We start from the raw sequence: 56,649 nt of genomic DNA on the forward strand, positions 1-56,649 counted from the left end.
GGCGCTGCTGATCCTCTATATCGGCGGAGCATTGGCGCTGTTCGCGTTCCGGGTCGGGACGGTGCGGCAGGGGGCGTTGTTCGAGCCGGTTAGCCGCGAGGGCGGGCTGGTGCTCAACAACCTGCTGCTGTCGGTCATCCTCGGCATCGTGCTGATCGGGACGCTGTACCCGTTGGTCGCGGAGGCGTTCGGGGTGCAGCTCTCGGTCGGGCCGCCCTTCTTCAACCGCGCCGCCGGGCCGATCGCGTTGCTGCTGGTTGCGGGCATGGCGGTCGGGCCGTTGCTGCGGTGGCGCCGGGATCGGGGCGCGGCGGTGCTGCGCCGGGTCGCGGTGCCGGCCGGGGTGACGCTGGTCGTGCTGATCGCGGCGGTCGCGTTCGTCGACAGCGGGTGGTTGCCGAAGTTCGGGTTGGCGCTGGCCGCCGGGCTGGCGGCCGCCAGCGTCCTGCCGCTGGTCGGGCGGAGCCCGTGGCGGACGCCGCTGCCGATCTGGGGCATGGTCGTCGCGCATCTGGGCATCGCGGTCAGCCTAGCGGGCATGGCGAGCGACAGCGCGTTTACGCAGGAACGGCTGGTCGCCGCTGCGCCGGGCGAACACCACAAGGTCGGACCGTTTGACGTGCGCTTCGATGGGATCAAGCCGGTGGTCGGCGATAACTGGTCGGCGGTGCAGGGGCGGCTGACCGTCACGCGCGGAGCGGGCGGGGCGTTCGTGATGCGGCCCGAACAGCGCTTCTTCGCCAATCCGCCGACCGAAACGAGCGAGGCGGCGCTGGCGACCTATTGGGACGGGCAGCTCTATGCCGTGCTCGGCCGCGACGATGCCGGCGGGCGGCGGCAATTGCGGCTGTGGTGGAAGCCGTTCGTGACGCTGATCTGGGCCGGTGGCGGATTGATTGCTTTGGGCGGGGCGATCGCGCTGGTCGGGCGCGTGCGGCGGCGGCAGGCGCGATGAACCGTCGCCTGCTCTGGCTTCCGCTGCTCGCCTTCGTCGCGATTGCCGGGCTGTTCGCGTGGATGCTGCCGCAGCACAGCGACCGGCAGGTGCGTTCCCGACTGGTCGGCAAGCCGCTGCCCCAGTTCAGCCTGGCCCCGGCCGCTCCGGGCAAGCCGGGATTGACGACCGCGATGTTTCAGGCCGGCAAGCCGCGGCTGTTGAATGTCTTCGGCAGCTGGTGCGTGCCCTGCGCCGCCGAAGCACCGCAGCTGGCGAAGCTGGCACAGGCGGGCGCGACGATCGACGCCATCGCGATCCGCGATACGCCGGCCGATGTTGCGCGGTTCCTGTCGACCAATGGCGATCCCTTTGCGGCGATCGGCGACGATCGCAACAGTTCGGTGCAGTTGGCATTGGGATCGTCCGGCGTTCCGGAAACCTTCGTCATCGACGGACAGGGACGGATCGCGCACCAGCATATCGGGGCGATCCGCGACGAGGATGTGCCGGTCCTGCTCGACAAATTGAAGTCCGCCCGATGAGGGCGCTGTTCGTCCTGGCGCTGCTGATCGCGCCCCCGGCGCTGGCCCAGTCGCGTGTGCCGCCTCCGGCACTGGCCGATACGCAACTGGCCGATCCGGCCCAGGAGCGAGCGGCCAAGGCATTGATGGAAACGCTGCGGTGTCTCGTCTGCCAGGGGCAGTCGATCGCCGACAGCGACGCCGACATGGCCGCCGACATGCGCGCACTGGTCCGGCAGCGGATCGCAGCGGGGGAGCGGCCGGTCGCGGTGCGCGACTGGCTGATCGAACGCTATGGCAACTATGTCAGCTATGACCCGCCGCTGTCGGGTGCGACGGGGCCGCTATGGCTGGCGCCGATCGTGCTGCTGGCGATCGGTGGTCTGCTCGCCCGGCGCAGCTTGAAGGGGCGTCGGCGATGAACGGTTGGCTGATCCTCGCGCTGTTGCTGATTGCCATCTTCGGGCTGCTGGTCATGGCGCGTGTCGCAAAGCCGTTATGGGGCTTTGTTGGCGCCACGCTGATGCTGGGCGCGGCAGGCTATGCGTGGCAGGGGAGCCCGACCCTGGCCGGCGTGCCGCGCGCGGCGGAGCGTAAGTTCGAGGCACCCGATATCGCGGCAGACGATTTGCGCGACGCGATCTGGGGGCGCTTTACCTATGATTACGCCTATGCGGTCGCGGCCGATGGTCTTGCCCGCGCGGGAGCGGCCCAGGCGGCGGTAAATGCGGTGCTGGGCGGGTTGCAGGGTGCCCCGAACAGCGGGCGGTTGTGGACCCGGTTGGGCACGGCGATCCTTGCCCATGACGGCGGGCAGGTACTCTCGCCCGCTGCCCGCACCGCCTTTGCCCGTGGGATCGCAACGGCGCCGGATCACCCCGGCCCCTATTTCTATTACGGCATGGCGTTGATCCAGACGGGCGACCTGCCCGGCGCGAAGCGAGCATGGCTCGCGGCGCTGGCGCGCACGCCGCGCAACGCATCCTATCGCGAGGACCTTGCGATGCGGCTGGTCCTGCTCGACCGGTTGATGGCAATGCGCCCGACCGCCCCGGCCCGATAGAGTCTGATCCACTCACGCGAAAATGTCATTCCCCCGGCCTTCGCCGAGATGACGCCCGTTTCGGAGGAGCTGGATCAGACTCCAGTCCGCCTGCCGTCCGCTCAGGCGCCGCGCCCGGTCTTTGCCTGCAACGCGTCGATCGCCTTGGACGCATCCGCCTTGGTCAGCGAATCGTCGAACGGCTCGCCCGCTTCTTCGCTTAGCGTCTTCAGATAGGACGCCTGGGCGCCGGTCATCGGTTCGTCGCCGGTCGTCCAGTCGTCCGGGTCCTTTTCGGCATTCGAAAAGGGTTCGCTCTTGGGGTTCGGGTGGTCGGTCATCGCAGAATTCCTTTCACCGCCACCAACCCGCGCGTTCCCAGTTCGTTCCGTCAGGTTACGGCGTTGCGGGCATGGTATCTGGGATCGTCCCAGCTGCGATCGTCGAGAATTCGCCGCAGGATATCGACCGCCCGCCACACATCGGCAAAGCCGATATAGAGCGGCGCGAACCCCAGCCGCAGCGCGTCGGGCGCGCGGAAATCGCCGATCACGCCGCGATCGATCAACGCCTGGCAGATTGCATAGGCATGGGGATGGCGGAACGATACATGGCTGCCGCGCCGGGCGGCATCGCGCGGGCTGATGAGCGTCAGCTCCGGGCATCGCGCCTCGACCAGCGCGATGCAGGAGTCGCCGAGCGCGCGGGACTTGGCGATCAGCGCATCCCGGTCGACGCCGTCGAATTGCGCAATTCCCTCTTCTAGCGCGGCAAGCGCGAGGATCGGTGGTGTCCCGCATTGGAAGCGCGAAATGTCGGCGGCCGGGGCGTAATCGTCGCTGAAATCGAACGGTGCGGCATGGCCCAGCCAGCCCGACAAGGGCGATCGCAATGTCGCATGGTGACGCTTTGCGACGTAGAGAAAGGCGGGCGCACCGGGGCCGCCGTTCAGATATTTATAGCCGCAGCCGACCGCCAGGTCGGCGTTGCAGCCCGTGAGGTCGAGCGGCACCGCGCCGACGCTGTGGCTGAGGTCCCACAGCACCAGCGCGCCCCGTGCCTGCGCGGCGGCGGTGATGCCGGCCATGTCGAGCATCGCGCCGCTCTTGTAATGGACATGGGTGAGCATCACGACGGCGACATCGTCGTCGATCGCGTCGACGATGGTGTCGACCGGCACGGTCCTGATCCGCGCATCGCCGACGCTCCACGCGGCGCCATCGGCGATGTAGAGATCGGTCGGGAAGTTGCCGGGTTCGGACAGGATCGTGGCGCGCCCCGGCCGTGCCTTCAACGCCGCCACCAGCAGCTTGTACAGGTTGGCGGAGGTCGAATCGGCGACCACCACCTCGTCCGGTTGTGCGCCGATAAACGGCGCGATCTTCGCCCCGATCCGCCGCGCTGCGCCGATCCAGTCATGCGCGTTCCAGCTGCGGATCAGCCCGTCGCCCCATTGCTGCGTCGCGACCTGCTGCAACCGCGCCGGGGTGGTGCGCGGGAGAGCGCCGAGCGAATTGCCGTCGAGATAGATCACGCCCTCGGGCAGAGCGAAGCGGTCGCGGACGCTGTGCAGCGGATCGGCGGCGTCGCTGGCCCCCGCTTCGATCAGCGTCATCATGCCCACGCCGCCACCCGGCGGACGGTCGATTGCCACGAGAACATGCCGCTCAGCACCTTTGCCAGATCAGGATGCCCGACGCGGGCCTTGCTGCGCGGTCGGTTCATATCGATACTGGTCGCTCAGTGCGCGGAGGGCGGCGGGCCGCCCATGTCGCGGAAGCTGTCGGGCACGTCGGTGCGCGGCTGTCCCGACGGGGTCGGCAGCGGTTCGATCTCCGGCGATTCGGGCGGATCGAACCCGCCCTCCCATTTGGCGATGACGCTGGCGGCGATGGCATTGCCGACGACATTGGTCGCGGTGCGGCCCATGTCGAGGAAATGGTCGATGGCAAGGATCAGCAACAACCCGGCTTCGGGGATGTTGAACATGCCGAGCGTCGCGGCGATGACCACCAGGCTGGCGCGCGGGACACCGGCAATCCCCTTCGACGTGACCATCAGCACCAGCAGCATCAGGAACATCTGTCCCCAGCTGAGGTCGATGCCGTACGCCTGCGCGATGAAGATCGACGCGAAGGTCATGTACATCATCGACCCGTCGAGGTTGAACGAATAGCCGAGCGGCAGCACGAAGCTGGCGATGCGCGGCGGTACGCCGAACCGGTCGAGCGCTTCCAGCGTGCGCGGATAGGCGGCCTCCGACGAGGCGGTCGAAAAGCCGAGCAGGATCGGATCGCGCAGATAGCGCAGCAGCATCTTCACGCGCGGGCCGATGATGGCGAAGGCGATGCCGATCAGCACCGTCCATAGCGTGGCGAGGCCGAGGTAGAAGCTGCCCATGAAATAGGCGAGGTCGCCGATGATCCCCGGTCCCCGTTCGGCCAGCGTCGCCGTCACCGCCGCAAACACCGCGAACGGGGCAAAGCGCATGACGTAATCGGTGACCTGCAACATCACCGCGACCAGCCCTTCGAGCGCGCGGACCAGCGGCTTGCCCTTGTCGCCGACCGCCGTCAGCGCGACGCCGATGAACAGCGAGAAGATGACGATCTGCAAGATCTCGTTCGTCGCCATCGCCTCGATGCCCGAGGCGGGGAAGATATGGCCGACGAACTTCACGAAATCGAATGCCGGCTTGTCGACGCCGGTCGCGGCGGTGACCGGCGGGACGGGCAGGCCCAGACCCACGCCCGGCTGCAACAGATTGACCAGCAACAGCCCGAGCATCAGCGAGATGAAGCTGGCCATCACGAACCAGCCGAACGACCGCAGCCCGACCCGGCCCAGCGACGAACTGTCGCCCATATGCGCGATGCCGACGACCAGCGTCGAGAAGACGAGCGGCGCGATGATCATCTTGATCAGCCGCAGGAACACGGTGGTCACGGCGGACAGATAATAGGCGATATTCTTCAGCGTCGCGGTGCCGGCGCCGCCGCCATCGTCCAGCCCGGCATTCAGCGCCCAGCCGAGCACGAGCCCCGCCACCAGCGCGATGAGAATGAAAGTCGTAAGCCGCTTGGCCATGCGTAGTCCCTGATCGTTTGCACGGGAAAGGACGGGAATGTTTCGTCCGGGTCAACCCCTGTGCGTGTCCTCGCTTGGCAAGTCGCGCGCGCCTGCGTATCGAGCGGACATGACCTCGACCAATGATGTCCGCCGCTCGTTCCTCGACTTTTTCGAGAAGGCGGGCCACGCCCGCGTGCCCTCCGCGCCGCTTGTTCCGCAGAACGATCCGACGCTGATGTTCGTCAATGCGGGCATGGTGCCGTTCAAGAACGTGTTCACCGGCCTCGAGACGCGGCCTTACGTGACGGCGACGTCGTCGCAGAAATGCGTGCGCGCGGGCGGCAAGCATAACGATCTCGACAATGTCGGCTATACCGCGCGGCATCATACCTTCTTCGAAATGCTCGGCAATTTCTCCTTCGGCGATTATTTCAAGGAACAGGCGATCCTGAACGCCTGGACCCTGCTGACCCGCGACTGGGGACTGCCAGCGGAGAAGCTGACCGCGACTGTCTATCATACCGACGACGAAGCGTTCGACCTGTGGAAGAAGATCGCCGGGCTGCCCGATCACAAGATCATCCGCATCCCGACCAAGGACAATTTCTGGGCGATGGGCGACAGCGGCCCGTGCGGTCCGTGCTCGGAAATCTTCTACGATCACGGCGACCACATCCCCGGCGGTCCCCCCGGTTCGCCGGACGAGGATGGCGACCGGTTCGTCGAGATCTGGAACCTGGTGTTCATGCAGTTCGAGCAGGACGCCAACGAGATCGTCGGCGAACTGCCCAAGAAGTCGATCGACACCGGCATGGGCCTCGAACGCATTGCAGCGGTTATGCAGGGCGTGTCGGACAATTACGACACCGATACCTTCAAGGCGCTGATCGCCGCATCCTGCGAACTGACCGGCACCCGCGCCGAAGGGGCGACGCAGGCCAGCCACCGCGTCATCGCCGATCACCTGCGCGCGTCGGGTTTCCTGGTGGCCGATGGCGTGCTGCCGGCGAACGAAGGCCGCGGTTATGTGCTCCGCCGGATCATGCGCCGCGCGATGCGGCACGCGCATCTGCTGGGTGCCAAGGACCCGTTGATGCACCGGCTTGTCGGCTCGCTCGTATCTGAAATGGGCGCGGCCTATCCGGAGCTGGTCCGCGCGCAGCCGCTGATCGAAGCGACGTTGCAGCAGGAAGAAACCCAGTTCCGCCGCACCCTCGACAAGGGGCTGAAGCTGCTCGACGAGGCGACTGCCGATTTCGCCGAAGGCGCGACGCTGGCCGGCGAGACCGCGTTCAAGCTCTACGACACCTATGGCTTCCCCTATGACCTGACCGAGGACGCCCTGCGTGCGCAAGGGTACGGCGTCGACCGTGCCGGATTCGACGCGGCGATGGCCGAACAGAAGCGCGCCGCGCGTGCTGCGTGGAAGGGCTCGGGTGCCAAGGCGTCGGACGATGTCTGGTTCGACGTCCTCGAAACCGCCGGACCGACCGAATTCATCGGCTATTCGGTCGAGGCGGGCGAGGGGCAGGTCGTCGCGATCGTCAAGGACGGCGCGCGGGTCGATTCGGCTGAGGCGGGTGACGAGGTGTTGGTGCTCACCAACCAGACGCCCTTCTATGCCGAAAGCGGCGGGCAGGTCGGCGATGCCGGCACCATGACCACCGATGCCGGGTTCATGGCGACCGTCACCGATACCGCCAAGCAACTCGGCAAGCTCCATGCCCATGTCGCGACGATCGACGCCGGCAGCCTGAAGGTCGGCGACAGCGTCGCGCTGACGATCGACACCGCGCGCCGTGCGCAGATTCGCGCCAACCACTCCGCGACGCACCTGTTGCATGAGGCGTTGCGGGAGCGGCTCGGCACCCATGTCGCGCAGAAGGGATCGATGGTCGCGCCTGAGCGGCTGCGCTTCGACTTCTCGCAACCCTCCCCGATCGCGGCGGACGCGCTGGCGCTGGTCGAGGCCGACGTCAACGCGCAGGTGCGCGGCAACGGTGCGGTCACCACCCGGCTGATGACCCCCGACGATGCGATCGCGATGGGCGCGATGGCGCTGTTCGGCGAGAAATATGGCGACGAGGTCCGCGTCGTGTCGATGGGACAGGATGCGGAAGGCACCTATTCGATCGAGTTATGCGGCGGGACGCACGTCAATGCGCTTGGCGAAATCGGCCTGTTCAAGATCGTGTCCGAAGGCGCGGTGTCCTCGGGCGTCCGCCGCGTCGAGGCGCTGACCGGCGAGGCAGCGCGCCAATGGCTCGGCAATCGCGACGCGAAGCTGCGGGAAGCCGCTGCCGCGCTGAAGGCGACCCCCGACGAAGTGCCCGCCCGCGTGGCGCAGCTCGTCGAGGATCGGCGTCGTCTGGAACGCGAACTGGCCGAGGCGAAGAAGGCGCTGGCCATGGGCGGCGGTGCGGGTGCGGCGCCGGCCGGTCCGGAACAGGTCGGCGACATCGCCTTTCTGGGTCAGGTGATCGACGGGCTCGATGCCAAGGCATTGCGCGGGACGATCGATGAAGCCCGTGCGCGCGTTCCCTCGGGCGTCGTTGCGCTGGTCGCGGTCAATGACGGCCGCGCCTCGGTCGGGGTCGGGGTGTCGAGCGACCTGACCGGCCGGATCAGCGCGGTCGATCTGGTCAAGGCGGCGGTCGCGGCGCTGGGCGGGCAGGGGGGCGGCGGTCGCCCTGACATGGCTCAGGGCGGTGGCCCGGACGGAGCCAAGGGCGACGAAGCGCTGGCGGCGATTCGCGCGCTGCTGACGAACTAATTTCCTCGTCACCCCGGCCTTGAGCCGGGGGCCCGCTTCTCTCGACGTCGGAAGTAGAAGCGGGACCCCGGATCAAGTCCGGGGTGACGTCTGGTTCTGTAATGGCCGTCGTGCCCCGAACGCACGTACGCACGCCAACCTCCTGCCACCGCCGCAGCATCACCCAAAACTCCCGTTCATCCCCGATGCAGCCGCAGGCGTGCAGTGCGGACGATTGCACAGCAATATTGCGTGTGCTAACGGCCCGGCCTTGAACCACTGGGACGCGGTCGACATGACCAAACTCGTTGCCACTTCGGCGCGGTTCCCGCGCCCGTGATATTCTCCCGAGAGGCTTCGTCGGAAGCCGCCGACCTGCCCGACACGGGCGCGACCCATCATGGGCCGCGCCAGTCGCTCGCCAAGCTGTCGCTCGGCGCGCTCGGCATCGTCTATGGCGATATCGGCACTTCGCCGCTCTATGCGATGAAGGAGACCTTCGTCGGCCATCACCGGTTGCCGGTCGACCAGCTCAACATCTTCGGCGTGGTCAGCCTCGTCTTCTGGTCGCTGATGCTGATCGTGACGCTGAAATACGTCTTCATCATCATGCGCGCCGATAACAATGGCGAAGGCGGCAGCCTGGCGCTGCTGGCGCTGATCCAGCGCAAGAGCGGTGGCGGTCGCTGGACCGCCAGCCTCGTCATCCTCGGCGTGCTCGCGACGGCGCTGTTTTTCGGCGACTGCATGATCACGCCCGCCGTGTCGGTGCTGTCGGCGGTCGAGGGGCTGGCGACGGTCAATGCCGGTTTCGACCCGTTCGTGATCCCGATCGCGGTGGTCATCATGATCGGGCTGTTCTGGCTGCAGGCGGTCGGCACGGCCAGCGTCGGGCGGCTGTTCGGGCCGATCATGATCGCCTATTTCGCGACGCTGACGTTCCTCGGCGTCCTTAACATTCTCGAACGACCCGACATTTTCCAGGCGCTGAACCCGATCTGGGCCGTGCGATTCTTCGCGCAGGACGGCATCATGGCGTTCCTTGCGCTCGGGTCGGTGGTGCTGGCCGTGACCGGTGCCGAGGCGCTGTACGCCGATATGGGCCATTTCGGGCGCCGGCCGATCTCGGTTGCGTGGCTGTACGTCGTGTTCCCGGCGTTGATGCTGAACTATCTGGGGCAGGGGGCGCTGCTGCTCCAGAACCCGGATGCGGCGTCCAACCCGTTCTTCTTCATGGCGTCGGAGGATTTCCGCCTTCCGCTCGTCATCCTCGCGACGCTCGCGACGATCATCGCCAGCCAGGCGGTGATCACCGGGGCCTTCTCGGTCGTGCAGCAGGCGGTGCAGTTGGGGCTGATGCCGCGCCTGCGCATCGAACATACCAGCGCCGATGCCGCGGGGCAGATCTACATCCCGGCGGTGAACTGGGCGCTGCTGGTCATGGTCCTGCTGCTGATCTTCGGGTTCCAGGAATCGTCGAACCTGGCCGCAGCCTATGGCATTGCCGTGACGGGCACGATGTTCATCAGCACTTGCATGATCGCGGTGCTGATCAAGCGGGTGTGGAACTGGCCCGTCGCTGCGGTCGCCGCGTTCATGTTCATGTTCCTGTGCATCGACGGCGCCTATTTCGCGTCGAACCTGACCAAGGTGCCCGATGGCGGCTGGTTCCCACTGCTGGTCGGCATCGTCGTCTTCGTCCTGCTGACCACCTGGGCCAAGGGGCGCAAGCTGATGATCGAGCGGATGCGCGAGGCCGCGATGCCGATCAAGGTGTTCATCCAGTCGGCGGCCAGCAGCGCCACCCGCGTGCCCGGCACCGCCGTCTTCATGACGTCGACCCCCGAAGGCGTGCCCCACGCGCTGCTCCACAATCTGAAGCATAACAAGGTGCTGCACGAGCGGGTGATCCTGCTCACCGTGAAGATCGCCGACACGCCCTATGTCGACCCCGAGCTTCGCACGAAGAACGAGGATCTGGGGCAGGGCTTCCACCGCATGATCCTGAAGTTCGGCTTCATGCAGGACCCCGACGTTCCCGGCGCGCTGAAGGCGGTCGGCTGTTGCGGCGGCGACTTCCGGATGATGGACACCAGCTTCTTCCTCGCGCGCCAGACGCTCTTGCCGTCATCGCGGCCGGGCATGATGATCTGGCGCGAAAAGCTGTTCGCGTGGATGCTGCAGAATTCGGAAAGCGCGATGGAGTTCTTCCGCCTGCCGACCAACCGCGTCGTCGAGCTCGGCAGTCAGGTCGAGATTTGACCCCGCCCGACCCCGCCCCGATCATCGTGACCGCCTTGTTCGGGCATGAGGATCAGGCGTGGTTCGACCGGCAGCGGCGCGCCTATTTTCCGCCCGAGCGCAACGTCCTTGCGGCGCATTGCACGATGTTCCACCATCTGGCCCCGGAGCTGGGACCGGAACTGAAGCAACGCCTGAACGCGCTGACGCGCGGCGTGCCGGCGCCGTTTGCCCGGGTCGGCGGCTTGATGAACCTCGGCCGGGGCGTGGCCTATCGCATCGAATCGCCCGATCTCGAATCGGTCCGCGCCGAACTGGCCGATGCGTTCGCATCGATGCTGACGCCGCAGGACCGCGCCGGATGGCGTCCACATGTCACGATTCAGAACAAGGTCGAACCCGCTGCCGCAAAGGCGTTGCTGGCCGAATTGTCCGCCGGATTTACCCCGCACCCGCTGAAAATCGCGGGTTTGGCCAGCTGGTGGTATCGTGGCGGGCCGTGGGAATTATTTTCCCGACACATGTTCGCTTGACCGCAACGATTCGCGTTCGTATAGGGCCGCCCTCCCCGATGGGGATGCGGCGGGGCGAAGTAGCTCAGTTGGTTAGAGCACGGGAATCATAATCCTGGGGTCGGGGGTTCAAATCCCTCCTTCGCTACCACCCGCCAAGGCGTCAGCGCAGCGTCCGCGACGCCGATCTCTCGTATTCTTCATGTTCCGTTCAGCTAGATCGAACTTGCGGCGCGCTCGTTCGTTGTTGGTGGTGATACGAGCAAGAGAGGATAGCCGCCATGCCGATCGTTGCCCCCGCCCGCCCGACGCCCGTTCGCGGTGTTCAGGATCGTCCGCCGCATCTTTCCGGGCTTCTCTCCGGCATGCTGTTGGCCATACCGCTCTGGGCCGTCATCCTGGCGTTCGTCCTGTAAGGCGACTTGCGCGCCACCTGACGTTCCCCATGTTGCGTTCGACCCCGCGACCGGCCTAGACGGGCCGCTCGCATCGAACGGAATATGATCTCATGGCTGTCACGCACCACACTCGCATGCTCGTCCTAGGTTCGGGACCGGCGGGTCTCTCTGCTGCAATTTACGGCGCGCGCGCCGGCATGGAGCCGATCGTGGTGCAGGGCATCCAGCCCGGCGGTCAGTTGATGACCACGACGGACGTCGAGAACTATCCCGGCTTTCGCGACGTCGTGCAGGGGCCGTGGCTGATGGGTGAAATGCAGGCGCAGGCCGAGCATGTCGGTACCCGGATGATGTGGGATACGATCGTCGATGTCGACCTGACCCGACGGCCGTTTCGCCTGACCGGCGATAGCGGCGACGTTTATGAAGGCGAGGTGCTGGTGATCGCCACCGGTGCGCAGGCGCGCTGGCTCGGCCTCGACAGCGAAGAACTGCTCAAGGGCAAGGGCGTGTCGGCCTGCGCGACCTGTGACGGGTTCTTCTACCGAGGCAAGAAGGTGGCGGTGATCGGTGGCGGGAATACTGCGGTCGAGGAAGCGCTGTACCTGACCAACCATAGCGACGATGTGACGATCATCCATCGCCGCGACAGCTTCCGCGCCGAACGCATCCTGCAACAGCGGCTGTTCGCCAGCGACAAGATCAGCGTCCTGTGGAACAAGCAGGTCGAGCGTTTCGTCGGTGGCGGCGATCCGCATGGGCTGGTCGGGATCGAATTGAAGGACACCGTGACCGGCGAACTGTCGATGCTGGACGTCGATGGCGGCTTCGTCGCGATCGGCCACCATCCGGCGACCGAGCTGTTCCGGGGGCATCTCGCGCTCGATGATGATGGCTATATCGCTGTCGAAACCGGTTCGACCCGGACCAGCGTGCCTGGCGTCTTCGCGTGCGGCGACGTGATGGACAAGGTCTATCGCCAGGCGGTGACGGCTGCGGGCACCGGCTGCATGGCGGCGCTGGACGCCGAACGTTTCCTGCAGGCGGCGGAATTTGCGGAGGTGGCCGAAGCCGCCGAATAAGCGAGGCCGGGCGCGTTGCCCGGCCCCGGACTTTACACGCCCGCGTCGGTCAGGTGGGCGAGTTGGTCGGCCGTCAGGTCGATCTGCCACGCACCGACCAGTTCCTCGAGCTGATCGACGCTGGTGGCGCTGGCGATCGGCGCGGTCACGCCTTCCTGTGCTGCCAGCCACGCGAGCGCGATCTGTGCCAGGGTCGCGCCGGTTTCTGCCGCGACGGCATCCATCGCGGCAAGAACGGCGGCGCCTTTCCCGGCCAGCAGCTTGGCCATGCCACCGCCGCGCACACTTTTCGACAGGTCTTCCGTGGAGCGGTACTTGCCGGTGAGGAACCCCGAGGCGAGGCCGTAATAGGGCGCCACGCCGATATTATGCTCGACGCAGAGGTTCTGGAGTTCGCCCTCATATTTGCGGCGGCTCACCAGATTATATTCGGGCTGGAGCGCATGGAAGCGCGGCAGTCCTTCTGACGTCGCAAGGTCGAGTGCCGACTTCAGTCGCATGGCGCGGAAATTGGACGCGCCGAGCACGCGAACCTTTCCGGCATCGACCAGCCGGCCGAACGCCGCCAGATAATCCTCCTGCGGCGTGTCGTCGTCGTCCTGATGTGCGTAATAGAGGTCGATATGATCGGTGCCGAGCCGGTCGAGCGATGCCTCGGCGGCCGCCGCGATCCGGCTGGGCGCCAGTTTTTCGCCCCCTTCTCCGGGAAGCATGCCGACCTTCGTCGCGATCAGGACGAGGTCACGCTTGCCCGACCGGCGCAGCCATTCGCCGATGATGGTCTCGGACTCGCCGCCACGGTGCCCGTCGACCCACGCGGAATAGACGTCGGCGGTATCGATCATCGTGCCGCCCAGGTCGACGAAGGCGTCCAGGATGCGGAAGCTGGAATCGCGGTCGATCGTCCAGCCGAAGACGTTACCACCCAGGATCAGGGGCGGGGTTTGCAGATCGGTGGCGCCCAGCGTTCGGAGCGGAATAGCGGTCATGGTCAGTCCTTCGGATCGGGGGCGATGGCGTTGGCGTCGAGCGCGCCATTGTCTAGCATGGCGGCGGCGTCGTTCAGCGCGGCTGCCTCGTCCTGTGTGACGCCGCCGGGGGCCGAGCGGTCGTCGGACCCGCTGCATCCGGCCGGGAGCAGGGTGGCCAAGGCCAGGGCGAGGATAGGGGCAGGGCGCATCGATAATCTCCAAACAAAAAAGGCCGCGCCCCGTTGCGTCGGGACACGGCCTTGTCTGCTAACCGAAGAGGATCAGCGCTGCATTTCGCGGCCGGCCTGTTCCAGTTCCTGGCCGGCTTCGCGCTGCGCGTTGTCGGCAGCGGCGTCGGCCTTGGCCGCACCGCGTTCAAGCGCGGCACCAGCGCGATCGGTCGCGTTGTCGATCTTCTGGCCAGCGCGGTCGGCGGCGTTCTCGGCGGCGCCGAAGGCACGGTCGCCAGCGGCCTGCACGTCGTCGACGGCTTCGCCCATCGTCGCGTTGACATCGGCGGCAACGGCGTCGGCCGCCTCGCCGGTTTCGTTCTGCGCCTTCTGGCTGCAAGCGCCGATCGAGAATGCGGCGGCGGCGAGCGGCAGCAGAATGAGCTTCTTCATGGCGGTTTCCCTTCCGTTATGACCGGGCGCCAAACGCATCAGCGGCACGGCGGTTGCATCGTCGATTATCCGGGCGGCGCATGGTTTCGCCGATTGACCTGATATAAAGATTTCTTTATATCAATAGTCATGGCACCGGCCCTCGACATATTACGCGCCGCCAGCGACGCGACCCGCTTGCGGGTCATCGGGTTGTTGCGGTCGATGGAATTGTCTGTCGGCGAATTGGCGCAGGTGCTGGAACAGAGCCAGCCGCGGGTCAGCCGCCATATCAAGATCCTGTGCGATGCCGGGCTCACGGTCCGCCGCAAGGAAGGCAGCTGGGTATTCGTCGCGCTGGGGGAGCCGGCGCTTGTCGCGCCGCTGCTGGAGGCGCTCGATGCCTGGGTAGCGGACGATGACGCGTGGCGCGAGATCGATGGCGCCCGACTGGCGGAGGTGCGGGCCGATCGCGCCGCCGCCGCCGCCGCCTGGTTCGAGGCGCATGCCGGCGAATGGGATGCGATCCGTTCGCTGCATGTCGCGGAGGAGCAGGTCGAACGGGCGATGCTGGCGACGCTGGGCTCCGATCCGATCGGCCTGCTGGTCGATATTGGCACCGGTACCGGGCGGATGCTGGAATTGTTCGCTCCGCAGGCGGAGCAGGCGATCGGCATCGACCGGTCGTCGGAGATGCTGCGACTGGCGCGAGCCAAGCTGACCGAGCGCGGACTGGACCATGCCGAATTGCGACAGGCGGACATTCAGGCGCTCCCGCTTGAGGCGGGGGCGGCCGATGCCGCGGTGCTGCATCATGTCCTGCATTTCGTGCAGCATCCCGGTGCGGCGATTGCAGAGGCGGCGCGGGTATTGCGGCCCGGCGGTCGGCTGTTGATCTGCGACTTCGCGCCGCATCAGCGCGAGGAACTGCGGGTTCGCGATGCCCATGCGCGACTGGGCTTCTCCGACGAACAGATGCTGGGCTGGTTCGCGGAAACGGGATTGTCACCGGTGTCGATCCAGACGCTGGGTGGCGGCGAACTGACGGTCAAGCTGTGGATGGCGCGGCGGGCGTACGACGTACAAGAGGTGAAGGCGGCATGACTCCTACCATTTCCGATCTCGAAGAAGCGCGCCGCGCGCTCGATGCGCCGCTGTTCGCCGATCTGGCCGGCGATTGCGCGGTCAGCTTCGAATTCTTCCCGCCCAAGACCGAGAAGATGGAAGCAGCGTTGTGGGAAACGGTGCGCGCGCTGGAGCCGCTCGCCCCCAAGTTCGTCAGCGTCACCTATGGCGCGGGTGGATCGACCCGGGAGCGGACCCATGCTACCGTCGCCCGGATCGCGCGCGAGACGTCGATGCCCGCCGCCGCGCATCTGACTTGTGTCGAGGCGAGCCGCGCCGAGATCGATCAGGTCGCGCAGGAATATTGGGCGGCGGGCGTCCGCCATATCGTCGCGCTGCGCGGCGATCCGCCGACCATGGGGCAGAAGTTCGTCGCCCATCCTGATGGGTATGAGAATGCGGCGGCGCTGGTTGCAGGGCTGCAGAAGCTGCACCCGTTCGAGATTTCGGTCGCGGCCTATCCCGAATGCCACCCGGATTCGGAGCATCAGGCGGCCGATCTGGATAACCTTCGCGCCAAGATCGATGCCGGCGCGACCCGCGCGATCACACAGTTCTTCTTCACGCCCGAGGCGTTCTTCCGCTTCCGTGACGCGGCGGCGGCGGCGGGTATCAACGCCGATCTGGTACCGGGTATCCTGCCGGTGTCGAATGTGGCGCAGGTCCGCAAGTTCGCCGGTCTGTGCGGGGCGTCGATTCCGGCGTGGATGGACCGGCTGTTCGAAGGGCTGGACGATCATCCCGGCGCACGGCAGCTGGTCGCCGCGACGGTGGCCGCCGAAATGTGCCGCAAGCTCTATGCCGGCGGCGTCCGCGACTTCCATTTCTACACGCTCAACCGCGCAGAACTGTCCTACGCCATTTGCCACCTGATGGGGTTGCGGCCGAAGGCGACGCCGGTCGCCGCCGCGGCCTGAACTCACGGTTTGAGGAACACGACATGACCACCGCCCGCGAACGGCTGAACGCCGAAGCCGCCCAGCGCGTCCTCATCACCGATGGCGCGTTCGGTACCGAAATCCAGAACTGGAAGCTGTCCGAGGCGGATTATGCCGGCTCGCTGACGCTCGGCCACGACCAGAAGGGCAACAACGATATCCTGGCGATCACCAAGCCGGAGGTGCCGGAAACGATCACCCGCGCCTATCTGGACGCCGGGTCGGATATCGTGTCGACCAACACCTTCAGCGCGAACCTGATCAGCCAAGCGGATTATGGTGCGGAGGCGCTGGTCGCCGATATCAACATCGAAAGCGCGCGGATCGCTCGCCGGCTGGCCGACGACTATGCCGCGCGAGACGGACGCCCGCGTTTCGTGGCGGGGGCGATCGGGCCGACCAACAAGACGCTCTCGCTATCACCGGACGTCAACGATCCGGGCTATCGCGAGATCGACTTCGACCATTTGAAGGGCGTGTATCGCGACCAGATCGATGCGCTGGTCACCGGCGGCATTGACTTCGTGCTGATCGAGACGGTGTTCGACACGCTGAATGCCAAGGCCGGGGTTCTGGCGGCGATCGAGGCCGGCCAAGCGTTGGGGCGCGACTTGCCGATCATGCTGTCGATGACGCTGACCGACCTGTCGGGCCGCAACCTGTCGGGCCATACGGTCGAGGCGTTCTGGCACGCGATCCGTCATGCGAAGCCGGTGACGATCGGGCTGAACTGTTCGTTCGGCGCGGAACAGCTGCGCCCGCATGTGAAGACGCTCAGCGACATCTGCGACACGCTGATCATGGTCTATCCCAATGCCGGCCTGCCCAACGAACTGGGCGCCTATGACGAAGCGCCGGAGACGACGGCGGCGCTGGTCGGCGACTGGGCGGATCATGGGCAGGTGAACGTATTGGGCGGCTGCTGCGGATCGACGCCGGCGCATATCAAGGCGATGGCCGATCGCGTTCGTGGCGTCGCGCCGCGCAAGGTGCCGGGCGTGCCGGTACAGACGCGGCTTGCCGGGCTGGAACCGTTCACGATGGCGGCGTAGCTGCTAAAAGCCCTCTCCCATTCAGGGGAGAGGGTTGGGAGAGGGGACGTTCACCGCCCTCTCCGCACATTCCCCTCTCCCCGACCCTCTCCCCTGAAGGGGAGAGGGAGAGAAAGCTGACATGACCAACGCCTCGACCAACTTCGTCAATATCGGCGAACGCACCAATGTGACCGGATCGGCCCGCTTCAAGAAGCTGGTGATGGCGGGCGACTATGCCGCCGCGGTCGAGGTCGCGCTGCAGCAGGTCGAGAGCGGGGCGCAGGTCCTCGACGTCAACATGGACGAAGGGTTGCTCGACGCGCACCATGCGATGACGACCTTCCTGAAGCTGATCCAGGCCGAACCGGATATCGCCCGCATCCCGGTGATGGTCGACAGTTCCAAATGGGATGTGATCGAGGCGGGGCTGAAGTGTGTGTCCGGCAAGCCGATCGTCAATTCGATCAGCATGAAGGAGGGCGAGGAGCAGTTCCTGCACCATGCCCGCATCTGCATGAACTATGGCGCGGCGGTCGTGGTGATGGCGTTCGACGAGGTCGGGCAGGCGGATACCAAGGACCGCAAGGTCGAGATTTGCGAGCGTGCCTACAAGCTGCTGACCGGTATCGGCTTTCCGCCCGAGGACATCATCTTCGATCCCAATATCTTCGCGGTGGCGACGGGGATCGAGGAGCATAACAACTACGGCGTCGACTTCATCGAGGCGTGCCGCGAGATCAAGGCGCGCTGCCCGCATTGTCATATCTCGGGCGGGCTATCGAACCTGTCGTTCAGCTTTCGCGGGAACGAGCCGGTGCGGCGGGCGATGCATTCGATCTTCCTGTACCACGCCATCCCGGCGGGGATGGACATGGGGATCGTCAACGCCGGGCAGCTCGACGTGTACGACACGATCGATGCCGAGCTGCGGACGGCGTGCGAGGATGTGATCCTCAACCGCGATCCCGACGCGACCGAGCGGCTGATCGCGCTGGCGGAGAAGTATAAGGGCACCGATGCGGTCGCCGAGAAGGCGGCGGCGGAATGGCGCTCGCTGCCCGTCGTCAAGCGGCTCGAATATGCGCTGGTCAAGGGCATCGACGCGCATGTCGTCGACGATACCGAGGAATGCCGCCAGCAATTCGCCCGGCCGATCGAGGTGATCGAAGGGCCGCTAATGGACGGGATGAACGTCGTTGGGGACCTGTTCGGGTCGGGCAAGATGTTCCTGCCGCAGGTCGTCAAGTCCGCGCGGGTGATGAAGAAGGCGGTCGCGCATCTGCTGCCCTTCATCGAGGCGGCGAAGGAGCCCGGCGCCAAGGGCAAGGGCAAGATCATCATGGCGACCGTCAAGGGCGACGTGCATGATATCGGCAAGAACATCGTCGGCGTCGTCCTGCAGTGCAACGGGTTCGACGTGGTCGACCTTGGCGTCATGGTGCCGTGGACCAAGATTTTAGAGGCCGCGAACGAGAATGACGCCGACATGATCGGCCTGTCGGGCCTGATCACGCCGTCGCTGGACGAGATGGTCACCGTCGCCGAGGAGATGAAGCGCGCGGGCATGACCATGCCGCTGCTGATCGGTGGTGCGACCACGTCCAAGGTCCATACGGCACTGCGCATCTCACCGGCCTATGATGGTCCGATCGTCCATGTTCTCGACGCCAGCCGGGCGGTAGGCGTGGCGACGACCTTGGTGAGCGACACCGCGCGCGATGCCTATGTCGAGCAGATCGCGGCCGACTATGAGGCGGTGCGGATCGCGCGGGCGGGGAAGGGGCAAAGCGACCTCGCTCCGATTGCGGAGGCGCGGGCCAATGGATTTGTGGCGGACTTCGGCCAGAAGCCGGCCGCGCCGAACAAGCCGGGGCGGCATGTGTTCGACGACTGGGACCTGGCGGACCTGCGCGACTATATCGATTGGACGCCGTTTTTCCGCGCGTGGGAGTTGGCGGGCAATTTTCCGGCGATCCTGACCGACGAGGTCGTGGGGGAAAGCGCGACGTCGCTCTATGCCGATGCGCAGGCGATGCTGGACCGGATCATCGCCGAGAAATGGCTTACGGCAAAGGGGGTTGCGGCGCTGTGGCATTGCCGGCGGGACGGCGACGACGTGATCGTCGACGTGCCGGCCGAGCAGCTGGAGCCGGCGATGGAGGCCGGGCGGGTGTCGCCGCTGTCGGGGGTGCCGCACGACTTTGCGACGCCGATGCAGACGACCCACGCCACCCATGCGATCCGCATGCCGTTCCTGCGCCAGCAGGTGAAGAAGCGGGAGGGGCGGGCCAATATGTGCCTGGCGGATTTCGTCGATCCGGCGGGCGACTGGATGGGTGGGTTCGCGGTCGGGATCCACGGGATCGACCCGCATATCGCGCGGTTCAAGGCGGATAACGACGATTATCAGGACATCCTGTTGAAGGCGCTGGCGGACCGACTGGCCGAGGCGTTTGCCGAGCGGCTGCACCATCATGTGCGGACCGAGCTGTGGGGCTATGCGCCGGACGAGCAGCTGACCAACGAGGCGATCATCCGCGAGCAGTATCGCGGGATTCGCCCGGCGCCGGGCTATCCGGCGTGCCCCGACCATAGCCAGAAGCCGATCCTGTTCGACATGCTGGGGGCTGCCCAAGCCACTGGAATCACGCTGACCGACAGCTTTGCCATGCTGCCGACGGCGGCGGTGTCGGGCTTTTATTTCGGGCATCCCGACAGCGCCTATTTCGGGGTGGCGCGGATCGGGCGGGACCAGCTGGAGGACTATGCGACGCGGCGCGGCGTCAGCCTGGAGCAGGCGGAGCGGTGGCTGCGGCCTAATCTCGACTGAGGGCGTCGAGCAGGCGGTCGCGGAGCCAGTCGGCGTCGCCGGGGCGGGCGAAGCTGTGGCTGTCGCTGTCGCGGTGGTGCAGGGCGGTAAGGTGGCGAAGGTGCCACGCATCGAGGAATGCCACGGCGGTGTGGTCGCGGGTGGCGAGCAGGATGTCGGCCGGGCTTCCAGAGGCGAGGGACCGGGCGAAGGTTCGGGCGAGGTCGTTTTGGGTGCGGCGGGACCGGGCAATGGTTGCCAAACCTTGCGCCAGGCGGCGGAAGTTGACGCCGCCGGTCAGCAGCCGGCGCCATTCGGCGGGCGAGGACAGGCGCTGGGCATAGGTCGCGCGGATCGCGGCGGGGGGCGGCAGGTCGCCCGAAGGCTCGACAATCCAGGGGTTTGCGAGGACGAGGCGGTCGATCCCGGCGTCCGCGTGGAACAGCGCCAGCGCGGTCGCGGCGTCGCAATTGCCGAATGCCACCATCCGCGTGACGCCGGTCTGTTCGCGCAAAAAGGCGGCGGCGGCGGCGATGTCGGGGGCGCTGGTGCGGAAGCCTTCATTGCGGCCGGTCGAATCGCCGAGGCCGCGCCGGTCGAAGCGCAGGACCGGATAGCCGGCAGCGGCGATGGCGGCCGCGAGCAGCGCCATGCCGCGATGGGCGCCGATGCGCAGTTCGTTGCCGCCCGAGACGATCAGCAGGCCGGTGGTGCCGGGCGCGGCGTCGAGCGTGCCGGCAAGGGTTTCGCCCAGGCAGGGAAAGGTCACCAGCCGACGCATGCGCGGCTCCATGCGGCGAGGTCGTCGGCAAGCTGTTCGGCCAGCGCGAGGTCGTCGCCCGGCTCGGCGCGGCGCCACAAGGGCGCGGCGTCGATACGCAGGTCGGCGTCCTTCGGATCGGTGCCGAGGCGGACGACGCGACGGGGATGGGTGTCGCAGGGGAGCGCCGTGTCGAGTTCGTCCAGCAGCGCGGTCGCGATGCGATTGCCGGCAATTTCGACCATCGCGGCACTGCGGTCGATCCCGCTGGCGATCCGGCCGAGTTCGCGGACCAGCGCGGTGCCGGACTGGGGCGAGAGGTGCCACCGGCCGGCAAGGTCGGCGTCGCAGTCGAGCAAGGCACCGGCGCGGATCGCCGCACCGACGACCGGGCGGTCGATGGCGGTGACCAGCGCGGTGACGGCGGCGCGCCAGTCGGCGAGGGTCGCAGCTTCGGTGGCAAGCAGGCTGTCGCCCTGTCCCGGCAGGTCGGGCAGGACCGATGCGATACCGCGCGCGGCAAGTTCGCGGAGCAGACGCACCGCGAAGGTGCGGGTGCGGTTCGCCTCTTCGAACGGGGGCAGCAGCATCATTACGAACGGACCGGTATCGGGACCGAAGCGCCACAGCGCCTCATGCCCGCCGGGCCAGTCGTAGCGGTCGATCAAGCGGGAACCTTGGCGCGGGCGAAGGCGACCAGCGAGCCGAAGGTTTCGAGCGTGTCGCCGTCGATATCGTCATCCTCGATCAGGATGCCCAGCCGGTCCTCCATCTCGGTCAGGACGCCGGCGACGGCCATCGAATCGAGTTCGGGGAGCGCGCCGAACAGCGGGGTCGCGTCGTCGAACGCCGCCGCCCGTTCGTCCGACAGGCCGAGCACGTCGCGCAGCACCGCGCGGACCGTTTCCTCGATCGAAGCCGAACCTGTCTGGATCACGTAGTAACTCCCCTGTTTGGTCGCGGGTTTAGGGGTTGTTCGGGGTGCTGCCAAGCGGGGTGTGTTGGTCGCCCGGTGGTGGGTCGGTGACTCTGCCGGGAGCGGGCGCTCGGAGCGGGATTTGTCGTACCCCGGCGGAGGTCGGGGTCCAGTTGGTGCCGCGTATCGAAAGGTCGCTGACGTCCCCCGACGGGGCCCGGGCCTTCGCCGGGGTAAGGAAGGGCGGGAGCGGGGCGCTGCCACCGTATCCCCGCGAAGGCGGGGATCCAGGGTGGTTGGTCGCGGTGTCGGTTTGTTGGGCTCTGGACCCCCGCCTGCGCGGGGGTACGCTGCGTATGAGCCGCGCGGACGAGAATGCGGCGTCTGGACCCCCGCCTTCGCGGGGGTGCGGTTTTCTTCGAGGCGGCGGGGGGCTTCTTTCGCGGAGGCAGAAGAAGCGGGACCCCGGGTCGAGCCCGGGGTGACGTCGCGGTAAGGTGGGTGATCCACCAGAGGCTTCGCCCCCTGTATCTGGCTTTCGATCGGCGCTAGGACGCGGCGATGGATTTCCCTGTTGCCCGGACGATCGATCATCTGCCTGCGCTGGGTGCCGCGCATGCTTCCGCCTTGATCGATCGGGACGGCGTGCTGAGCTTTGCCGCGTTGGAAGCGGCCGTGGCCCGCATGGCGGGGGGATTGGCGGCGTTGCGCCTCGAACCCGGTGCGCGGGTGGCGACGTGGTTGCCGAAGACGCGGGCGGCGTGCCTGATGCCGCTGGCGGCGGCGCGGGCGGGGTTGGTGCATGTGCCGGTCAATCCGGCGCTGAAGCGGGCGCAGGTCGCGCATATCCTGTCGGATAGTGGGGCGGCGGTGCTGGTGACGCAGGCGGCGCGGACGGCGGCGCTGGCGCCGGGCGATGTGCCGGACGGGTGCCGGGTGCTGACCGAGGCGCCGGACGGGGAGCCGGTGGCAGCAGGCGACGGCGATCCCGATGCGCTGGCGGCGATCCTCTATACCTCCGGGTCGACCGGGCGGCCCAAGGGGGTGATGCTGAGCCATGCCAATTTGTGGCTGGGGGCGGTGTCGGTCGCGCGCTACCTGAAGCTGACCCCCGACGACCGGGTGCTGGCGGTGCTGCCGCTGAGCTTCGATTATGGGCAGAACCAGCTGTTTTCGACCTGGATGGCAGGGGGTGCGGTGGTGCCGCTCGATTATCTGACGGCGCGCGACGTGGTGAAGGCGGTCGAGCGGTTCGGGGTGACGACGCTGGCCGGCGTGCCGCCGCTATGGACGCAGCTGCTGGAGGCGGAATGGCCGGCGGAGACGGCGGCGCGGCTCGAGCGGCTGACCAATTCGGGCGGGGCGCTGACGCCGCGCATGGTGCGGGCGTTGCGCGAGCGCTTCGCGGCGGCCGATCTCTATGCGATGTATGGGCTGACCGAGGCGTTTCGGTCGACCTATCTCGACCCCGCGCTGATCGATGCGAACCCGGAGGCGATCGGGTCGGCGATCCCCTTTGCCGAGGTGGCGGTGGTGCGCTGCGACGGCAGTCGGGCGGACGCCGGCGAACCGGGCGAGCTGGTCCATGCCGGGCCGCTGGTGGCGCAGGGATATTGGCGCGATGCCGAGCGGACGGCGGCGCGGTTCCGGCCGGCGCCGGACTGGATGGACAGCGGCGGGATGGCGGTGTGGTCGGGCGATACGGTCGCGGTGGGCGCGGACGGGCTGCTGCGCTTCGTCGGGCGCGATGACGAGATGATGAAGGTGGCGGGCAACCGGATCAGCCCTACGGAAGTGGAGGAAGCGGTGCTGGCGGGCGGGGAAGTGGTGGAGGCGGTCGCGGTCGGCCTGCCCGACGAGCGGCAGGGACAGGCGATCACCGTCGTTGCGCGGGCGCTGGTCGAGGATGCCGAGGCGGGGGTGCGGGCGCGGCTGCGGCGCGAGCTGCCGAGTTTCCAGCAGCCATCGCACTATGTCTGGGTCGAGGGGTTGCCGCGCAATGCGAACGGCAAGCTCGACCGGGTGGCGGTGCGGGCGATTGCCGAGCAGGCGGTGCGGTCGTGAAGCCGGTCGGGCCGATCCCGGCGGGCTTTGCCGGACCGTCGCGGCTGATGGTCGGCGGAGTCGACTTTGCCGAGCTGCTGGAACGCGCCGGGGATACGCCGGCGTTCCTGTATGACGGGGCGGCGCTGGCGGCGCGGGTGGCGCGGTTGCGCGCAGCGCTGCCGGAGGCGGTGCGGGTCCACTATGCGATCAAGGCCAATCCGCACCGCGACGTGCTGGCGGCGATGGCGGGCATGGTCGACGGGCTGGATGTCGCATCGGGCGGCGAACTGGCGATGGCGCTGGCGGTGAAGCCGGCGGCGGCGATCAGTTTTGCGGGGCCGGGCAAGCGCGACGACGAACTGGCGGCGGCGATCACGGCCGGCGCGACGCTGCATGTCGAGTCGGAGGGCGAGGCGGATCGGGCGCTGGCGGTCGGCGACCGGCTGGGGCGCACCCCACGGATTGCCGTGCGGGTGAACCCGGATTTCGAACTGCGCGGGTCTGGGATGCGGATGGGCGGACGCGCGTCGCCCTTCGGCATTGACGCAGCGCGGGTGCCGGCGCTGGTGAAGCGGCTGGTCGCGGTCGGCGCGGACTGGCATGGGTTCCACATCTTTGCCGGATCGCAGACGCTGGACAGCGCGGCGATCAGCGAGGCGCAGGCGGCGACGCTGGCGCTGGCCGAACGGCTGGCGGAAGAAGCGGGCGCGGTGCCGGCGTTCATCAATCTGGGCGGCGGGTTCGGCATTCCCTATTTCGCGGGCGACACCCCGGTCGATGTCGAGGGCGTCGGGCAGGCGCTGGGCGAGGCGCTGGCGCGGCGCAGGGCGGTGCTGGCCGAGACCGGTTTTGCGGTCGAACTGGGGCGATGGCTGGTCGGCGAGGCGGGGGTGTATTGCACGCGGGTCGTCGATGTGAAGGAGAGCGGCGGCGAGACCTTCGTCGTGGTCGATGGCGGGCTGCACCACCAACTGGCGGCGAGCGGCAATTTCGGGACGGTGGTGCGGCGCAATTATCCGGTCGCGGTGGCGGAGCGGATGGACGCCGCGCCGGTGATGACCGCGTCGGTCGTCGGGTGCTTGTGTACGCCGTTGGACCGACTGGCCGACCGGGTGGCTTTGCCCGCGGTGGCGGTCGGCGATACGATCGTGCTGTTCCAGGCGGGGGCCTATGGTGCGACGGCCAGCCCGGCGGCGTTTCTGGGCCACCCGCCGGCGCGCGAACTGTTCGTCGCAAAGGACGGGTAAGCGCGCGGAGTCCCGTTATGGTGCGTGTTGCGGGAATCGGGTCTATACTCAACCCTATCTTTACCCCTTTGGCAGCATAGCAGGGGCAGTCCTGCGCAGTCCGGTTGCGGCTGCGCTCGTTCGGAACGAGGTATGGTAATGCGTCGCAGTCATGGTTTGGGGACGGGTGTGGCGCTGATGGCCCTGCTGGGCGGATGCGCCGGGGGGGCGACGCGCCCCGAGCTGCCGCCCGCGCCGTTCGTGCAGGCGAAGGAAGCGCCGGGCGAGGCCTATGTCATCGGGCCGCTCGACCAGCTGAGCATCTTCGTGTGGCGCAACCCCGAACTGTCGACCAAGGTGCAGGTGCGCCCCGACGGGCGGATCACCACGCCGCTGATCAACGACATGCCCGCCACCGGCAAGACGCCGGCGATGCTGGCCGACGATCTGAAGCTGGCGCTGGGCGAATATGTGAAGGACCCGCTGGTTTCGGTGATCGTCGAGAATTTCTCGGGCACGTTCAGTCAGCAGGTGCGCGTGGTGGGAGCGACCGAGAAGCCGGCATCGCTGCCGTACCGGGCGAACATGACGCTGCTCGACGCGATGATCGCGGTGGGGGGGCTCAACCAATATGCGTCGGGCAACCGGGCGCGGCTGGTGCGGTATGACCGCGCGACGGGCAAGCAGTCGGAATTCGGCTTGCGGATTTCCAGCCTGCTCAAGAACGGCGATGCGAGCGCGAACGTGAAGCTGCAGCCGGGCGACGTCATCATCATCCCCGAGAGCATGTTCTGAGATGGACGGGCTGTACGACGAGCTGAAGCTGATCCTCCACGCGATCTGGCAGCGGCGCTGGATCGCGCTGGCGGTGGCGTGGGTGGTGTGCCTGGGCGGATGGCTGGCGGTGAGCCAGATTCCCAACAGCTATCAGTCGACCGCGCGGGTCATGGTGCAGATGCGGCAGGTGTTGCCCGGTGCCGAGGCGGCGGTCGCTCAGAACGATCAGGCGAAGAATATCGACCGCATCCGCCAGACGCTGACGTCCGCCGTGAACCTCGAAAAGGTGGTGCGGGGCACGTCGCTGAACGAGACGGTCGCCAATGACCGGGACGTGGGCGACCGGATCGCGTCGTTGCAGAATGCGATCAAGCTGACGCAGCAGCAGGACAATCTGTTCGAGATTTCGGCGACGTCGGGCAATCCGAAGGTCGCGCGCGAGGTCGTGCAGAAGATGATCGACATCTTCGTGCAGGACAACCTGGCCAGCGACCGCGACGCGACGGTGCAGTCGCTGCGCTTCCTCGACCAGCAGCTATCGCAGCGGCAGAAGCAGCTGGCCGATGCCGAGGCGCGGCGGCAGGCGTTCCAGGCGCAATATATGGCGATGCTGCCGGGCACCGGGTCGCTCGACGACCGCATGTCGAATGCGCGCAGCGAGCTGGCGCAGATCGACGGCGATCTGGCGGCGGCGCAGTCGAGCCTGAATGCGGCCAATGCGCAGATGGCGGGGACGGCGGCGACGCTGCCGGGGACGGCGGGGACGGCGATGGTCGGGCCGGCGCGGGCGCGGCTGAATGCGATCGAGGGTCAGATCGCCGAGGGGCGCAGCCGCGGCTGGACCGATCAGCATCCCGATATGGTGGCGCTCAATCGCCAGCTGGCTTCTGCGCGAGCGGCGGCGCGGGGCGAGGGTGGCGGCGTCAGCGGCGGCACGGCGGCGTCGCCCAACCCGTTCTACCTGCAACTGCGCGCGACCCAGGCCGACCGGCAGGCGCGGGTGGCCGAGCTGCAGCAGCGCAAGAGCCAGATCGAAAGCCAGCTGAACGGACTGCAGGCGAAGATCGCGGCCGACCCGCAGGCGGCGGCGCAGCAGTCGCAGCTGGACCGCGATATCGCGTCGCTGAAACAACAATATGACGCGCTGTTCCAGGACCGTGAGGAAGTGCGGCTGCGCAGCAGCGTGCAGACCGATACCGATGCGCTGAAGTTCAACGTGATCGATCCCCCGACCCAGCCGAGCAAACCGACCGCACCCAACCGGCCGCTGCTGCTGCTGGGCGTGCTGGTGGTCGGGATCGGCGCGGGCGTCGGCATCGCCTTTGCGCTCAGCCGGGTGAGGACCAGCTTTGCCACCGCACAGAAGCTGGAAAAGATCAGCGGGATGCCGGTGCTGGGGTCGATCGGCGAGGTCGTGACCGATGCGGTCCGGGAGACACGCAAGCGGCGCCTGAAGCTGTTTGCGGGTGGCGCGGGCGCGCTGGTCGCGGCATTCGTGCTGTTGCTGGGGCTGGAATTCGCCCAGCGCGGGCTGGTGGCGTGAGTGGGGATGACAAGGTGAACGACCAATCGCACCGGGCCATGCGCGCATCGTTGCTGGAGCGCGCGGCGGATCGTTGGCAGCTGGGGCCGAAGCCCGAACTGCCGCCGGTCGCCATGCCCGACCTGCCTCCCCCACCGCCGCCGGTCGCGGCGAAGCCTGCCGCGCGCAAGATGCCGCCGGCACGCATCCGTCCGTTCGATCCAGCGCGGATCGATCGCGAACGGCTGGCCGAGGCGGGGATGCTGGTGCCCGGTGGTCCGGTGACGGCGCTGGCCGAGGAATTCCGGCTGGTGAAGCGCCAGCTGCTGACCACCGCCGCCGATATCGAGAAGCGCGACCCGCAGGCGGCGCGCATGGTGCTGGTGTGTTCGGCGCAGCCGGGCGACGGCAAGACCTTCTGTGCGATCAACCTCGCCCTGTCGCTGGCGGCGGAGCGCGATTTGCAGATCCTGCTGGTCGATGCCGATTTCCCGAAGCCCGACATTCTCGACCGGCTGGGCATCGCCGCGAGCGGACAGGGGCTGCTCGACGCGCTGGGCGATCCGGCGATCGATGTCGAGGCGCTGGTGATCCCGACCGACGTGCCGCAGCTGTCGGTGCTGCCGGCGGGCAAGCGGACGAACGCCGATACCGAGTTGCTGCGTAGCGACCATGCGCAGGACGTGCTGGAGCGGCTGCTGAGCGCCGATCCCGACCGGATCGTCATCTTCGATTCGCCCCCCGCGCTCGCCGCGTCGCCGGCCGCGGTGCTGGCGTCGCTGGTCGGGCAGACGGTGCTGGTGGTCCGCGCCGATCGCAGCAGCGAATCGGACCTGCGCGAGGCGGTGGCGCTGCTCGACGGGTGCGACGATATCCAGCTGCTGCTGAACGCGACGACGTACCGGGCGGAAGGGGCGCGGTTCGGCTATTACGGGCAGGATAAGGAATGATGCGCTGGCTCGCCCTGCCGGTCGTGGTCGCAGCGTCGGCAAGCCCGGCGCTGGCGCAGCGGGTCGAGGTGTCGCCCTATATCGAGGCGGGGCAGGTGCTGCTCGCCGATCTGAACGACGGCGATGTGGTGACCTATACCCAGCTGACCGCCGGGGTCGATGCGACGATCACGACGCAGCGGGTGCAGGTCCAGGCCAATTACCAGTATCAGCGGCTGATCGACTGGGGCGACGATTTCGGCAATGGCGACGTCCATTCGGGCCTGGCGCGGGCCAATGTGCAGATTACCCGCTGGCTGAACCTGGAAGGCGGCGCGATCGCCACGCGGGCGCAGGGCGATACGCGCGGCGGCGGGTTCGGACCGCTGGTCAATGCGAGCAACGTCAATACCGCGCAGGTTTATGGCCTCTATGCCGGGCCGAGCGTCAACACGCGCGTCGGCCCGTTCGCGGTCAACGGCACCTATCAATTCGGTTATGTGAAGGCGGAGACGCCGGGCGTGGTCGATCTGGCGCCGGGGCAGCGGCGGCTGGATTATTATGACGAGGCGACCAGCCATCTGGTGATGGGCAGCGCCGGCACCCGCGCGGGCACGCTGCTGCCGATCGGCTTCACCGTGTCGGGGGCGTGGCTGCGTGAGGATGCGGGGCAGCTCGACCAGAAGTTCGAGGGCGCGTACGGCCGGGTCGATGCGGTGCTGCCGATCACGCGGACGCTGGCGGCGGTCGGTGGCGTCGGCTACGAAAAGATCGAGGTGACGCAGCGCGACCCGCTGCTCGATGCGCAGAATATTCCGGTTGTCGATGGCGCAGGGCGGTTCGTGACCGATCCGGCGTCGGCGCCGCGCATCGCCTATGACACCGACGGCATCATCTGGGACGCGGGCGTATTGTGGCGGCCCAGCCCCCGCACCGCGCTGGAGGCGCGGCTGGGGCGGCGCTACGGGTCGATGAGCTACACTGGGTCGCTGCAATGGCAGGTCAGCCCGGCATCGGCATTGCAGGTCGGTGTTTACGACAGCGTGACGACGTTCGGGCGGCAGCTGACCGGATCGCTGTCGCAGCTGCCGATCAACTATATCGGGGGCGAGGACCCGTTCGGTGCGCGTTATGGCGGGTGCGTGTTCGGCGGAGGCGTGACGCCGGAGGGCGCGTCCAATGCCGGCGGATGCCTCACCCCGGTATTCCAGTCGGTCAGCGCGGCGACCTTCCGCGCGCGGGGCATCGATGCGGTCTATTCGATCACGCGCGGTCCGACGCGGCTGGGGCTGGGCGCGGGCTATGCCAGCCGGGCCTATTATATCCCGCCGGTGCCGGGCGCGGTCATCTATCGCACGCGCGACGAGAGCTATTATGTCCAGGGCTTCGGCCAATGGGCGCTCGACAGCCGGTCGTCGGTCAGTGCGGACCTGTATGCGAACTATTTCGCCAGCGGGATCGAAGGCGGGCTGGACGCATGGGGCGGCGGTGCGCAGGGCGGCTATTATCGCAGCTTCGGGCGGGCCTATGGCAGCCTGACCGCCGGGGTGTACGGGTTCGACGTGGAGCGGAGCCAGTCGGACCTGATCGCGCAGGCGTTGCTGGCGGTCGGGTTCCGTTTCTAACGGGCCGCCGCCGCCGTGATCGTATCGTCACCCCGGGTCAAGCCCGGGGTGACGGGGGGATAGGTGGGCGTGCCTTTCGCCGACGTCGTTCGAGCAGTCGTGCACCCCTACCGGCCGGGAACGGAACAGGGTAAATTCGCCGGATTATAAACGAACATTCAACCGATTGGCGGCTACGGTCCCGCCATTGGAGACGATGATGTACGACGATCATTATGGCCTGACCGGTCGCCCGTTCCAGTTGACGCCCGATCCGGCCTTCTGGTTCGACACGGCGACGCACCGCAAGGCGATGGCGTATCTCGGCTACGGGTTGAGCCAGGGCGAAGGCTTCATCGTCATTACCGGCGATCCGGGCACCGGCAAGACGACGCTGCTCGGCCACCTGATGCAGACGATCGATCCGGAGCGGTTGAACGTCATCCGCATCGTCACGACCCAGATCGAGGCGGACGACCTGCTGCGGCTGGTCGCGGCGGGGCTGGATGTCGATCACCATGGATTGACCAAGGCGCAGCTGCTCGAAGCGATCGAGCGGGGCCTGCACAATGTCGCGCGGTCGGGGCGGCGCACGTTGCTGGTGATCGACGAGGCGCAGTCGCTGCCGGTCGGATCGATCGAAGAATTGCGGATGCTGTCGAATTTCCAGGCGGGCGGCTATGCGCTGTTGCAGATCTTCCTGCTGGGCCAGCCGGAGTTCCGCCAGCGGCTGCACGGGTCGGACCGGCTGGAGCAGCTGCGCCAGCGGGTGATCGCGATGCACCATCTGGAGCCGATGGGCGTCGAGGAGGTCGGGCCGTATCTGGAACACCGCCTCGGCATCGTCGGGTGGAATGGTTCGCCCAGTTTCAGCATGGATGCGCTGGCGGCGCTGCACCACTGGTCGGGCGGCGTGCCGCGGCGGTTGAACCAGCTCGCCGGGCGGGTGCTGCTGTACGGCGCGATCGAGGGGATCGAGCGGTTCGGGTCGCTCGACATCGAACAGGTGATCGCGGATCTCGACGGTGACGGGATGGGGACCCATGCGCCCGAATCCGCCGCGCCCGTGCGGGCGGAGGCGGCGCCGGTGGCCGAGGCGACCCCGGTCGTCGATGCCGATCCGTTGCCGATGACCCCGCCACCGCCGCCGATGCCGCCGCGCCCGATCCACCTGTCGGTGGTCGATGTCGCCGGTTGGCCGACGCCGATCGTCGAGGAAGCGCCGGCTGCGGCGGCCCCGGTGGCAGCCCCGGTCGATGCGGCGGATCGCGACGCGCTGGTCGCGCGGATCGCGGCGCTGGAGGAACGGTTGGAGGAACAGGATGCGGCGCTGCGCCGGGTGCTGACCCTGCTGGTCGACTGGGTCGAGGGCGAACAACGCCGTCCCGACCTGTCGTCGATCCGCGCCGCCGGCTGACGCACCCCATGCGCAACGCGATGTCGGTCGATGTCGAGGACTGGTTCCAGGTCGGGGCGTTCGAAACGGTCATCGACCGGGGCGACTGGGACACGCTCGAATGCCGGGTGGAGGCGAATACCGATGCGGTGCTCGACCTGTTCGCCGCCGGCGGGGTGACGGCGACGTTCTTCACGCTCGGCTGGGTCGCGCATCGCTTTCCGGCGCTGATGCAGCGCATCGTGGCCGGCGGGCATGAGCTGGCGAGCCATGGCTGGGATCACAAGCGCGTCTTCACGATGACCGCCGACGAATTCCGGCACGATCTGGCACGGGCGAAGGCGGCGCTGGAGGATGCGGGCGGACAGGCGGTGACCGGATATCGCGCGCCGAGCTTTTCGATCGACCGGCGGACGCCATGGGCGCATGCCGTGCTGGCGGAGGCGGGCTATGCCTATTCGTCGTCGGTCGCGCCGCTGACCCATGACCATTATGGCTGGAAGGATGCGCCGCGCGTGCTGCACCGGCCGGTTGCGGGCAGCGACCTGATCGAATGGCCGATCACACTGGCCAAGGTGCTGGGGCGCGAAGTGTCGGCGGGGGGCGGGTTCTTTCGCCTGTTGCCGAACCGGGTGGTCGAGGATGCGGTGGTGCGGAGCAACCAGGCCGACGCCCATCCGGCGATGTTCTATTTCCATCCCTGGGAGATCGATCCCGGCCAGCCGCGGGTGAAGAACGCGCCGTTGAAGTCGAAGCTGCGGCATTATTCGCGGCTGGGGGCGATGGCGGGCAAGCTCGAACGGTTGATGGCGAACCATGACTGGGGCCGGGCCGACCGGATCGTCGCCGAGCGCGCGGGCGCGCTGTGATCGCGGTACGGCGGGCCGATCTGGCCGATGCGGGCGAGCGCACCCGGATCGAGACGTTCGTGGGTGAGCATCCCGACGGCACGCCGTTCCACCTGCCGGTCTGGGGTGAGGCGACGGCGGCGGGGTGCGGGCAGGATTACCGGATGCTGCTGGCCGAGGATGGCGGGGTGCTCAAGGGCGTCGTGCCGTTGACCCATGTCCGTTCGCCCTTGTTCGGGGCGGCGTTGGTGTCGACCGGGTTCGGGGTCGGCGGCGGGGTGCTGGCGAGCGACCCGGCGGCGGGCGCGGCGCTGGCGGCGGCGGCGGTCGAGATGGCGCGGGAGCTGCGCTGTCCGACGATCGAGATGCGCGGCGGCGTGCCGATCGACGGGGCGGGGTGGACGTGGGACGATAGCCGCTATGTCGGGTTCGTCCGGCCGCTGGCGAACGACGACGATGCCGAATTGCTGGCGATCCCGCGCAAGCAGCGCGCCGATGTGCGCAAGGCGCTGGCCGAGCCGTTCGAGATCGCCATCGGGCGCGACCGGGCGGCGCTGGCGGAGCATTTCCATGTTTATGGGACGTCAGTGCGTAATCTCGGTACGCCGGTGTTTCCGCGGTCGCTGTTCGCGGAGGTTGTGCGGCGGTTCGGGGACGACGCCGATGTGCTGACCGTGCGGCATGGCGGCGTGGCGGTGGCGAGCGTGCTGTCGGTCTATTGGCGGGGCACGGTCTATCCCTATTGGGGTGGCGGTACGGCGGCGGCGCGGGGTCTGCGGGCCAATGAGCGGATGTATTTCGAGCTGATGCGGCATGCGCGGGCCAGGGGCTGCACAGCGTTCGATTTCGGGCGGTCGAAGGTCGGAACCGGGCCGGCGGCGTACAAGAAGAACTGGGGTTTCGTCGGCACGCCGCTGGGCTATCCGACATGGACGGCCGATGGCGAGCGCCCACGCGATGCCAGCCCGCTCAACCCCAAATACCGGCTGAAGATCGCGGCGTGGCAGAAGTTGCCGGTCGCGGTCGCCAATCGCGTCGGGCCGTTCATCGCGAAGGGGCTGGGGTGAGCGACATCCTGTTCCTCGCCCACCGCGTTCCCTATCCCCCCGATCGTGGCGACAAGGTGCGCAGCCATCATGTGCTGCGGCATTTCAGCGGGTTGGGGCGGGTGCATCTGGCGACCTTTGCCGACGATCCGCGCGACATGGGGCATGAGGCGGCGCTGGGGCAGTGGTGTGCGAGCGTGCGGGTGTTGCGGCGGACGAAGGGCAATGCGCTTGCAGCGATTGAGGCGCTGGCGGGCGGGCGGACCGTGTCGGAGGCGGCGTTCGACAGCGCGGCGATGCGGGGCGCGGTGGCGGAGTTGCTGGCCGAGCGGCGCTATGATGCCGTCTATGTCTATTCGGGGCAGATGGCGCAGTATGTGCCGGCGGACGTGCCGTTCGTGATGGATTTCGTCGACATGGATTCGGCCAAGTTCGCGGCTTATGCCGATGATGCGCATGGGCCGATGCGCTGGATGATGCGGCGCGAGGCAAGCAAGCTGGCGGCGTTCGAACGTGACGTGGCGGGGCGGGCGCGGGCGTCGCTGCTGGTGAGCGAGGCGGAGGCCGATCTGTTCCGGCGGATGTCGGGCGCGGAGCGCGTGGTCGCGATCGAGAATGGGATCGACACCGGCTTTTTCGATCCGGCGGGCGTCGTGCCGGTCGAACAGGCGGGGCCGCTGATCGTCTTTACCGGGCAGATGGACTACCGGCCCAATATCGATGCGGTTCGCTGGTTCGCGGGCGAGGTGCTGCCATTGGTGCCGGAGGCGCGCTTTGCGATTGTCGGGCGCAGTCCGACCGCGGCGGTACGGGCGCTAGAGAGCGAGCGGGTGGTCGTGACCGGCGAGGTCGCGGACGTGCGCGAGTGGATTGCCGCTGCCGCCGTGGTCGTCGCGCCGCTGTTGCTGGCGCGGGGTATCCAGAACAAGGTGCTGGAGGCGATGGCGATGGCGCGGCCGGTGGTGGCATCGACCGCCGCCGCCGAAGGGATCGACCATCGGGGGACGATCCGGGTCGCGAGCGATGCGGCCGGGTTTGTACGGGAAATTCGGGAGCTGCTGTCCGACCCCGTCGCAGCCGATGCGGTAGGGCGAGCGGCGCGGGCGCGGACGATCGAGCGCTATGGCTGGGACGCGCGATTGGCACCGCTGGCCGAATTGCTGGGGCTGGCATGAACAGCGTTGCGCTCGACCAGCCGCTGGCGGCGACGGACCCGGCGTGGTGGCGGGCGTTGCTGGCGCTCAGCGGCATCTGGGCGGCGTTGCTGGCGATCTTTCACCGCGACGCGGCCGATATGGCGGATATCTGGTGGAATTCGACCACCTATGGCCATTGCCTGTTCGTCGCTCCGATCATCGGCTGGCTGGTGTGGCAGCGGCGGCGCGAGCTCGCGCAACTGACCCCGCAGGCTTGGTGGCCCGGGCTGACGATCGTTGCGGGCGGCGGGGCGCTCTGGCTGGTCGGGGAAGCGGCGGCGGTGGCGCTGTTCCGGCATGTCGGGCTGGTCGCGATGTTGCAGGGGGCGGTGGTCGCGTTGCTCGGCGCCCGCGTCGCGCGCGGGATCGCCTTCCCGCTGGCCTATATGGTCTTCCTCGTGCCGTTCGGCGATTTCCTAGAGCCGTGGCTGCAAGCGGCGACGGTATCGCTGACGATGCCGCTGCTGCATTTGCTCGGTGTGCCGGCGGCGGTCGACGGGGTGCTCATCACCATCCCCAACGGCTATTTCGAAGTGGCGGAGGCTTGTTCAGGGTCGAAGTTCGTCATCGCCATGGTCGCTTATGGCACGCTGGTCGCCAATGTGTGTTACGTCGCATGGCGGCGACGGATCGCGTTCACGGCGTTGGCGCTGATCGTGCCGGTGCTGGCCAACGGGGTGCGCGCGGCGGGAACGATCTATGCCGCGCATCTGACGTCGGTCGAGGCGGCGACCGGGTTCGACCATATCGTCTATGGCTGGGTGTTCTTCGCGCTGACCATGGCGGGGGTGCTGGCGCTCGGCTGGCGCTGGTTCGACCGCGACCCCGATGCGCCGTGGTTCGACGTGGCGAGCGTGGCTGCGATGCCGATGCGCGCGGCGGACCGGTCGCTGGCGGCAGCGGCGGTGCTGGCGGTCGCGGTCGGCTTTGCGGCATGGGGCTGGATCGTCGACCGGCGGGCGCAGGCGTTGCCGGCGCGGATCGAGTTACCGCAGGTGCCCGGATGGCAGCGGGTGGCGGTCGATGGCGAACCCTGGGTTCCGAATTATCCGGGCGCTGACCATTTCCTGATCGGGCGCTATGGCGATGCGAGGGGCCGCAGCGTCGACATGGTCGTTGCGCTCTATGGCTCGCAGGGCGAAGGACATGAATTGGTAGGGTTCGGAACAGGCGCGATCCGCGAGAATGACCGCTGGGTGCGGATCGCCGACACCGCGCCGATCGCCGGCAGCGCGTCGCTGCGCATGGCCGCGCCCGGCCCGGTCGAGCGCGAGGTCGCGACCTGGTATCGCATCGGATCGATCACGACCGGCAGCGCTGACCGGGTGAAGTGGGAGACGCTGAAGGCGAAGCTGCTCGGCGGCCCGCAACGCGGCGTCGCCGTGCTGCTATCGGCGCGCAAGGATGGGCACGACCCGCGACAGGCGATCGCCGATTTCCTAAAGGCGGCGGGGCCGGTCGACGCGATCGCCGACCGCGCAGCGGGAATGCGCTGAGATGTGCGGAATCGCCGGCCTGTATCATAGCGTGCAGCCAAAGCCGGTCGATCCGGCACGGATCGCAGCGATGACCGATGTTCAGGCGCATCGCGGCCCCGACGGGTCGGGCGTATGGACCGCGCCGGGCGTGGGGCTGGGCCATCGGCGGCTGTCGATCATCGACGTCGCAGGCAGTCCGCAGCCGATGGCGCTGCCGGGCGAACAGGTCGTCATCACCTTCAACGGCGAAATCTATAACTTCGCCGAGCTGCGGGCCGAGTTGCAGGGCAAGGGCGCGGTGTTCCGCACCCAGGGCGATACGGAAGTGTTGCTGCATGCCTGGGCGGCATGGGGGCCGGACATGCTGGCGCGGCTGAACGGGATGTTCGCCTTTGCCATCCATGATGCGGGGCGGCAGGCGCTGTTCATCGCGCGCGACCGGATGGGGGTGAAGCCGTTCCACTATGTCGAGCTGGGCGACGGCGCGGTGGCGTTCGCGTCGGAGTTGAAAGGGCTGCTCGCCCATCCGCTGGTGCGGCGGACGCCCGATGCGGCGGCGATCGAGGATTATATGGCGCTCGGCTATGTGCCCGACGACGCCTGTATCGTGGCCGGTGTGAAGAAGCTGCCCGCGGGGCATTTCCTCCTGATCGAGCGCGGGCGGCGCGTGCCGCAGCCGGTCCGGTGGTGGGACGTCGACTTTTCGAAGCGGGCCAAGGGCAGCGCGCGCGACCTCGAGGCGGAACTGGTCGAGCGGATGCGCGAGGGCGTGCGGTCGCGGATGGTCGCCGATGTGCCGCTCGGCGCGTTCCTGTCGGGCGGGGTCGATTCGTCGGCGGTCGTGGCGCTGATGGCGGAGGCGAGCCGGTCGCCGGTGCAGACCTGCACCATCGGGTTCGAGGAAGCGGGCCATGACGAGCGCGGGCCGGCGGGGCTGGTCGCGGGGCGATTTGCGACCGACCATGCGGTGCGGACGGTGCGGTCGGACGATTTCGGCGTGATCGACACGCTGGTCGCGGCGTTCGACGAGCCTTTTGCCGATGCGTCGGCGCTGGCGACCTATCAGGTATGCGCGCTGGCACGCGAGCGGGTGACGGTCGCGCTGTCGGGTGATGGCGCGGACGAGGCGCTGGCCGGGTACCGCCGGTACAAGTTCCATGCGGCGGAGGAGCGGGTGCGTGCGCTGCTGCCGCCGGGGTTGCGGGAACCGGTGTTCGGGGCGCTGGGCGATGTCTATCCCAAGGCCGACTGGGCACCGCGCCCGTTCCGCGCCAAGACGACGTTGCTGGCGCTCGCGCAGGATGGTGACGAGGCCTATGCGCAGGCGGTGGGGGTGACGACGCCGGCGGTGCGGCACGGGCTGTACGGGCAGGCGATGGCGCGGCAGCTGGGCGGCTATCGCGGGGAAGAGCGCTATGTCGCGGCGATGCGGCAGGCGCCGGGGCGCGATGCACTCGACCGGGCGCAATATGCTGATTTCCGTCACTGGCTACCGGGTGACATCCTGACCAAGGTCGACCGGACCAGCATGGCGGTGGCACTGGAGGCGCGCGAGCCGCTGCTCGACCATCGGCTGATCGAGTTCTGCGCGACATTGCCGGCAAAGCTGCGGTTGCGCGGGGGCGAGGGCAAGTGGCTGATGAAGAAGGCGCTGGAGCCGTGGCTGCCGCGCGAAATCCTGTATCGGCCCAAAATGGGGTTCGTGACCCCGGTCAGCGCGTGGTTCCGGGGGGCGTTGGCGGATGAGGCGGCGGGGCTCGCGCGGTCGCCGGTGTTGGCGACGTGGTTCGAGCCCCATGCGATCGAGCGACTGGCGGCGGAGCATCGGTCGGGTCGAGCGGAGCATGGCCGGACGCTGTGGCAGCTGGTGATGCTGGAGCGTAGTGCGCGACGGTTGTTCGGGTAGTCTCGTTACCGTCACCCCGGGCTTGACCCGGGGCCCGCTTTTTACCGAGCGTGCAAGGAGAAGCGGGACCCCGGATCAAGTCCGGGGTGACGGTAGCGTGGTATTAAACGTGCTGGCCGATCCAGCGGCGGAACAGGTCGGTCCAGACGCGTTGCGGGCTGTCGACCGGCGCATGCAGCGCCCCCCAGCCATGGCCGCCCCGTTCGAACAAATGCGCCTCGACCGGGACCTTGGCCCGGCGGCAGGCGGCGAGCATTTCGAGCGACTGGTCGAGCGGGACGACGGGGTCGTCGACCGAATGGGCGAGGAAGACCGGCGGGGTCTGTGCGGTGACCCGTGCCGGGATGTTGTAATGGCGATAGACCGCCATCGGGCCTTCGGGTCGACCGGAGCCGCGACGGTCCATCGCCGCGATATTGGTGACCGGATAGACGAGGCCGCTGAACGCCGGGCGCGCCGACTGCCGGTCGGCGGCGTCGATGGGGGGATAGACCACGTCGTCATGGGCGATGGTGAGCGATCCGGCGAGATGCCCGCCCGCCGAAAAGCCGCAGATGCCGAGCTTCGCCGGATCGATGCCGTAGCGCGCGGCATTCGCGCGGATCAGGCGCATGGCCCGCTGCGCATCCTGCAGCGGCACGTCCTGCGCATCATCCCAGCCTTCGCCCGGCAGGCGATAGGCGAGCGCGAAGACGGTAATGCCGGCGGGGTTCAGTGCCTTGGCGACGTCGATCCCTTCATTCTCGATCGAGACGAAGCCATAGCCGCCGCCGGGGATGGAGAGGACGGCGGTGCCGTTGGGGCGGGCCGGGCGGAACACGCCGACAACCGGATCGGCCACGCCGCGCAGCCATAGCTCGCGCATCTCGGGCCGTCCGTTCATCGACGGGGCATAGGTCGGCAGGGTCGTGCGGGCACCGGGCGCGCGGGCGGGCCACAGGCGGAAATGTTCGCGTGGGGGCCAGGGGGTGAGGCGTTCACCGCCCGGCGTGAGACGTGCGGCGGGCTGGGCCGCTGCCTTTGCCGCCACCGGTAGTGCGATGGTTGCACCCAAGATGGTCCGCCGGTCGATCATCCGCTCCACTCCCTGTTCGTTGCCGTCAGCCTAACCGCACCATCGACACAGGAAAAGCCGCGCGCCCGCCAAAGCGCTCGACAATCGGCGGCGGGGCGATAGACCTTGGGTGGTCGGCGGGGGCCGGCATGAACAGGGGGAAGTTGCGTGACGCGTTTCGTGGTGGTGAAGGCGGTCGCTCTGGCGGCGGCGGGGTTGCCGGCGCTTGCCTGGGCCAGTGAAACGCCGCTGTATCAATCGGCACCCGCCTGGGTCAGCGCGGCGCCGGCCTTGCCCGCGGGGCCGGTGGATGAACTGCCGCCGCTGGTGCTGCTCGATTTCCAGAAGCGGATCGAGGGCGACAAGCTGACCTCCTATGTCCATCAGCGCACCCGGATCGCGAGTGCCGAGATGCTGTCGCAGGCGGCGACGCTGACGCTGCCCTGGGCGCCGGACAAGGGCGACCTGATCGTTCATGGGCTGACGATCCTGCGTGACGGCCAGACGATCGACCTGCTGGCGAAGGGGCAGAGATTCACCGTGTTGCGGCGCGAACAGGCGCTCGAGCAGCGCGAGCTGACCGGCATCCTGACTGCGACGCTGGCGGTCGAGGGGCTGGAGGTCGGCGATCTGCTCGACCTGCGCTTCTCGGTCACCGGTCGCGATCCGGCGCTGGGGGGCCGGGTACAGGACGTCGTGCCGCTGCCCGCGCTGCCGCTGCGCATCGGGGCCGGGCGGGTGCGCTATCTGTGGTCGAACGACAGCGCGCCGAAATACAAGCTGCTGGCCGATGGCGTGACGGCGACGCCGGTGCGCAAGGGCGACACGACCGAACTGAGCTTCGCGCTGCCGCTCGCCAAGCCCAAGGACATGCCGGAGGACGCGCCGGCGCGCTATCGCCATCCGCCGCTGATCGAGGTGGCGAGCTTTGCCGACTGGACCGATGTGTCGCGGACGTTCGCCCCGCTGTACAAGACCGACGGCCTGATCGCGCCGGGTAGCGCGCTGGCGAACGAGGTCGCGGCGATCGAGAAGGCGGAGGCGACGCCGCTCGGCCGGGCGCAGCGCGCGCTGGAGCTGGTGCAGGGCAAGATCCGCTATCTCGCGGTCGGGATGGATGGTGGCAACTATCTGCCCCAAGCCCCTGCAAAGACGTGGGAAGTCCGCTACGGCGATTGCAAGGCCAAGACGCTGATGCTGCTGGCGATGCTGCACGCGATGGGGATCGAGGCGGAGCCGGTCGTCGCCAATGTCGGGCTGGGCGATGCGGTGCCCGAGCGGTTGCCCAGCGCCGCGGCGTTCAACCACGTGTTCGTCCGGGCAACGATCGGTGGCGAGGTGCTGTGGCTCGACGGGACCGGCAGCAATGCGCGGCTGCCGGACATTCGCGATACGCCCGGCGTCGGTTATGTCCTGCCGATCCGCGCCGCAGGTGCCACGCCGATGCGGATCGAGACGCATCCCAATGCCCGCCCGATCGCCAGCGTGACGATCGACGCCGACGAAAGCGGCGCGGTCGACCTGCCCAGCCCGGTCGAGGTGACGATGGTGACGCATGGCCAGATGGCGGCCCAGCTGCGGGCGGCCAAGAGTCAGGTCGGGCCGAAGGAACAGCATGAGCTGATCTCGACCATCCTGCAACAGGCGGTCGGAGAGGGGCAGTTTGCCGAGGGTACGATCACCCCCGATTCGGCGAGTGGCGATGTCGTGGTTCGGGCGAAGGGGGTGGTCAACACCAGCTGGAGCGTCGAGGACCGGCGGCGCAAGCGGTCGCTCGGCGGTGCGCTGGGCGAGCTCAACTTTACGCCCGACCGTAGCCGCCCCGACTGGAGCAGCATCCCGGTCGCCGCACCGCCGCCTTTCGGCGTGGAACGGCATGTGAAGGTGAAGCTGCCCGATGGCGGGCGCGGCTTCACGCTGGAAGGGGCGCCCGATGCCGATCAGCGGCTCGCAGGCTATGTGGTGAAGCGGACCACGCGCCTGTCGGGCGGGACGATGACCATGGACGAGCGCTTCGATGCGGCGGGCACCGAAGTCCCGGCGGCGCGGATCGCCGTCGAGCGCGATGCGGTGGCGACGGCGAAGGCCAATATCCCGCGCGTCGTCGCGCCGGTCGATACGCCGCGGCGCTGGACGCTGGACGACGCGACGCTGGCGAAGTCGAGCCAGGTGCAGGCGATCCGCGCAATCTTCGGCAAGGCGATCGCCGCTGATCCCGAGGAAATGAGCGGCTATCAGAGTCGGGCGGCGTTCGAGTCCGGCATCGGTAACTACCGGGCCGCGCTGGCCGATCTGGACAAGGTGATCGCCAAGGAGCCATCAGTCGACCTGTATCTCCAGCGGTCTTATGCCCAGTTCAACCTGGGCGATCCGACCAAGGCGCTGGCCGATGCCGAACGGGCGCGCGCGCTGGATCCCGCGGCGAATGGCGCGATCGCGCAGGTGGCGCAGACCCGTGCTGAAACCGGGGATTTGAGGGGTGCCGTCGCGCTGCTCGACGAACGCATAGCGCTGGGTGGTGAGTCGCGGCCGTTTCTCCGGCAGATGAAGGCGAGCGTGTTGGGTGAGTTCGGTAATCCCCAGGAGGCGGTTGCCTTTTACGATACGCTGATCGCCGAGAAGCCGGGGTCGCCGACGCTGCTGAACGGGCGCTGCTGGACCAAGGGCACGCGCAACATCATGCTCGATACCGCGCTGAAGGACTGCACGAAGGCGATCGAGCTGAGCGACGATACGCTGGCCGCGCTCGATAGCCGGGCGTTGGTCTGGTACCGGATGGGCCGCTACCCGGAAGCGCTCGCCGATCTCGATACCGTGCTAGCGGCCAATCCGGACATGGCGGCCAGCCGCTATGTCCGTGCCGCCGTGCTGAAGGCGATGCAGCGCGACGGCGAGGCGGCGGGCGAGCTGGCGCTGGCGCGGCGGATGAACCCGACGATCGACCGGCAATATGCGCGGTACGGGTTCAAGATGTAGGGGGCGAGCGCGTGATCCAGCGATCGCCCTCGTCACCCCGGGTCAAGCCCGGGGTGACGGGTATAGGGCCGACGTCGCGCTCTGCCGCGCTCGTGGAATGACATGCATGTCGGTCGCCTTTGCGGCGCGCAAACAAAAACGGCGAGGGATTGCTCCCTCGCCGTTCTCGATTTCGGCGATTTGCCGACGGATCAGTCGAACATCTTGCCGAAGGCGCGCTTCGCGCGGGTCTTCCACGCGCCGCGATGATACGCGTCCGAGGCGAGGAGCGGCATGACCGATCCGGCTTCGGCAAAGACCATCTGTTCGAGCGCGGTGTCGACCTTGCCCCAGCTGGCCGCTTCCTTGAGCGTCGACGACGAGCAGGCGCCGTCACGCACGTCGGCGACGGTGATCTGCACGGCGTATTTGTGCATCTCGACATCGTCGTGACCGAGGATTTCGGCGCAGACGACGGTGTCCTGGATGAAGTTCTTCGGTACGCCGCCGCCGATCATCAGCAGGCCAGTGGTGCCCGCCTTAATCTTGATGTCGGTCAGTTCGCGGAAGTCGGCGATGGCGTCGAGCACCATGTACGGCTTGCCTTCCTTCGCACGGTCGACCTGGTGCTTGACCAGACCGAAGCCGGCCGAGCTGTCCACGAAGGCCGGGCAGAAGATCGGCACGTCATGCTCATAGGCGAGCTTGACGAGGCTGTTTTCCTTCTTGCCATGCTCCGACAGATACTTGCCCATTTCGCGGATAAAGGCGCGCGACGAATAGGCCTTCGGTTCCAGCGAGTCGGCGATCTTGCCGATCGTGTGGTCGCAATCCTGCAGCTGCTCTTCGTCGATATAGGTGTCGTAGATGCGGTCGATGTAGAGCGAACGCAGCGTGTTGTCGTCGGGGATTTCCAGCGCCTGATAATGCTTGTGGCCCAGCCCTTCGAAGAAATCCATGTCGACAATCGACGCGCCGGTCGCGACGACGCCATCGATCATGTTCGAGCGCAGCAGTTCGGCGTACAGGTCCATGCAGCCGCCGGCCGAGGTGGAGCCTGCGATCACGAGGAAGATCGAGCAGTCCTTGTCCTCCAGCATCTGGTTGTAGATGCGGGTGGCGCGCGCGAGGTCGCGGCTGGTGAAGCTCATCTTGCCCATGGCGTCGATGATCGGGCGGGCGTCGAACTTGGTGATGTCGACATGCTCGACGGTGGTCGAAAGCAGTTCGGCCTTGCGGGTGTCGTTGATCGTCGTGTCGGTCATGATGGTCCCATCATCATCGATAAGCCGTCGTCGTTATGGGGACGCGGAAACCCGGTTTGGCCTCCTGCCCACAAACGCGGGAGGAGCCGATGGCGGTCGCATAGCGGCAAAGCCATGCAAAGCCCACCCCCGGCCCCTCCCGCAAGGTGCGGGTAGGGGGGAGGTGGTTGGTTAGTAGCGGCTGGTTACAGCTTGACGACGTTGTTCGACACGAACGCCGGAACGGGATCGAGTTCGATATACATCGACTCCATCGGTTCGTCGTCGGTCAGCACGGTTTCGCCATTGCCGAAGCCGTTGAACGCGGTGCGCATGGCCGATCCATAGGCGCCGAGCATGCCGATCTCGAAATAATCGCCGCTGCGGGTATCGGCCGGAAGCGGGAACGGACCCTGCATCTGGTCGATATCGTCGCAGGTCGGACCCCAGAAGCTGAAGTCCATATCGCGGGCGTCCGATTCCGGCTGCCGCAGCAGCTGTACCGGATATTTCCAGCCGATATGTGCCGCATCGAACAGCGAGCCATAGGCGCCGTCGTTGATGAACAGTTCGGCTCCCCGGCGATGTTCGACCCGGACGACGACCGACGCATATTCGGCGCACAGCGCGCGGCCGGGTTCGGCCCAGAGTTCGGCCGAATAGCTGATCGGCAGGCTTTCGAACGCGCGGTGGATCGTTTCGAAGAAACGCTCCAGCGGCGGCGGGGTCATGCCCGGATAGCGCGACGGGAAGCCGCCACCGACATCGATCACGTCGACGGTGACGCCCGCTTCGACGATGGCGGCGCGGACGCGCTCCATCGCATTGGCATAGGCGTCGGGCGACATGGTCTGGCTGCCGACATGGAAGCAGATGCCCAGCGCATCGGCGACCTGGCGGGTCGCGATCAGCAGGTCCTTCGCCTCACCCTGCGCCACGCCGAACTTCGATCCGAGCGAGAGCTTGGCATATTCGGACGACACGCGCATCCGGACGCACAGCGTCAGGTCGGTCGCGCCATCGGTGGCGGCGACGATCTTGTGCAGCTCGTCCATGCTGTCGAGCGAGAAGGTGCGCACGCCATGCTCGAAATAGGCTTCGGCAATCGCTTCCGGCGCCTTGATCGGGTGCATGAAGTGGCAGGTCGCGTCCGGCAGCGTCGCCTTCACCAGACGGACCTCGCCGATCGACGCGGTGTCATAGTGGACGATGCCGTTGTCCCACAGGACACCGAGCAGGTCGGGCGACGGATTCGCCTTCACCGCATACATCGAGCGGCCCGGAAACTTCTCGACGAAGAATCGGGCTGCGCGCGCGGCGGCGTGCGGGCGAACGAGCGTGACCGGTTCGACGGGTCGGCGCTCTGCAATGTCGATCCCGCGCTCGAACGAGGAGTCACGGGCGATAAAGGGGGCAGCTAGCCCCAGCGCGCTATGGTGCTTGGCCAATTCAAGGGACCTCCAATTGCCTTTCGGCATACGGTGACAAAAGCTGCCTTGCGGTTGGAAGTCCCATGGGGCAGCGGAGGCGCGATCTATGACCCGCAAACCTTGATGTAAAGTGTCTGTGCGGCAGAAAGTGCATTTTATGACGATTATGCGACAACCCACTCGTGCCGGCGTCCGCGATGCGGCGGCTAAGATCGCGGAAATCCTGCCGCCATCGCCGCTGATGGTGAGGGAAATCAATGGCTTGGCTGTCGCTTTCAAGATGGAGGCGTTACAGCCGGTCGGCTCGTTCAAACTGCGCGGGGCATGGCATCGGTTGACCGCATTATGCGACGAATCGCGCTCGCGCGGCGTCGTTGCCTTCTCATCGGGCAATCATGCGCAGGGCGTCGCCTGGGCGGCGAAGCGGCTTAGCATTGCGGCGACGATCGTGATGCCGGCGGATGCGCCGCAGGCGAAGCTGGCGGCGACGATGGCGCTGGGGGCGGAAGTCGTCCGCTATGACCGGGTGACCGAGAGCCGCGAGAAGATTGCGGCGCATCTGGCCCACGCGCGTGGCGCGACCCTGGTGCCGAGCTTCGACGATGCCTGGGTGATCGAGGGGCAGGGATCGGCCGGGATCGAGGCGGCGGCGCAGATGGCGGCGGCGGGGTTACCGGCGCCCGCGCGGGTCGTCGTGCCGTGTGGCGGTGGCGGGCTGGCGGCCGGGATCGCGCTGGCGCTGCCCGATGCCGAGATGGTGACGGTCGAGCCGGAGGGCTGGGACGATATGCGGCGCAGTCTGGAGGCCGGGTGGATCGAGCCGGTAGGCGAGGCGCCGCCGCCGACCGCCTGCGACGCGCTTCAGACGATGCGGGTGGCGGAGCGGACGTTCGACGTGCTGTCGCGACGCGGGGCGACCGGGGTAGCAGTCAGCGAGGGCGAGATCGCGGAGGCGCAGCGTTGGGCGATGCGGCATCTGCGCACCGTGGTGGAGCCCGGAGGCGCGGTGGCGCTGGCGGCGATCCTGTCGAAGCGGGTGGCGGTGGTACCGGGGACGCTGGTGCTGGTGTCGGGCGGTAATGTCGACGCCGCCGCCTATGCCAAGGTGTTGGCGGCATGACGCAGGGGCCGGCGGGTACGCTGTTGGCAATCCTGATGCTGGTCGCGGTGCTGCTGGCCGTGTTCGGCGTGCGGATGATTGCGCGGGGTGAACGGCGCAATGGGTGGCTGATGCTGGTGTGTGCCTTGGTGATGATCGGGAATGTCGCGATCTGGACCGTCTAGCGCTCAGTTGCTGTTGCTACCTGGCCGGTTGACCCGCTGGCGAAGCGCCTGTCCGCTGGCGCTGGCATTCTCGCCGTCGATCCGTGCCCATTCCGCGCGGGTGTGACAGACCTTGCGCATCATGTTCGATCCCATCGGGATTTCCCGGCGGCAGATCGGCTTTTCCGTTGCCGGAGAGAGGGAAGGTGTAGGGGCGGCTTGCATGGCGGCGGCGAGCAGCAGGGAGGTCAGCATGGTCCGGTCGTCCTGTAACGGAGTGTTGCTGACACCCTATGGTTGTGAATGAATATGGCAAGCAGGATATGGCCACGCGGCGAAGCCGCGTCGTCGGTCGGCGCCTGGTGCGCCGCCGGCCGGGCTCGCCGCCGGGCGCGGATTAGCAACGCCAATCCGCTGCGCCGAGTCTCACTTAATCGGCGAGTTCGGGTCCAGGCGCATGTCCAGATACTTGTCCACGCTGCCCATCAGTTCGGGCATTTCGTTCTGGAAGAAGTGGTTGGCGCCTGGGATCACGTCGTGGTGAATCGTGATGTGGCGCTGCGTGCGCAGCTTGTCGACCAGCTTCTGCGTGGCGGCGGGCGTTACGACCTCGTCCGCGTCGCCCTGGATGATGATACCCGACGACGGGCAGGGCGCGAGGAAGGTGAAGTCGTACATGTTCGCCGGCGGCGCGATCGAGATGAAGCCGCGAATTTCCGGGCGGCGCATCAGCAGCTGCATGCCGATCCATGCCCCGAAGCTGACCCCCGCGATCCACGTCGTCTGCGCTTCCGGGTGGAAGCTTTGCACCCAGTCGAGTGCCGAAGCGGCGTCCGACAGCTCGCCGACGCCGTTGTCGAACGTCCCCTGGCTCTTGCCCACGCCGCGGAAGTTGAAGCGCAGCGTCGCGAAGCCGCGGCGCTGGAACGTCTTGTAGAGTTCCTGCACGATGCGGTTGTTCATCGTCCCGCCCGACGAGGGGTGCGGGTGCAGGATCATCGCAACGGGCGCACGTGGACGCGGTGCCGGGGCGAAACGCCCTTCCAGTCGACCTTCGGGACCGGGGAAGATGACTTCTGGCATGGGACGTCCTGTTGTGATGGAGGCGCAGCGATGGCGCGAAGATGGTTCGCGGCTATATAGGCGCAGACAATCGGAACGGAAGTGTTTTGACGACTCGCATCTATCTCGACCATGCCGCGACCACGCCGATGCGGTCCGAAGCCATCGCCGCCGTTGCGGACGGCATGGCGCGCTGGGCCAATCCGTCGAGCCCCCATGCCGAGGGGCGCGCGGCGAGGCGGGCGCTGGAGGATGCGCGGGCGCGGATCGCGAAGGCGCTGGGCTGGGAGGGAGAGGTTATCCTGACCAGCGGGGCGAGCGAGGCGCTCGCGATCGCGCTGAAAGGTCATGATGCGGTCGCTGCCAGCGTCGAGCATGATGCGGTGCTGCGCGTGGTCGGAAGCGACCGGATCAGTGTCGGCGGTGATGGGCTGGTCGATCCCGCGCAGGTGCCGCCGGGTCGGCGCTTGGCGGTGCAGTCCGCCAATAGCGAAACCGGTGTGCTCCAACCGCTCGCGGACGTGGCGGCGAAGGCGGACGTGCTCGTTGCGGATTGTTCGCAAAGTGCGGGCAAGCTGCCGCTGCCACCCGCCGACCTGATCGTGGTGTCGGCGCACAAGCTGGGCGGGCCGCCGGGGATCGGCGCGCTGCTGGTGCGGGACTTTGCGTTGCTGACCCCGACCGGAGGGCAGGAGCAGGGCTATCGCGGCGGTACGGAGAATGTGCCGGGTGCGCTGGGCTTTGCCGCCGCGCTGGAGGCGCCGCACGAGTGGTTCGAGCGCACGGCGATACTGCGCCATACCCTCGACGATGTGGTGCGGGAGCATGGGGGCGAGGTCATTGCCGATGCTTCGCCGCGCATCCCGACCATCGCCGCCTATCGAATGCCGGGGCGATCGGCGGGGGCGCAACTGATGCGGCTCGATTCCGCCGGGTTTGCCGTGTCCGCGGGAAGCGCCTGTTCGTCGGGGACGCTCAAGACCAGCCATGTCCTGACCGCCATGGGGATCGACGCCAAGGCGGCGAGCGAGGTCATCCGGGTCAGTTTCGGCTGGACGACGACGGCGCACGATGTCGAGCACTTCGCGGCGGCGTGGAGGGCGTTGGCGTGACGTACCTCGATTATCAGGCGACGACGCCGCTCGCACCCGAGGCGTTCGAGGCGATGGTGCCGTGGCTGCGCGACCACCATGCCAACCCCCATTCGCCGCATCGTGAGGGGCGGCGCGCCAGGGCGGCGGTGGAGGTCGCGCGGGGGCAGGTGGCGGCGGCGCTGGGTGTGACGGGTGGACGGTTGTTCTTCACGAGCGGCGCGACCGAGGCGGCGAACTGGGCGATCACCGGCACCTTTGCGCGCGTCGGGGCCGAGCGGCCGAAGGTGGTGACGATTTCCACCGAGCATGCCTGCGTGCTCGATACCGTAGCGGCGCTGGGGGCGGAGGTCGTCGTGCTGCCGGTCGGGCGGGACGGGCTAGTCGATCGCGACGCCGCCGTCGCTGCGATCGACGGGCGAACCGCGATTGTCGCGGCGATGCTGGTCAACAACGAGATCGGCGTGGTGCAGCCGGTCGCTTGGCTGCGCGAACTGGCACGCGCGGCCGGGGCAGTCATGTTTTGCGACGCGGTGCAGGGATTGGGGCGGGTCGACGTGCCGGTTGATGCCTGCGACCTGATCGCGGTGTCGGGGCACAAGGTCTATGGCCCAACGGGCGTCGGCGGGTTGTGGGTGCGCGACGGCATGGAGCCGGCGGCGATCCTGCATGGCGGCGGGCAGGAGGGCGGCTTGCGGTCGGGTACGCTTAGCCCCGCGCTGTGCGTCGGGTTCGGAGTCGCGGCGACGTTGCTGTCGGAGGAGGACCGGGTGCAGGCCGAACGGTTGTGGCGCGTCGCTCGCACGATCCTGTCGGCGCCGGACTGGGGGTTGAACGGCAGCGAGGCGTCGCGCTGGCACGGCAATCTGAACGTGCGGATGGACGGGCTGGACGTCGCGCGATTGATGAGCGAATGCCGCGATATCGCCTTCTCGGCGGGGTCGGCCTGCTCAAGCGGGTCGGGGCGGAGCAGCCATGTGCTGCGCGCGCTGGGCCTTACCGAACGCGAGGCGCGGTCGTCGATCCGGATCGGGTTCGGGCGCTATACGCAGGAGGAGGATTTGGTGCGGGCATTGCAGGCGATCGACCGAGCCGCGCGGGGGCAGCGATGATCGTTCGGTTCGTCCGTACCGATGGCCGGGTCGAGGAAGCGCGCGGGGCAGCGGGCGACCGGCTGCTCGATCTGGCGCAGGCCTATGACCTGCCGTTGGAGGGCACGTGCGGCGGGCAAATGGCGTGTTCGACCTGCCATGTGATCGTCGATCCGGTGGACTTTGCGCGGCTGCCGGCGGCAAGCGAGGAGGAGGAGGATATGCTCGATTTCGCCGAAGGGGCGGTCGCGACCAGTCGGCTGGCGTGTCAGATCGTGCTCGACGAATCGCTGGGCGAGTTGACCGTGCGCGTGCCGGCGGCAGCGCGCGATGCACGGCGGTAACGCTCGACGAGCAGCACGGTGACCGCACCGGCGGTGTAGGCGACGAAATCCTGCGGGTCGAATCCGCTGCCCAGGATGATCCGCGCCCAGCGATTGCCTGACAGGCCGAGTTGGTCGAGCAGGCGGAAATATTGCGCGAACTCGATGACGAAGGCGATCAGCAGCGCCAGCGTGGTGGCAGGGACGACGCGCAGGCGCGTGACCGTGCGCAGCCCGGCATAGACCAGCACCACCGCCAGCGCATCGCCGACATAGGGGCGGATGATCGCGTCGCGGACGAACAGCGCGATGGCGATTTCGGTCAGCAGCAGGGCCAGCGTCAGCGCGGCATAGCGTGTGTCGAAGCGCATCATCTCTCCCCGAACCCGCCCGCACCATGGCGTGCGACGGATGGCGATGCAACCGCTTGCCCCGACACGCCGCGACCGCCTAAAGACCCGCGATGACCGTGAACGTCGATATGGGGACGGACCCGGCGGGCAAGACCGTTCCCCTTGATCTGGAAGAATTACTGGCCACCCGGCTGCTGGTGCAGGGCAATTCGGGGTCGGGAAAGTCGCACCTGTTGCGCCGGCTGCTCGAACGCAGCGCCGGCCATGTGCAGCAGGTGGTGATCGATCCCGAAGGTGATTTCGTGACGCTGGCCGGCGCCTACGGCCATGTCGTGATCGAGGCGGCGGACCATAGCGAGCGCGAGGTCGCCAAATTCGCGACGCGCGCGCGGGAACATCGGGCGTCGGTGGTGCTGAGCCTCGAAGGCCTCGAGGCCGAAGGGCAGATGAAGTGCGCCGCCGCGTTCCTGAACGCGCTGTTCGATGCGCCGCGCGAGCATTGGTATCCGGCGCTGGTCGTGGTCGACGAGGCGCAGTTGTTCGCGCCGGCGGGCGGCGGCGAGGTGGTTGAGGAGGTGCGACGCGCGTCGCTGTCGGCGATGACCAACCTGATGTGTCGCGGGCGCAAGCGCGGCCTGGCCGGTGTGATCGCGACGCAGCGTCTGGCGAAGCTTGCCAAGAACGTTGCAGCCGAAGCGTCGAACTTCCTGATGGGGCGGACCTTCCTCGACATCGACATGGCGCGTGCCGCCGACCTGCTGGGCATGGAGCGGCGGCAGGCCGAAGCGATTCGTGACCTGCAGCGCGGCCATTTCCTCGCGCTCGGGCCGGCGGTGTCGCGGCGGCCGTTGTCGATCAAGATCGGGCCGGTGCAGACCTCGGCGCGCAGCGGCAGCCCCAAGCTGACCCCGCTGCCGACCGCACCGGTGGCGGACATCAAGAACCTGTTGCTGGCCCCGGTCGAGGCGATGTTGCCACTGGGACCGCCGATCCGCCATGTCGCGCCGCCCGAGGCGGTGGAGGCGGCGATTGCCGCTCCTCCCCGGCCCAGCGTCGCGCCCGACCTGCCCGAACGCAGCGCGGACGAGACCGACGGTATCGTCGCAGACGTGCTGCGCGCGCTGGTGGAGGACGAGGGCGATCAGCAGCGCGCGGCGGCGGTGCTGTATCAGGATTTCGACGTGCGCTGCCGCATGGTTGGCCTGCCGCGACCGCCGCTCGACCTGCCCGCTTTCACGCGGCGGCTGGCCTGTGCGCGCGCCGGGATTTATGACGCACCGGACGAGGAATGGGCGCAGGCGCTGGCGATCGCGGACGTGCTGCCCGACGACATGCTCGGCGCGTTCATGCTGATTGCGCGGGCGGCGCGGGAAGGGCGGCCGTGCCCGAGCGAAGCGGAGATCGCGCGGACCTATGGCACCAGCTCGCTCGGCCGGGTGAAGCGGATGCTGGCCTATATCGAGGGGCGCGACCTGATGGTGTGCCGGATCGATCTGGCGGGGAAACGCTCGATCGCGCTGCCGCATCTGGGGTGGACGACGGAGGCGGCGGAGGCGGCGTAGTCGAGACGAAACGTCACCCCAGCGCAGGCTGGGGTCTCCCGCGGTTCCTGTCCCGCGTTATCACCGGGAGATCCCAGCCTGCGCTGGGATGACGTTTGGAGCGAGAGGGATGGTCCGGTCCTAGCGTTGCCCGTACCGGTCCTTCAGCAATCGCCACGCCGCGCGTAGGCCATATGCTTCACCGCCGTTGGCCCGGCCCGGTTTGGCGGCGGCGCGCCAGGCGAAGGTGTCGAGATGCGCCCAAGCCGTGCCGGGCGTGACGAAGCGCCGCAGAAACAGCGCGGCGGTTACCGCGCCGGCCATGCCGCCGTCGGGTGCGTTGACCATGTCGGCGATGTCGGACTTGAGCAGGTCGTCATAGGCGTCCCAGAGCGGCATCTGCCACAGCGGGTCGGCTTCGGCGGTGCCGGCGGCGATCAGGTCGGCGGCTAGCGCTTCGTCATTGACGAAGGTCGCGGGCAGGTCCGGCCCCAGCGCGACGCGCGCCGCGCCGGTCAGCGTCGCGAAGTCGATCAGCAGTTCGGGTGCTCCCTCGCACGCACGGGTCAGCGCGTCGCCGAGGATGAGGCGCCCCTCCGCATCGGTATTGGTATTCTCGACCGTCAGCCCCTTGCGGCTGTTCAGCACGTCGCCGGGGCGGAAGGCGTCGCCCGAGACGCTGTTCTCGACCGCCGGAATGAGCAGGTGGAGCCGGACAGGCAGGTGGGTTTCCATCACCAGTCCGGCCAGCGCCAGCGCGTGTGCCGCGCCGCCCATGTCCTTCTTCATCAGCCGCATGCCGGACGATGGCTTGATGTCGAGGCCTCCGCTGTCGAAGCATACGCCCTTGCCGACCAGCGCGACCTTCGGGTGGGCCGGGTTGCCCCAGGTGAGTTCGATCAGGCGCGGTTCGCGGCCCTTTGCGGCGGCCTTTCCGACCGCGTGGATCATCGGATAGCCGGTTTCGAGGTCGCGACCGGCGGTGATCGTGACGGTAGCGCCATGCGCTTCGCCGAGCGCTTTCGCCTCGGCAGCGAGTTCGGCCGGGCCGAGATCGGCGGCGGCGGTGTTGACCAGATCGCGGACGCGGGCGGTCGCCGCCGCCTGTCGCAGCGCTTCGTCGATTTGCGCCGGATCGCGCGACAGCAGGATGCGGGGGGCGTCATCCTCCGCCTTCCTGTACCGGGTGAAGCGATATTGGGCGGTGGCCCAGCCGAGCTTCGCCGCGCCGGGCGTGCCGCTGGCGAGCCGGTAGTGGTCGGGGGGAAGCTGGGCGGGAAGGTGCGCGAGGCACCAGGGGGTGAGCGTCGTGGTATCGGCGACGATGGTGACGACCGACCAGTCGTCGGGCTGTTCGCCGGGCAGGGTGGCGGTCTTGCCGGGTTTCGGGGTCAGGCGCTGGGCAGCGACGGCGGCGCGGATGCGGGGCGGTTGTGCGCCACGCCAGGTGTCGAAGCCGGCGGGGTCGATCAGGTGAATGGTGCGGGCTTCCTGCCCCCGGTCGGCGGTGATCGTCGGTGTCATGGGTGGGATGTAGGACCGACCCATGGATCAGCGCAATCCTCCCCGGCACGGGGAGGGATCAGCTCGCAACGCTACGGTTCCGTGCGCGGACACGCCCCTCCACCAGCCTGCGGCTGGTCCCCCTCCCCGCGAAGCGGGGAGGATCTCAGGTCAGCGGTACGCCGTACAGGTCGTGTTCGTCGGCGTCCTCGACCTCGACCTTGATGATATCGCCCTGGGCCAGATGGCCGGCGTCGCGCAGGAACACCTCGCCGTCAATGCCGGGTGCATCGGCGGTGCTGCGACCGGTGGCGCCGCCCTCTTCGCCGACCTCGTCGATGATGACGTCTATCGTGCGGCCGATCTTGGCGGCGAGCTTGGCGGCCGAGATCGCGGCGGTCTTTTCCATGATCCGGGCGTAGCGCTCTTCCTTGACCTCTTCCGGCACCGGATCGGGCAGCGCGTTGGCGGCGGCGCCCTCGACGGGCTCGAAGCGGAAAGCGCCGACGCGGTCGAGCTGCGCTTCGTCCAGCCAGTCGAGAAGGTACTGGAAATCGGCCTCGGTCTCGCCGGGGAAGCCGACGACGAACGACGAACGGATTGCGATGTCCGGACAGACCTCACGCCAGCCGCGCAGGCGCTCCAGCACCTTGGCATCGTTGGCCGGGCGCTTCATTGCCTTCAGCACCGACGGCGAGGCGTGCTGGAAAGGAATGTCGAGATAGGGGAGCACCAGTCCTTCGGCCATCAGCGGGATCACGCTGTCGACGTGGGGGTAGGGATAGACATAGTGCAGCCGGACCCAAGGCGCGATCCGGCCCAGTTCGCGGGCGAGGTCGGTCATGTGCGGCACGACCTCGCGCCCCTTCCACGCACGCGGTTCGCGGCGGATGTCGATGCCGTAGGCCGAGGTGTCCTGGCTGATGACCAGCAGTTCCTTCGTGCCGGCGGCGACGAGCTTTTCCGCCTCGCGCAGAATCGCGTCGGGGCGGCGGCTGACCAGATCGCCGCGGATCGACGGGATGATGCAGAAGGAACAGCGGTGGTTGCAGCCCTCCGAGATCTTCAGATAGCTGTAGTGGCGCGGCGTCAGCTTCAGCCCGCTTTCGGGGACCAGATCGACGAAGGGAGACGGGATTGGTGGCGCGGCCTCGTGGACGGCGTCGACGACCTGCTCATATTGATGCGCGCCGGTGACGGCCAGCACCTGCGGGAAGCGGGCGCGGATCGTCTCCGCCTCCTGCCCCATGCAGCCGGTGACGATGACGCGGCCATTTTCGGCGATCGCCTCACCGATCGCTTCGAGCGACTCTTCCTTGGCGGAATCGAGGAAGCCGCAGGTGTTGACGAGCACGACGTCGGCGCCGGCATAGTCGGGCGACATCTGATAGCCGTCGCTGCGCAGCTTGGTCAGGATGCGTTCGCTGTCGACCAGGTTCTTGGGACAGCCGAGCGAAACCATCCCGACACGGGGGGGCGAAGGAAGACGAGTTGCCATGATCGCCGCGTCACATAGCGATTTCGGCGAAAAATGATAGGGGCAGCGGAACCTATTGCCGGAACAGGAAGAACGCGCCCCCGGCGATCAGCGTGAAGCCGATCATGTGATTGACCGTAATCTTCTGTCCGAGATAGGCGACCGAGAAGATCGCGAAGACGGTCAGGGTGATGACCTCCTGCATCCCCTTCAACTGCGCCGCCGAATAGACCTGCGACCCGATGCGGTTGGCGGGCACGGCGAGGCAATATTCGAAAAAGGCGATGCCCCAGCTGACGACGATCACGAAGAACAGGGGCGCCCCCTTGTGCTTCAGATGGCCGTACCAGGCGAAGGTCATGAAGATGTTCGACGCGATCAGCAGCAGGATCGGCCAGAGACGGGCAGCATCGGGCATTATCGGGTCACCACTTCGACGATCGTGTCGCCGGGTTGCAGGTTGCGGGCTTCGGGGCTGTCGAACCGGATCTTCCCACCTTGCCGGTAGATGCGCAGGCCGAGGCCGGTGGTGATCGCGGACAGCGGCTGCCCGACTTCGTGCGGAGCGACGGGGCGTTCGGACAGGGCGACCGCGCCGTCGATCGAGGCGAGGTCGAGCATGTAGTCGGCGATATGCGGGCCGCGGCAGGATCCGGCGAGCAGCAGGCCGGCAAAGCTGACCGGGTTGATGACGGTCGTCGCGCCGGCGGCCCGGGCAGGAGATTCATTGTCCTCCGCCTTCACAATGACGCTGATCGTCAGGTCGGGGGCGAGGTGGCGGGCGGTGAGCGTCACGAGGATCGACGTGTCGTCGCGGCCGGTCGCGACGATCAGCGCCCGTGCCTTTGCCACGCAGACGTCGTTCAGCGTCGCGTCGCGGGTGGCATCGGCCTGCAGCACGATGCAGCCGATCTTTTGCGCTTCATCGAGATGCGATTGTACCGGATCGATCACGACGATGCGGCGGGCGTCCTCGCCCCGGGCAATCAGTTCATCGACCGCTTCGGAACCGGTTTTGCCGAAGCCGGCGACGACGATGTGTCCGGAAAGTTTTTCCTGCAACAGCGCCATGCGCCAACGCTCCCAACTGCGCCGAAAGACGAACTGATAGGTCGTGCCGATGAACAGCAGCACGACGAACACCCGGATCGGCGAAACGATCAACGCATCGAAAAGTCGCGCGCGTTCGGTGACCGGTGCGATGTCGCCATAGCCGGTCGTCGTGATCGAGATCATCGTGAAATAGATGACGTCGATGAAGCTGACCGACCCGTCGTAATTGTCGCGCAGCCCCGCGCGGTCGAACCAGTGGACGCCGATGGCGATCCCGACCAGCGCCAGCACCGCGACGACCCGCCACAGGATCGAGGCCCAGACCGGCAGCGACGACGACTGGCGCAGGATCGCGCGCCGGCCGGGCGCTCTCACCGGCGCGGCAACCGGGTGAGCGGATCGACCGGGGTGCGGCCCGAACGCATCTCGAAATGGACCATCGGCCGGTCGGCAAAGCCCGAATCGCCGGACAGGGCGATCTTCTGCCCCTTCTTCACCGCCTGCCCGCGCTGGACGAGCAACTGGCTGGCATGGCCGTAGACGGTGGTCAGCCCGCCGCCGTGGCGGACGATGACCACGCCGCCCAGCCCCGGCACGCCGGTCCCCACATAGGCGACGGTGCCGTCCGCCGCTGCGCCGATGGGGGTGTCCAGCGGCACCGCGATCTTGATGCCGTCATTGCGCTCCCCGCTGGCGCCGGCGCCGAATCGCTTGAACAGCCGGCCATCGACCGGCCAGGCGAAGGTGCCGGGCGTCGTGGTCGGCGCGGCGATGGCGGCGGTCGAGGGCAGGACGCGTTTGGGCGAGGTCACCGCGACCACTGGCTTTTCGTTCGGCTTGATTGCCGGTTCGCCGCCGGTGAGGATGTCGTCGATGTCGAGCCGGAACGCGGCGGCGCGTTCGGCGGCGGAGCGCGGCAAGGCATCGCCGGGAATCAGGATGCGCTGTCCGGTACGCAGGATATAGGGTTCGGTCAGGGCATTGGCGGTGACGATCCGCGACCAGTCGACGCCGTAAGCGCGGGCGATGGCGATGCCGGTCTCGCCCTCATGCACGGTATGATAGCGGCCGTCGGGAATGGTCAGGCGCTGTCCGGCGCGGATGGTGAAGGGTGCGGGCAGGTTGTTGGCGCGGGCGATCGCTTCCGATCCGGCGCCGGTCGCGTTGGCGATACCGCGCAGCGTATCGCCGGGCCGGACGACGTAGCTGCTTTCGGCGATGCTGTGGGCATTGGCGACGACGCGACGTGCCTCCCAGGCCGGCGGCGGGGAGGGAAGTGCGGTGACGCCGTCGCCTTCCGGCTTGGTCGCAGGCGGGGTGCCGGGCGCGGCGACCGGCGGCGCCTGTGGCAGGGCCGGGGCAGGATCGTAGCCGGGCGAGGCAGGGATGCACCCGCTGGCCAGGCCCATGACAATCAGCGCCGCCGCGCTCCGCGTTCCGACCTTCATCGCCAACCCCTTGCCCGTCATCCCCGACGCGACCTTAACCATGGCCGCCGCAGCGGGAAAGCCGTCAGCGTGCGGGCG

General features: G+C 67.8%; 53 protein-coding genes and 1 tRNA gene (2 of these 54 running past the window's edge). 33 read left to right on the plus strand and 21 right to left on the minus strand.

Annotation, left to right across the window (positions count from 1 at the left end):
* The 4 genes in view from PPZ50_RS09975 to PPZ50_RS09990 are tightly spaced (each overlapping or abutting the next) and all read left to right on the plus strand, a layout consistent with a single transcriptional unit that may run on beyond the window.
* Positions 1-955 carry the end of a heme lyase CcmF/NrfE family subunit gene (locus PPZ50_RS09975; protein ID WP_066687571.1) on the plus strand. It extends 965 nt beyond the left edge of the window, so the window shows 955 of its 1,920 coding nt (coding positions 966-1,920); its start codon lies off the left edge, out of view; its stop codon occupies positions 953-955.
* Positions 952-1,479 (plus strand): DsbE family thiol:disulfide interchange protein, encoded by a 528-nt coding sequence (locus tag PPZ50_RS09980; RefSeq protein WP_066687574.1) that lies wholly within the window; start codon positions 952-954, stop codon positions 1,477-1,479. The genes PPZ50_RS09975 and PPZ50_RS09980 overlap by 4 nt, the downstream gene beginning before the upstream one ends.
* Positions 1,476-1,880, plus strand: a complete 405-nt coding sequence (locus PPZ50_RS09985; RefSeq protein WP_066687577.1) for a cytochrome c-type biogenesis protein — start codon at positions 1,476-1,478, stop codon at positions 1,878-1,880. The genes PPZ50_RS09980 and PPZ50_RS09985 overlap by 4 nt, the downstream gene beginning before the upstream one ends.
* Positions 1,877-2,521, plus strand: coding sequence for a tetratricopeptide repeat protein (locus tag PPZ50_RS09990; protein WP_066687580.1), 645 nt, complete (start codon positions 1,877-1,879; stop codon positions 2,519-2,521). Before PPZ50_RS09985 ends, PPZ50_RS09990 begins: the two co-directional genes overlap by 4 nt.
* 101 nt (positions 2,522-2,622) lie before the next feature.
* Here the strand turns inward: PPZ50_RS09990 and PPZ50_RS09995 are convergent, their stop codons facing one another.
* The 3 genes from PPZ50_RS09995 to PPZ50_RS10005 all read right to left on the minus strand — a co-directional run bounded on the left by PPZ50_RS09995 (position 2,623) and on the right by PPZ50_RS10005 (position 5,587).
* Positions 2,623-2,841, minus strand: a complete 219-nt coding sequence (locus PPZ50_RS09995; RefSeq protein WP_066687583.1) for a DUF3072 domain-containing protein — start codon at positions 2,839-2,841, stop codon at positions 2,623-2,625.
* Positions 2,842-2,891: 50 nt separating this feature from the next.
* Entirely contained in the window at positions 2,892-4,115 is a 1,224-nt protein-coding gene (gene kynU, locus PPZ50_RS10000; RefSeq protein WP_066688086.1) for a kynureninase, read from the minus strand.
* Between the two features lie 125 nt (positions 4,116-4,240).
* The gene (locus PPZ50_RS10005) at positions 4,241-5,587 is read right to left on the minus strand and encodes a dicarboxylate/amino acid:cation symporter (protein WP_066687585.1); all 1,347 of its coding nucleotides are present in this window, start codon (positions 5,585-5,587) and stop codon (positions 4,241-4,243) included.
* Positions 5,588-5,696: 109 nt separating this feature from the next.
* Between PPZ50_RS10005 and alaS the strand changes: the two genes are divergently transcribed.
* From alaS to trxB, 6 genes are all read left to right on the plus strand, one after another.
* A complete protein-coding gene (gene alaS / locus PPZ50_RS10010) occupies positions 5,697-8,342 on the plus strand; it encodes an alanine--tRNA ligase (RefSeq protein ID WP_066687587.1) in 2,646 nt (881 codons plus the stop codon).
* Between the two features lie 318 nt (positions 8,343-8,660).
* On the plus strand, positions 8,661-10,583 hold the full coding sequence (locus PPZ50_RS10015) for a potassium transporter Kup (RefSeq protein WP_066688091.1): 1,923 nt from the start codon (positions 8,661-8,663) through the stop codon (positions 10,581-10,583).
* Positions 10,580-11,095, plus strand: coding sequence for a 2'-5' RNA ligase family protein (locus tag PPZ50_RS10020; RefSeq protein ID WP_066687589.1), 516 nt, complete (start codon positions 10,580-10,582; stop codon positions 11,093-11,095). The genes PPZ50_RS10015 and PPZ50_RS10020 overlap by 4 nt, the downstream gene beginning before the upstream one ends.
* A gap of 53 nt (positions 11,096-11,148) precedes the next feature.
* Positions 11,149-11,225 (plus strand) — tRNA-Met (locus PPZ50_RS10025).
* A 130-nt stretch (positions 11,226-11,355) separates the two neighbouring features.
* A complete protein-coding gene (locus tag PPZ50_RS10030; RefSeq protein ID WP_269746887.1) occupies positions 11,356-11,490 on the plus strand; it encodes a hypothetical protein in 135 nt (44 codons plus the stop codon).
* Between the two features lie 116 nt (positions 11,491-11,606).
* Positions 11,607-12,554: a thioredoxin-disulfide reductase gene (gene trxB, locus PPZ50_RS10035; RefSeq protein ID WP_066687592.1), complete on the plus strand. Its 948-nt coding sequence runs from the start codon at positions 11,607-11,609 to the stop codon at positions 12,552-12,554.
* A gap of 32 nt (positions 12,555-12,586) precedes the next feature.
* Here trxB and PPZ50_RS10040 read toward each other — a convergent pair whose 3' ends face one another.
* From PPZ50_RS10040 to PPZ50_RS10050, 3 genes are all read right to left on the minus strand, one after another.
* The gene (locus PPZ50_RS10040; RefSeq protein WP_198158472.1) at positions 12,587-13,543 is read right to left on the minus strand and encodes an aldo/keto reductase; all 957 of its coding nucleotides are present in this window, start codon (positions 13,541-13,543) and stop codon (positions 12,587-12,589) included.
* A 2-nt stretch (positions 13,544-13,545) separates the two neighbouring features.
* Positions 13,546-13,734, minus strand: a complete 189-nt coding sequence (locus tag PPZ50_RS10045; protein ID WP_066687594.1) for a hypothetical protein — start codon at positions 13,732-13,734, stop codon at positions 13,546-13,548.
* Positions 13,735-13,806: 72 nt separating this feature from the next.
* Complete coding sequence (locus tag PPZ50_RS10050; protein ID WP_066687595.1) at positions 13,807-14,148, minus strand: hypothetical protein; 342 nt, start codon at positions 14,146-14,148, stop codon at positions 13,807-13,809.
* Between the two features lie 129 nt (positions 14,149-14,277).
* On the opposite strand from PPZ50_RS10050, the gene PPZ50_RS10055 reads away from it, so the two are divergent.
* From PPZ50_RS10055 to metH, 4 genes are all read left to right on the plus strand, one after another.
* A complete protein-coding gene (locus tag PPZ50_RS10055) occupies positions 14,278-15,231 on the plus strand; it encodes an ArsR/SmtB family transcription factor (protein ID WP_066687597.1) in 954 nt (317 codons plus the stop codon).
* Positions 15,228-16,169: a methylenetetrahydrofolate reductase [NAD(P)H] gene (metF, locus tag PPZ50_RS10060; protein WP_066687599.1), complete on the plus strand. Its 942-nt coding sequence runs from the start codon at positions 15,228-15,230 to the stop codon at positions 16,167-16,169. The genes PPZ50_RS10055 and metF overlap by 4 nt, the downstream gene beginning before the upstream one ends.
* A gap of 23 nt (positions 16,170-16,192) precedes the next feature.
* Complete coding sequence (locus PPZ50_RS10065; protein WP_066687628.1) at positions 16,193-17,242, plus strand: homocysteine S-methyltransferase family protein; 1,050 nt, start codon at positions 16,193-16,195, stop codon at positions 17,240-17,242.
* 121 nt (positions 17,243-17,363) lie between these two features.
* A complete protein-coding gene (gene metH, locus PPZ50_RS10070; RefSeq protein WP_066687633.1) occupies positions 17,364-20,054 on the plus strand; it encodes a methionine synthase in 2,691 nt (896 codons plus the stop codon).
* Here metH and PPZ50_RS10075 read toward each other — a convergent pair.
* From PPZ50_RS10075 to PPZ50_RS10085, 3 genes are read right to left on the minus strand one after another with little or no spacing between them, the layout of a single operon-like run.
* Positions 20,041-20,814, minus strand: a complete 774-nt coding sequence (locus PPZ50_RS10075) for a hydrolase 1, exosortase A system-associated (RefSeq protein ID WP_066688094.1) — start codon at positions 20,812-20,814, stop codon at positions 20,041-20,043. The two genes, metH and PPZ50_RS10075, sit on opposite strands and share 14 nt — an antisense overlap.
* On the minus strand, positions 20,799-21,461 hold the full coding sequence (locus PPZ50_RS10080; protein WP_066687636.1) for an alpha/beta hydrolase: 663 nt from the start codon (positions 21,459-21,461) through the stop codon (positions 20,799-20,801). The genes PPZ50_RS10075 and PPZ50_RS10080 overlap by 16 nt, the downstream gene beginning before the upstream one ends.
* Positions 21,458-21,730, minus strand: a complete 273-nt coding sequence (locus PPZ50_RS10085) for an acyl carrier protein (protein ID WP_066687638.1) — start codon at positions 21,728-21,730, stop codon at positions 21,458-21,460. The genes PPZ50_RS10080 and PPZ50_RS10085 overlap by 4 nt, the downstream gene beginning before the upstream one ends.
* Before the next feature lie 540 nt (positions 21,731-22,270).
* Here PPZ50_RS10085 and PPZ50_RS10090 point away from each other — a divergent pair.
* The 12 genes from PPZ50_RS10090 to PPZ50_RS10145 all read left to right on the plus strand — a co-directional run bounded on the left by PPZ50_RS10090 (position 22,271) and on the right by PPZ50_RS10145 (position 37,683).
* Positions 22,271-23,773 carry an acyl-CoA ligase (AMP-forming), exosortase A system-associated gene (locus PPZ50_RS10090; RefSeq protein ID WP_066687639.1) on the plus strand — a complete coding sequence of 501 codons (1,503 nt, stop codon included), beginning with the start codon at positions 22,271-22,273 and terminating at the stop codon, positions 23,771-23,773.
* Positions 23,770-25,002 carry a pyridoxal-dependent decarboxylase, exosortase A system-associated gene (locus PPZ50_RS10095; protein ID WP_066687640.1) on the plus strand — a complete coding sequence of 411 codons (1,233 nt, stop codon included), beginning with the start codon at positions 23,770-23,772 and terminating at the stop codon, positions 25,000-25,002. Before PPZ50_RS10090 ends, PPZ50_RS10095 begins: the two co-directional genes overlap by 4 nt.
* A gap of 138 nt (positions 25,003-25,140) precedes the next feature.
* Complete coding sequence (locus tag PPZ50_RS10100; protein ID WP_066687642.1) at positions 25,141-25,776, plus strand: XrtA/PEP-CTERM system exopolysaccharide export protein; 636 nt, start codon at positions 25,141-25,143, stop codon at positions 25,774-25,776.
* A 1-nt stretch (position 25,777) separates the two neighbouring features.
* Positions 25,778-27,301 carry an XrtA system polysaccharide chain length determinant gene (locus PPZ50_RS10105; protein ID WP_066687644.1) on the plus strand — a complete coding sequence of 508 codons (1,524 nt, stop codon included), beginning with the start codon at positions 25,778-25,780 and terminating at the stop codon, positions 27,299-27,301.
* Positions 27,302-27,339: 38 nt separating this feature from the next.
* On the plus strand, positions 27,340-28,230 hold the full coding sequence (locus PPZ50_RS10110; protein WP_066687645.1) for an AAA family ATPase: 891 nt from the start codon (positions 27,340-27,342) through the stop codon (positions 28,228-28,230).
* Positions 28,227-29,834: a hypothetical protein gene (locus PPZ50_RS10115; RefSeq protein WP_066687647.1), complete on the plus strand. Its 1,608-nt coding sequence runs from the start codon at positions 28,227-28,229 to the stop codon at positions 29,832-29,834. Before PPZ50_RS10110 ends, PPZ50_RS10115 begins: the two co-directional genes overlap by 4 nt.
* 199 nt (positions 29,835-30,033) lie before the next feature.
* Complete coding sequence (locus PPZ50_RS10120) at positions 30,034-31,230, plus strand: AAA family ATPase (RefSeq protein WP_066688096.1); 1,197 nt, start codon at positions 30,034-30,036, stop codon at positions 31,228-31,230.
* Between the two features lie 8 nt (positions 31,231-31,238).
* Positions 31,239-32,078: an XrtA system polysaccharide deacetylase gene (locus tag PPZ50_RS10125; protein ID WP_066687649.1), complete on the plus strand. Its 840-nt coding sequence runs from the start codon at positions 31,239-31,241 to the stop codon at positions 32,076-32,078.
* Positions 32,075-33,124, plus strand: coding sequence for a FemAB family XrtA/PEP-CTERM system-associated protein (locus tag PPZ50_RS10130; protein ID WP_066687652.1), 1,050 nt, complete (start codon positions 32,075-32,077; stop codon positions 33,122-33,124). Before PPZ50_RS10125 ends, PPZ50_RS10130 begins: the two co-directional genes overlap by 4 nt.
* Positions 33,121-34,278, plus strand: a complete 1,158-nt coding sequence (locus tag PPZ50_RS10135) for a TIGR03087 family PEP-CTERM/XrtA system glycosyltransferase (protein ID WP_066687655.1) — start codon at positions 33,121-33,123, stop codon at positions 34,276-34,278. The genes PPZ50_RS10130 and PPZ50_RS10135 overlap by 4 nt, the downstream gene beginning before the upstream one ends.
* Entirely contained in the window at positions 34,275-35,795 is a 1,521-nt protein-coding gene (gene xrtA, locus PPZ50_RS10140; protein WP_066687657.1) for an exosortase A, read from the plus strand. Before PPZ50_RS10135 ends, xrtA begins: the two co-directional genes overlap by 4 nt.
* A 1-nt stretch (position 35,796) precedes the next feature.
* On the plus strand, positions 35,797-37,683 hold the full coding sequence (locus tag PPZ50_RS10145; protein WP_066687659.1) for an XrtA/PEP-CTERM system amidotransferase: 1,887 nt from the start codon (positions 35,797-35,799) through the stop codon (positions 37,681-37,683).
* 103 nt (positions 37,684-37,786) lie between these two features.
* Here PPZ50_RS10145 and PPZ50_RS10150 read toward each other — a convergent pair whose 3' ends face one another.
* Positions 37,787-38,758, minus strand: coding sequence for an alpha/beta hydrolase (locus PPZ50_RS10150; protein WP_066688098.1), 972 nt, complete (start codon positions 38,756-38,758; stop codon positions 37,787-37,789).
* A 147-nt stretch (positions 38,759-38,905) separates the two neighbouring features.
* Between PPZ50_RS10150 and PPZ50_RS10155 the strand changes: the two genes are divergently transcribed.
* A complete protein-coding gene (locus PPZ50_RS10155) occupies positions 38,906-41,713 on the plus strand; it encodes a DUF3857 domain-containing protein (RefSeq protein WP_232307831.1) in 2,808 nt (935 codons plus the stop codon).
* Between the two features lie 191 nt (positions 41,714-41,904).
* Here PPZ50_RS10155 and PPZ50_RS10160 read toward each other — a convergent pair whose 3' ends face one another.
* Positions 41,905-42,957 (minus strand): 1,9-bis(guanidino)-5-aza-nonane synthase, encoded by a 1,053-nt coding sequence (locus PPZ50_RS10160; protein ID WP_066687661.1) that lies wholly within the window; start codon positions 42,955-42,957, stop codon positions 41,905-41,907.
* Positions 42,958-43,142: 185 nt separating this feature from the next.
* The gene (locus PPZ50_RS10165; protein ID WP_084401221.1) at positions 43,143-44,384 is read right to left on the minus strand and encodes a type III PLP-dependent enzyme; all 1,242 of its coding nucleotides are present in this window, start codon (positions 44,382-44,384) and stop codon (positions 43,143-43,145) included.
* Between the two features lie 139 nt (positions 44,385-44,523).
* Here PPZ50_RS10165 and PPZ50_RS10170 point away from each other — a divergent pair, with 139 nt between their 5' ends.
* Complete coding sequence (locus PPZ50_RS10170) at positions 44,524-45,486, plus strand: threonine ammonia-lyase (RefSeq protein WP_066687666.1); 963 nt, start codon at positions 44,524-44,526, stop codon at positions 45,484-45,486.
* The gene (locus tag PPZ50_RS10175; RefSeq protein ID WP_164523814.1) at positions 45,483-45,650 is read left to right on the plus strand and encodes a hypothetical protein; all 168 of its coding nucleotides are present in this window, start codon (positions 45,483-45,485) and stop codon (positions 45,648-45,650) included. Before PPZ50_RS10170 ends, PPZ50_RS10175 begins: the two co-directional genes overlap by 4 nt.
* A 3-nt stretch (positions 45,651-45,653) precedes the next feature.
* On the opposite strand, the gene PPZ50_RS10180 is transcribed toward PPZ50_RS10175, so the two are convergent.
* Both PPZ50_RS10180 and PPZ50_RS10185 read right to left on the minus strand, forming a co-directional pair.
* On the minus strand, positions 45,654-45,884 hold the full coding sequence (locus PPZ50_RS10180; RefSeq protein WP_126012702.1) for a hypothetical protein: 231 nt from the start codon (positions 45,882-45,884) through the stop codon (positions 45,654-45,656).
* Positions 45,885-46,055: 171 nt separating this feature from the next.
* On the minus strand, positions 46,056-46,712 hold the full coding sequence (locus PPZ50_RS10185) for an alpha/beta hydrolase (protein ID WP_066687669.1): 657 nt from the start codon (positions 46,710-46,712) through the stop codon (positions 46,056-46,058).
* 41 nt (positions 46,713-46,753) lie between these two features.
* Between PPZ50_RS10185 and PPZ50_RS10190 the strand changes: the two genes are divergently transcribed.
* Genes PPZ50_RS10190 through PPZ50_RS10200 form a run of 3 tightly spaced genes read left to right on the plus strand, consistent with a single transcriptional unit; the run spans position 46,754 to position 49,217 of the window.
* Positions 46,754-47,803, plus strand: a complete 1,050-nt coding sequence (locus tag PPZ50_RS10190) for a cysteine desulfurase family protein (protein WP_066687674.1) — start codon at positions 46,754-46,756, stop codon at positions 47,801-47,803.
* Entirely contained in the window at positions 47,800-48,894 is a 1,095-nt protein-coding gene (locus tag PPZ50_RS10195; protein WP_066688102.1) for a cysteine desulfurase family protein, read from the plus strand. The genes PPZ50_RS10190 and PPZ50_RS10195 overlap by 4 nt, the downstream gene beginning before the upstream one ends.
* Positions 48,891-49,217, plus strand: a complete 327-nt coding sequence (locus tag PPZ50_RS10200) for a 2Fe-2S iron-sulfur cluster-binding protein (RefSeq protein WP_066687677.1) — start codon at positions 48,891-48,893, stop codon at positions 49,215-49,217. Before PPZ50_RS10195 ends, PPZ50_RS10200 begins: the two co-directional genes overlap by 4 nt.
* On the opposite strand, the gene PPZ50_RS10205 is transcribed toward PPZ50_RS10200, so the two are convergent.
* A complete protein-coding gene (locus tag PPZ50_RS10205; protein ID WP_272815285.1) occupies positions 49,142-49,570 on the minus strand; it encodes a ribosomal maturation YjgA family protein in 429 nt (142 codons plus the stop codon). The genes PPZ50_RS10200 and PPZ50_RS10205 overlap by 76 nt on opposite strands.
* Before the next feature lie 89 nt (positions 49,571-49,659).
* On the opposite strand from PPZ50_RS10205, the gene PPZ50_RS10210 reads away from it, so the two are divergent.
* Positions 49,660-51,111 (plus strand): ATP-binding protein, encoded by a 1,452-nt coding sequence (locus PPZ50_RS10210; RefSeq protein ID WP_066687679.1) that lies wholly within the window; start codon positions 49,660-49,662, stop codon positions 51,109-51,111.
* A 120-nt stretch (positions 51,112-51,231) separates the two neighbouring features.
* On the opposite strand, the gene PPZ50_RS10215 is transcribed toward PPZ50_RS10210, so the two are convergent.
* The 6 genes from PPZ50_RS10215 to serS all read right to left on the minus strand — a co-directional run.
* Positions 51,232-52,614: a leucyl aminopeptidase family protein gene (locus PPZ50_RS10215; protein ID WP_066687681.1), complete on the minus strand. Its 1,383-nt coding sequence runs from the start codon at positions 52,612-52,614 to the stop codon at positions 51,232-51,234.
* Positions 52,615-52,759: 145 nt separating this feature from the next.
* A complete protein-coding gene (gene rimO, locus PPZ50_RS10220; protein ID WP_066687684.1) occupies positions 52,760-54,091 on the minus strand; it encodes a 30S ribosomal protein S12 methylthiotransferase RimO in 1,332 nt (443 codons plus the stop codon).
* 52 nt (positions 54,092-54,143) lie between these two features.
* A complete protein-coding gene (locus PPZ50_RS10225; protein WP_066687686.1) occupies positions 54,144-54,488 on the minus strand; it encodes a DMT family protein in 345 nt (114 codons plus the stop codon).
* Complete coding sequence (locus tag PPZ50_RS10230) at positions 54,488-55,498, minus strand: potassium channel family protein (protein ID WP_066687688.1); 1,011 nt, start codon at positions 55,496-55,498, stop codon at positions 54,488-54,490. The genes PPZ50_RS10225 and PPZ50_RS10230 overlap by 1 nt, the downstream gene beginning before the upstream one ends.
* A complete protein-coding gene (locus PPZ50_RS10235; RefSeq protein ID WP_066688104.1) occupies positions 55,495-56,571 on the minus strand; it encodes a M23 family metallopeptidase in 1,077 nt (358 codons plus the stop codon). Before PPZ50_RS10235 ends, PPZ50_RS10230 begins: the two co-directional genes overlap by 4 nt.
* Before the next feature lie 64 nt (positions 56,572-56,635).
* Positions 56,636-56,649, minus strand: the 3' portion of a protein-coding gene (gene serS / locus PPZ50_RS10240) for a serine--tRNA ligase (RefSeq protein ID WP_066687690.1). The gene runs 1,264 nt beyond the window's last position; 14 of the gene's 1,278 nt are visible here — the last part of the coding sequence; its start codon lies off the right edge, out of view; it ends in the stop codon at positions 56,636-56,638.

This window comes from Sphingomonas hankookensis, from assembly GCF_028551275.1.
GTDB classification, from domain to species: Bacteria; Pseudomonadota; Alphaproteobacteria; order Sphingomonadales; family Sphingomonadaceae; genus Sphingomonas; species Sphingomonas hankookensis_A.

Bases quoted from the DNA above. Each gene is read 5' to 3' on its own strand.
- PPZ50_RS10205 (WP_272815285.1), bottom strand. From the start codon at position 49,570: ATGATGCGCTTCGACACACGCTATGCCGCGCTGACGCTGGCCCTGCTG.
- PPZ50_RS10225 (WP_066687686.1), bottom strand. From the start codon at position 54,488: ATGCCCGATGCTGCCCGTCTCTGGCCGATCCTGCTGCTGATCGCGTCG.
- PPZ50_RS09995 (WP_066687583.1), bottom strand. From the start codon at position 2,841: ATGACCGACCACCCGAACCCCAAGAGCGAACCCTTTTCGAATGCCGAA.
- trxB (WP_066687592.1), top strand. From the start codon at position 11,607: ATGCTCGTCCTAGGTTCGGGACCGGCGGGTCTCTCTGCTGCAATTTAC.
- PPZ50_RS10100 (WP_066687642.1), top strand. From the start codon at position 25,141: ATGCGTCGCAGTCATGGTTTGGGGACGGGTGTGGCGCTGATGGCCCTG.
- rimO (WP_066687684.1), bottom strand. From the start codon at position 54,091: ATGGCAACTCGTCTTCCTTCGCCCCCCCGTGTCGGGATGGTTTCGCTC.
- PPZ50_RS10075 (WP_066688094.1), bottom strand. From the start codon at position 20,814: ATGCGTCGGCTGGTGACCTTTCCCTGCCTGGGCGAAACCCTTGCCGGC.
- PPZ50_RS10190 (WP_066687674.1), top strand. From the start codon at position 46,754: ATGGTTCGCGGCTATATAGGCGCAGACAATCGGAACGGAAGTGTTTTG.
- PPZ50_RS10145 (WP_066687659.1), top strand. From the start codon at position 35,797: ATGTGCGGAATCGCCGGCCTGTATCATAGCGTGCAGCCAAAGCCGGTC.
- PPZ50_RS10170 (WP_066687666.1), top strand. From the start codon at position 44,524: ATGACGATTATGCGACAACCCACTCGTGCCGGCGTCCGCGATGCGGCG.
- PPZ50_RS10030 (WP_269746887.1), top strand. From the start codon at position 11,356: ATGCCGATCGTTGCCCCCGCCCGCCCGACGCCCGTTCGCGGTGTTCAG.
- PPZ50_RS10005 (WP_066687585.1), bottom strand. From the start codon at position 5,587: ATGGCCAAGCGGCTTACGACTTTCATTCTCATCGCGCTGGTGGCGGGG.
- PPZ50_RS10125 (WP_066687649.1), top strand. From the start codon at position 31,239: ATGCGCAACGCGATGTCGGTCGATGTCGAGGACTGGTTCCAGGTCGGG.
- metF (WP_066687599.1), top strand. From the start codon at position 15,228: ATGACTCCTACCATTTCCGATCTCGAAGAAGCGCGCCGCGCGCTCGAT.
- PPZ50_RS10045 (WP_066687594.1), bottom strand. From the start codon at position 13,734: ATGCGCCCTGCCCCTATCCTCGCCCTGGCCTTGGCCACCCTGCTCCCG.
- PPZ50_RS10160 (WP_066687661.1), bottom strand. From the start codon at position 42,957: ATGACCGACACGACGATCAACGACACCCGCAAGGCCGAACTGCTTTCG.
- PPZ50_RS10040 (WP_198158472.1), bottom strand. From the start codon at position 13,543: ATGACCGCTATTCCGCTCCGAACGCTGGGCGCCACCGATCTGCAAACC.
- PPZ50_RS09980 (WP_066687574.1), top strand. From the start codon at position 952: ATGAACCGTCGCCTGCTCTGGCTTCCGCTGCTCGCCTTCGTCGCGATT.
- PPZ50_RS10210 (WP_066687679.1), top strand. From the start codon at position 49,660: ATGACCGTGAACGTCGATATGGGGACGGACCCGGCGGGCAAGACCGTT.
- PPZ50_RS10175 (WP_164523814.1), top strand. From the start codon at position 45,483: ATGACGCAGGGGCCGGCGGGTACGCTGTTGGCAATCCTGATGCTGGTC.
- PPZ50_RS10215 (WP_066687681.1), bottom strand. From the start codon at position 52,614: ATGACACCGACGATCACCGCCGACCGGGGGCAGGAAGCCCGCACCATT.
- metH (WP_066687633.1), top strand. From the start codon at position 17,364: ATGACCAACGCCTCGACCAACTTCGTCAATATCGGCGAACGCACCAAT.
- PPZ50_RS10110 (WP_066687645.1), top strand. From the start codon at position 27,340: ATGCGCGCATCGTTGCTGGAGCGCGCGGCGGATCGTTGGCAGCTGGGG.
- PPZ50_RS10235 (WP_066688104.1), bottom strand. From the start codon at position 56,571: ATGAAGGTCGGAACGCGGAGCGCGGCGGCGCTGATTGTCATGGGCCTG.
- PPZ50_RS10185 (WP_066687669.1), bottom strand. From the start codon at position 46,712: ATGCCAGAAGTCATCTTCCCCGGTCCCGAAGGTCGACTGGAAGGGCGT.
- alaS (WP_066687587.1), top strand. From the start codon at position 5,697: ATGACCTCGACCAATGATGTCCGCCGCTCGTTCCTCGACTTTTTCGAG.
- xrtA (WP_066687657.1), top strand. From the start codon at position 34,275: ATGAACAGCGTTGCGCTCGACCAGCCGCTGGCGGCGACGGACCCGGCG.
- kynU (WP_066688086.1), bottom strand. From the start codon at position 4,115: ATGACGCTGATCGAAGCGGGGGCCAGCGACGCCGCCGATCCGCTGCAC.
- PPZ50_RS09990 (WP_066687580.1), top strand. From the start codon at position 1,877: ATGAACGGTTGGCTGATCCTCGCGCTGTTGCTGATTGCCATCTTCGGG.
- PPZ50_RS10090 (WP_066687639.1), top strand. From the start codon at position 22,271: ATGGATTTCCCTGTTGCCCGGACGATCGATCATCTGCCTGCGCTGGGT.
- PPZ50_RS10150 (WP_066688098.1), bottom strand. From the start codon at position 38,758: ATGATCGACCGGCGGACCATCTTGGGTGCAACCATCGCACTACCGGTG.
- PPZ50_RS09985 (WP_066687577.1), top strand. From the start codon at position 1,476: ATGAGGGCGCTGTTCGTCCTGGCGCTGCTGATCGCGCCCCCGGCGCTG.
- PPZ50_RS10050 (WP_066687595.1), bottom strand. From the start codon at position 14,148: ATGAAGAAGCTCATTCTGCTGCCGCTCGCCGCCGCCGCATTCTCGATC.
- PPZ50_RS10200 (WP_066687677.1), top strand. From the start codon at position 48,891: ATGATCGTTCGGTTCGTCCGTACCGATGGCCGGGTCGAGGAAGCGCGC.
- PPZ50_RS10105 (WP_066687644.1), top strand. From the start codon at position 25,778: ATGGACGGGCTGTACGACGAGCTGAAGCTGATCCTCCACGCGATCTGG.
- PPZ50_RS10065 (WP_066687628.1), top strand. From the start codon at position 16,193: ATGACCACCGCCCGCGAACGGCTGAACGCCGAAGCCGCCCAGCGCGTC.
- PPZ50_RS10115 (WP_066687647.1), top strand. From the start codon at position 28,227: ATGATGCGCTGGCTCGCCCTGCCGGTCGTGGTCGCAGCGTCGGCAAGC.
- PPZ50_RS10180 (WP_126012702.1), bottom strand. From the start codon at position 45,884: ATGCTGACCTCCCTGCTGCTCGCCGCCGCCATGCAAGCCGCCCCTACA.
- PPZ50_RS10055 (WP_066687597.1), top strand. From the start codon at position 14,278: ATGGCACCGGCCCTCGACATATTACGCGCCGCCAGCGACGCGACCCGC.
- PPZ50_RS10120 (WP_066688096.1), top strand. From the start codon at position 30,034: ATGTACGACGATCATTATGGCCTGACCGGTCGCCCGTTCCAGTTGACG.